Source organism: Mycobacterium kyorinense (genome assembly GCF_002101735.1).
Taxonomy (GTDB): domain Bacteria; phylum Actinomycetota; class Actinomycetes; order Mycobacteriales; family Mycobacteriaceae; genus Mycobacterium; species Mycobacterium kyorinense.
Window position 1 is genome coordinate 1 of sequence record NZ_LQPE01000171.1, and the last position, 42,938, is coordinate 42,938.

Sequence of the window (42,938 nt, forward strand, 5' to 3'; positions counted from 1 at the left end):
GTATTGTCCCAGTTCAGGAGGCATTTTCGTGGTTCCCACGCCGATCACCAACGACCGACCGTCCACGGATTCAGGCTTATGTCGCCGTTTCGGTGGCCACGGTGTGGACCACGCCGCAGAGCCCGCGCCCAGTCGACCATCCCGCCCTGACGAATCCGGTCGATATTCGCGGCTGGCTGTCCGCGATGACGCGCGCGCAGCAGGAAGCCCTCACGTCGGACAATCTCACCCAAACGCAGGCCCTCTTCGGCGACCGCGTCTTTGTGGTGGGGGAGCAGGGCGACTGGGACGAGGTACGGGTCTCCGGCCAGCCCACACGGAAGGATCCCCAGGGCTATCCCGGCTGGATTCCCAAGGCCCAGTTGACCACCGACCCGAGCTACGGCGCACTGACGGAGCATGCTCCCTTCGCCCTGGCCGATCGCGGCATCACCACTTGGCTGTACCGCGACTCCGGACTCTCCGATCGCGACCTCGAGATCAGCACCAACACCAGGCTTCCCGTCCTGAGCCGCACCGACAAGGCCGTTCAGGTGGCCACCCCCGATCGCGGCCCGAAGTGGCTCGATGCCCGATCGGTGGCGGTCTACGAAAAGCCCACGGACACACCGCATCCCGCCGGAGCCGATCTGGTCCGGTACGCCGCCACGCTCGTCAACGTCCCCTACCTGTGGGGCGGCCGTGCCGGATTCGGGTTCGACTGCTCCGGTTTTACCTCCACCATCTACCAGGTGCACGGCATCACCCTGCCGCGCGATGCCGGCCCGCAGGCCACCGACAGCCGGGGCCGCGCGATCGACAAATCCTCGTTGCAACCCGGTGATCTGCTCTTCTACTCGCACGGCAGCAGGGACCCCAACAACCCCGCCGCGATCTACCACGTGGCCATGTATTCCGGGAACGGCGAGCTGATCGAGGCATTCGACAAGACGACACCGGTGCGCATCACCCCGGTCCGGCTGGACGCCGACTACTGGGGCGCGCGCCGCTACCTCGACCCACCGCGGCGATAGGGGTGTGGTGATCCTCGCCGTCGACCTCGGCAAGACGTCCTGCCGGGCCGCAGCAGCCGGCCGACGGGCCGAGGGCGCGGGCGCGCCGGGGCTCGCGACGCCCGGCGGCGTGTGGGCCGCGCACGCGGCGATCCGGGCCGTCGCGCGCGATCTCGGGGCGGTCGACGAGGTGATCGTGGGCGCCGCCGGGGCGCTGGCGGCGCCGGATGCGGCGCGCGCGCTCGGCGATGCGCTGCTGAAATCACTCCGCGCGCAACGCGTTGCGGTGACCAGCGACGCCGTGCTCGCCCACGCGGGCGCGCTGAACGGCCAGCCAGGTGTCGTGCTGATTGTGGGCACCGGTGTGGTGGCGCTCGCGATCGGCGCGGACGGCGCGCTGCGGACCGCCGACGGCTGGGGCCCGTGGCTGGGCGATGAGGGCGGCGGCGCGTGGATCGGCGCCGCCGGGCTGCGCGCAGCACTACGCGCCCACGACGGCCGCGGCCCGTCCACCACACTGCTCGACGCCGCCCGCGCCCGCTTCGGCGCGCCGAACACCTGGCCCGCGCAACTCACCGATGCCGCCGCGTTGGCGTCCTTCGCGCCCGACGTCCTCGCCGCCGAAGACCCGGCTGCACGGGCGATCGTCAGCGCCGCCGCCGAGGCGCTCGCCGCGACCGGCCGCGCAGCCGGGGACGGCCCGGTAGCGATGGTCGGCGGCCTTGCAGGGGTGCAGGCGCTGCGCGAGCATCTCGACCTTGTCCCGGCCGCCGGCGACGCGCTCGACGGCGCGCTGCGGCTAGGGGCGATCCACGAGCCCCACATCATCCGCGTGCAGGCGGCCCCGAAAGCCGTTGTTCCACAAGGACTTGACGCGCTCGCCACCGAGGCGGTGCGGCCGGGCCTGGACGACCTCGACGCGCGGCCTATCGGCGAGGTCGTCGCGCTGCTCGTCGCCGCCGAGGGCGAGGCGCACCACGCGGTGGCGGCGGCGGTCCCGCGGATCGCGGCGGCGGCCGAAGGGATCGCCGCACGGCTGGAGCGCGGTGGCCGCCTGATCTACGCCGGTGCCGGAACGTCCGGGCGGCTCGGCGTGCTGGACGCGGCCGAGTGCGGGCCCACGTTCGACACCGACCTCGTGCGCGGGGTGATCGCCGGCGGGCCGGCGGCGCTGACACAGGCGATCGAGGGTGCCGAAGACGCCTTCGACGCAAAGGATTTCGCCGACCTGAGCGCCGCCGACGCGCTCGTCGGGATCACGGCGTCGGGCCGCACGCCGTATGTGCTTGGAGCACTCGAGCACGCACGCGCGGTGGGAGCGCTGACCGTCGCGATCGTCAACAATCTCGGCAGCGAGGCCTCTGCCGACGTCGTGATCGAATTGCTCACCGGCCCTGAGGTTCTCGCTGGATCAACCCGGTTGACTGCGGGAACCGCCCAGAAGGTCGTGCTCAACACGCTGTCGACGAGCGTGATGATCGCGCTCGGTAAGGCCTACGGACCTCGGATGGTCGACGTGCGCCCGACCAGCGCGAAGCTGCGCCGACGCGCGGTGCGCATCGTCCGCGACGCGGCCAGCGTCGACGAAAAGACCGCTGCCGCAGCGCTTGCCGCCGCGGGAGGCCACGCCAAGACCGCGATCGTCGCGCTGCTCGCGGGCGTCGACGCGGCCGAGGCCGCCGTCCGGCTCGAGCGGGCACACGGACGCGTGCGCGACGCGATCACAAAGCGGTAACCGTTCTGGCGATTTCCAGCGCGAGCGGGCGTGATCGATTACGTCGGCTTACTGCATGGGCCGCAGCGTCTCTCGGATCGTCGAACGCAATGAGTCAGCGCGAGCCCAAGTGAATCGTTGGACGATTCCTTCGTCGATATCCGGAAGCCGCGAATGCGCAAGATGGTTGCGCAGGTCGCACAGGTTTGCCCAGAGCCGATTGGCCCTAATGGACCTCTCGGTTGCCGTGGCGTAGGCCAGCGCTTCATTACCGACGGCGATCCATAAGCGATGCAGCACCCATCGATAGTGAGCTTCGGCTGCGTAGCGAGCCGGGTCGCCTGTGTCACGAAGTGAAATGATCTCCGTGAGGAGCGCGTCGAGCTCGAGTAACGCATGGAGATCTGGCCGGTGGTCGGCGTTCACAGAGGCGCGGCAGACTGCAGGTCTGGACTCACGTTTTCATTCGCAAGAGCGCCTGCGGAAAACAGAACGATTTCGCCGCCCACGAGGTCGGTCGCGGCCCTTTGGAACTCGAACATATCGAAGAGATCATGGCCATTATCGACCCGCCCAATCAGTCTGCCCGCGGATGCAAACGCCAGTTCAGTGATCCCATATCCCCCCGCCAATTCTGTTAACTCGGCAGCATGCGACCGCACCTGCACCTCGGTCGCTGGCGGCAGGTGTGGCGGTTCAGCAACAGCCTGACTCATCGATCTAGATTCTAATTGGGCTGATCAGCCTTTGTATTGCCAGGAAGCAGGTTTTCCACAAGCTGGTGTGCAATCGACACCGCCAGCAGTACACCGCTCTTGTTGCCCTGAGAAGCGGGTTCACACCAACACCAGGTTGGCCCAGCCGCTGCGGCTCATTCGACAAACAGCGCCATCGATGCCGTAAACCCGTGCAGCGCGTTGCGGCCCGCGATCGGGCCGATCTCCCCGGCGGCGAAGAAACCAGCCAGCGGAATCCCGCCAAGCAAGTCGGAGATCGTCGACGCATCGTGATCGGCGATCCCGAACATCCGTCGCCCCCGCGCATTACACGTGAACAACAGCGCGCCTACCGGACGCCCGGGCAGCTCCGCGGCAGCCCGCTCCACCGTCAGCCGCAAATCTTTGTCCGCCCCAGCCGCGTCGCGGACCTGGAACTGCACCGTCGCGCCCACCTCGACTATCTCGCCGATCTGGATCGCCCCCGTCGAGGGATCCGCGCCGAGCAACCCGCGAATCATGAAGTCCCCCTGGCCCGGAGCCGCCAGATGCTCGTCGACCACGATCCCCACCTGCAGGCCGCGGCTGACCAGTTCCTGCTCGTCGGCCGGCAGCCCCGCGACGATCTCCCGCAGGCGCACCAGCGGCGGTCGGCCGCCCAGCTCGGTGATCAGCGTGCCGTCCGCGCCGGTGACGATGTAGGGGAAGCCGATCGGCCGGCAACCCTGCGACACGATCGGCACACACTGCACGCCGGACAGCCGCACACCAACCAGACCGGAGCTGAGCACCTCGTGGTCGCGGAACAGCCGGGTGTCGCCGCGTCCGCGCCCACCGCTGACCAGCCCGCCCACGACCGTCGTTCCCGGCAGATCGGCATTGAGATGATCGACGAGCAGGTCCGCGGGGAACGTGTAGGGATCCGGCAGCAGCAGGTGTACATCGTGCGCGGTGCGGTCGAACCGGTAACCCGTGATCAGAGCACCCGTGTCGGTGCGCACGAAGTCCAGATGAAACGTCTCGGCCGCCAGCCCGGACGCCAGCCACACCGCCACCGCGGGCTCGTGCTCGATCTCGCGGCGGCCGGCGATGATCGCCTGCGCGACGCACCCGATCAGCGCGGGCGCCTCGGCCACCTCCTGCACCGTCTTGAGGACGTCCACCGCCTGGTCGGTGTGTGATCGCGATCCGAACAGCACGGCCAGCGACGGCGCCGCACCGGCGAGCTCGTCGCGCGCCTGCGCTGCAGCCTCCACCGCGGCCTGTCGTGCGTCGGCGGCGGTGGAAACGCCTACTCCGATCCGCACCCTTCCATGATGCGCCGCGCGGGGTCACCACGCTCCGGTAGCAGTTCTGCTACCATGGCCCTGTGGCGACCATTCCACAGAAGGAACTCCGCAACAACGTCGGCGAGGTGCTGCGCCGCGCAGAAGCCGGCGAGGAGATCACGATCACGGTTGCGGGCCGGCCGGTGGCGCAGCTCGGCCCGGCCATGCCGAGGCGATGGGTCAGCGGGCCGGCGTTGCGCGCGGTCTGGCGCGGCCCAGCCTCGAAAACCCTTGGCGCAGACCTTGAGCGGTTTCCCGCTTCGATCGTCGACCCGTCCGAGTAGCGGATGCGCGCAGTCCTAGACACCTCTGTGCTTATCGGAGAAGAACCGCCATCGCACATCGAGGCCGCGATCAGCGTCGCCTCGATAGCCGAACTGCATTTCGGTGTGCTCGTCGCCGGCGACGACGATGAACGGGCGGTTCGAACCCAGCGGCTGGGCGCAATCGAATCCGCGTTTGACCCGCTGCCGATCACGGTCGAGATCGCCCGAGAATGGGGTCGGCTGTCAGCTGCTGTCAGTAACCGAGGGGGCCAGCCGCGCCGGCGCCCAATCGACCTCGTAATCGCTGCCACCGCAAACATTTACGGCGTGCCACTGCTCACTCACCACACCGGCGACTTCCAGATCATTGGTGATCTCGTCGACGTTCGCCATCCATCGGAGGTCCAGGCGCCCGACCCGGGCGCGAATCCGCCCCGCCGACCAAACTGACGCTCATGCAGATCCCGTTCGCCGACGCGATGCTCGGCCGCCTCGGCCGCCGCGAAGCCGCGCTCGAGGCCGTCGAGGAGATTGAGGACGAGGCCGTCGACTCCGATGTCGCCGAGCTGCCACCGGCCGAGCCGGCCCTGCTGCTGCAGAAGATGGAAAACCGGCTCGTCCGTCACCACCTCGCGAACCCCGACGTCTTGAGCAGCGAGGAGCTGCGCAAGCTGCGCTACATCCTCAACTTCGCCCGGCTCGCCGACTTCGAACCCGGCGCCGCCGGACCGGGCGGCAGCCGCGGGCGCGGGGACATCTCGGTCGGCGCCGAAATCGCGCCGTGGCGCTCCCGAGTCGCCGACGCCCTGTTCGGACCGCTGCGCGAGGAGCCGGATCCCATCGCCGCGCTACAGGCGGCGCGAGAGGCCCTGGCGGTTCTGGCCGCCGACCAGGACGACCAGCGGAGCGTGCTTCTCGAGCGCCACGGCAACGACTTTTCCGCCGCAGAACTGGACGCCGAGGTCGGCTACAAAAAGCTCGTCACCGTCCTCGGCGGCGGCGGGGGAGCGGGCTTCGTCTACATCGGCGGCATGGAGCGGATGCTGGAGGCCGGCCACGTGCCCGACTACCTGATCGGCTCGTCGATCGGGTCCATCCTGGGCAGTCTGGTCAGCCGGGAGTTGCCGGTGCCGATCGAGGATTACATCGCCTGGGCGAAGACGGTGTCGTATCGGGCCATCCTCGGACCCGAGCGGCTGCGCCGCCGCCACGGGCTGGCGGGCATGTTCGCACTGCGCTTCGACCGGTTCGCGCACGCCATGTTGACCCGCGAGGACGGCCAACGAATGCGTATGTCCGAGTTGGCAATTCCGTTCGACATCGTGATCGCCGGCGTGCGCAAGCAGCCCTACTCGGCGTTGCCGTCACGGTTTCGCCGTCCCGAACTGGCGGCGCTGCAGATGCGGGCGATTCCGTTTCGCCCGATCGGAATCGGCGCGCAGGTGGGCGCGCGGATGTGGCAGGTGGCCGCCTTCATCGACTTGCGCGTGGTCAAACCGATCGTCATCGGCGGCGACGACCCGGCCCGTGACTTCGACGTGGTCGACGCGGCGTCCTTCTCGTCGGCCATTCCCGGTGTGCTGCACCACGAAACGAGCGACCCGCGGATGATCCCTCTGCTCGACGAGCTCTGCGAAGAAAAGGACGTCGCGGCTCTGGTCGACGGCGGTACGGCGAGTAACGTCCCGGTCGAACTGGCGTGGAAGCGCGTCCGCGACGGCAGACTGGGCACCCGCAATGCGTGCTATTTGGCTTTCGATTGCTTTCACCCGCAATGGGATCCGCGGCACCTGTGGCTGGTGCCGATCACCCAGGCGGTCCAGCTGCAGATGATGCGCAACCTGCCCTATGCCGATCATCTCGTCCGCTTCGGGCCGACGCTGTCGCCGGCCAACCTGGCGCCGTCGGTCGCGGCCATCGACCGTGCAAGCCGATGGGGCCGCAGGAGTGTCGAGAAGGCACTCCCGGTGACGTCGGCGCTGTTGGAGCCGACGTGGTGGGAGGGAGACGGCCCGCCGGTCGCCAAGGCCGCGACGCGCGCGAAGTCGGTGGCGTCGCCGATGAGCGCGGTGATGGCCGCAATGCAGGTTCCGACGAGTCGCTTTGCGCGGTGGCGAAACCGGTTGACATGAAGCTGCCGAAGGCTATTGCCGTTGCGACCGTTGTACTTACGCTGGCTGCCGCCGGTTGTGCAGCGCACAAAGCTGTACGCCGCAGCGCGCCGGCAACGCCGGCCGGCACCCCTGACTTCGCAGCGGTTTCCAAGCTGATGACCGATGCGATTGCAGCAGAGCGGCTGCCAGGTGCCGTGGTTGCGATCGGGCACGACGGCAAGGTCGTCTTCCATAAGGCTTTTGGCTCTCGCACGCTTGCCGGCGAACCGATGACCGAGGACACGATCTTCGACCTGGCGTCGTTGACAAAGTGCCTCGCAACGGCGACCGCGGTCATGCAGCTGTACGAACAAGGCAAGGTTGCATTCGACGATCCCGTGCAGAATTATCTGCCCGGCTTCAACACGACGAACGACCCGCAGCGCGCAAAGGTGACCGTGCGCATGCTGCTCACGAACACCTCCGGCGAAGCGATAGATGTCAACCTGCACGACCCGTGGGGACTCGGCCGAGCCGACAAAGCCGAAGGTATTCACCGCGCGCTCACCACGCCGCTGCAGTCGGGCCCCGGCGAGGTCTTCCGCTACTCCGACATCAACTACATACTGCTTGGTGCACTGCTCGAGAAGGTCACCGGCGAGGCAGAAGACGTCTACGTTCAGCGCAATGTCTTTGCGCCGCTTGGCATGACGGAAACCGGCTATCTACCGCCGGCCAAAGCATGCGGTCCGCACACGGTAAGAGGAGCGGCGATTGTCTGGGCCCCCGGGCCACAAGGGCGCTGTCCCGCCGGTACGTGGAGCACGAGTCTTTTGTCACGCATCGCACCGACTGCCATTGACGAGGAAAGCCGAGACGACCCGGTCAAGAATCCCGACTATGGTCACCTGCTTCGCGGCACGGTGCATGACCCGACGGCGCGCCGCATGGGAGGAGTGGCCGGGAATGCCGGCGTGTTCTCGACGGCGCACGACGTTGGCATCTACGCACAGGCCGTGCTTGACCGGCTCGCGGGCCGCCCGAGCGAATTCCCGCTGAAGCAAGCGACATTGGAGTTGATGACGACCCCGCAGCAGCCCGGCCACACCCCTGAACAAGTCGAGGCGGCGAACGACGCCGCCCGCCAAGTCGGCGCTCCGAAATATCCTGCGATCACGGGACAGAACCTGTTCGGCTTCGGCTGGGACATCGACACGCCTTTTTCCAAGCCGCGAGGCACGATCTTTCCCATCGGAAGTTTCGGCAACACAGGCTTTACCGGAACCTCGCTGTGGATGGACCCCGGCTCGGATACCTATGTCATCCTGCTCGCGAACTCAATCCTGATCCGAGGCAGTTCACCGATCTCGGATGTGCGCGGTGAAGTGGCGACGGCGGCAGCGCAGGTCTTGCACCTGTACGGCAGCTGACACGCCGGTGATGGCTGCGATGCAGGTTCCGACGAGTCGCGTTGCGCGTTGGCGAAGCCGGTTGACGTGCGGCGGACCTCAGCGGGTCGCGTCAAATTCTGGCGGACCTACTTCTGTCAGTGGCTGGCGCTTAGATGCAGTCATGGCCGTCGAGGTTGTAATGCAGATACTTCGTACGAGGCGAGTTCGTCTCAAGCCAGGTGTGTCGCCAACCCGGCCGGTGTTCCGCCTGGCGTCTATATCGGTTCTGATATAACATGGACATCGATCTGAAGCCCATCAGATGGCTGGGCACGACGCACGACGACATCCGCGAGCAACGTCCTGCCGTGCGATACGAGTTCGGCCAGCAGCTGCTGCGGGTGCAGATGGGCCTGATGCCCAACAACTACAAACCGATGAGCGCCGTGGGCTCGGGTGCATACGAGGTGCGAGTGCAAGATGCCGGGGGTATTGCGCGCCTGATGTACGTCGCGAAGTTCCATGACGCGATTTATGTACTTCACGTCTTCACGAAGAAGTCGCAGAAGACATCGAAGAGCGACATCGCTCTCGCCAGGAAACGCTATCGAGAGGCAAAACATGGCTGACAGCGTGTTCTACGACCTCGCCGAAACCCCCGAGGAGGCGGCCAACCTCACCGCGCGCGGCCTGTTGATGATCGCCATCGAGCAGCGAATCCGAGAAGAAGGATGGACGCAGACCGAAGCTGCCGCGCGTCTTCATGTCACCCAGCCCCGAATCTCCGATCTGCTGAACGGGAAAATCGGCAAGTTCAGTCTTGACGCGCTTGTCAACATGCTCGCACCAGTTGGGCTGACATTCGTTGTCCGACCGGTCGGCCGACCAGCGGTGCGGGCGGCGAAGAAGGTCAGGGGAGTCGCCCGGAACCGTTCAGCCAAGGCCACGTCGCGCAAAGCGCTGAGCAGGCGCTGACGACGACGCCCCCGGCGTCGACGCAATCACTTCTGCCACACGAATCTCTCGGCCGGCCGGTGCGCAATTTGCCCGCCTCACAGCGACAACTCAACGCACACAACGGATTGTCGCTGTGAGGCGGGCAATTTGCATAGTGGTCCCGGGCCGTGACTATTGAGACTGGTGTGACGCGTACGCAGGATCCCGCTGCCAAGCCGACCGTGTGGAGCGACATCTGCGCGCCTTCCCGATCCTTCGCCTGGCGGACCTCGATGATTTCCTACTGGCGGCCAAGCTGTATCGCGCGGCGCGCCGTGCCGGCGTGACGATTCGCAAAACACTCGACTATCTGATCGCCGCACCCTGTGTGCGTACCGGTGCCCCGCTGTCGCACGCCGACCAGGGCTTCGACCACCTTGCCAGCTGTACATCGCTTCGAATCTGGGCGGGCTGAGGGCGGCGGGATTTCGGGCTGAAAAGCCTGACGCTACAGCCCCAGAGCGGCGCGCAACCGGTCGACGTCCATACCCCCACGGGCCGCTGCGTCGGACGGGAAGCTGTCCAGCAGCTTGACCAGGTCACCGCGCCGCGTCGGGTCATCGGCGGCCTGCCGCGGCGTGTGGCCGTCGAGCGCCCGCAGCGGTTGATCGAGCCACTAGACCTCGTAGCCGCGGATGAATTCCTCAAGGGCCGCAGCGACTTTGGCGTCGTCGGGATCGAGGTCGTCCTCGTCGGTGAGATCGAACTCCTCGGCCAGCTCGGCGGCGTCACGCGCGTCGCGCACCGGACGGCGGAAATCGTCGAGCACCTTCATCTCGGGATCCAGACGTGCCAGCGTGGCCAGAACGCGATCCATGCGCCTTTCGCTGCTGGTCGCTACCTCCAGCGTGCTGCCCTCGAGACTCAACGAGGCCCGAAGCCGCTGCATGCCTTCGACTTCCACGTGCTCGAACCACTGCGGCTCGTCGTCGTCGACGCGATCGTAGGTGTCGTCCAGCGCCGCCTGCATCCGGTCCGGATCGCTGACGCGCACGGTGGCCTCGCAGATGGCCAGCGGATCGCCCTCGGCGTTGATCAGCGTGGCCGGTGCGAACCGGCGGCTCAGCTCCGCCACCAACGTCGCCGGGTCGGGTTCGGTGTCGAGCAGGTCGATCATCCGGTCACGCTCATGCAGCGCAACGGGTTCCAGCCCGCCGAAGAACTGCATGGTGTCGTCCCCGACGGGTACCGGGCGTGCGCAGGTCAGCTGCCCGGGCTTCAGCTGGCGGCTGGCCGTGCGCTCCTGCACCTCCTGGGTGTCGCCGGTACGCACGTCGCGCAGCGTTACGTTGAGGCCCGGTTGCACCCGTTCGACCTCGAACACCGACCGCTCCGCCAGCAGCCACTGCTCGGCGAGCAGCCGCTCGTCGTCGGGCAGCAGCGATCCGCGCACCTCCAGGAAATCCTCGAACGCGCCGCCCTCGAACAGCACCGCGTCCATCACAAGCGGGTCGTCCATTGTCGCCCGCACGGCCTCGAGGTCACCGTCGACGTAGCGGCAACGTTCGTACGACACCTCGGCCAGCAGATCGCCCCAGCCGCTCAGCGCATGCTGGATCGCCTTCGCGTACAGCCAGCGCACCCGCTGGGGGAGCGGCAGCTGCTCGCGGCCCAAATGGCATTTCTTGTACTTGCGCCCAGAACCGCACCAGCACAACTCATTTCGGCCGACATCGCTGCGCGGCTCGGCCCGGTGCTGCTCCAGCAGTTCCACCAGGGGGTCGTCCGGGTCGGCGCCGGCTCGGCGCAACAACGCCAAACCCCGCTCGGCGTCGCCGCGATCGGAGGCGATGCGCGCCAGATCGAACAACGGCAGCGGCCAATCCGGATCCATCGACTCCGCTGCCAAGAACTCGCGTTCGGCCGCCTCGACGTCGCCGATGCGCTCCAGCGCCACCGCGCGCAGCCAGCGGCACGCCACCCGCGCCGGTCGCGGCACCGTGGGCTCCAGCAGTTCAGCGAGCATGCCCAGCGCGGCGGCCCCGTCGTCGTACATGTCGACGGTCTCGGTCACCAACAGCTCAGCCAGCTGAGGATCGGCAAGCACGGCGCCGATCTCGCCAACCGATGCGGGCAACTCAGGTGACTGCTCCGCATCGAGCAGCTGCGCTATTCCTTGATACAGCTCGATCAGTGTGTACAGCGCGGCCGCGTCATCGATGTCGAGGTCGTGAAGCTTGGCCAGCATTTCGCAGCGCTGCTCGAAACGCCAACGGTCGAAATCGAATCCGGCCACTGCCACGCAATCCAGGCTGCGTGCCAGACCATAGTCGTCGATGATCTCGGACAGCGGTGGCAGCGGCTCGGCGAACCAAGCCGGGTCTTCCGCGCACATAGTCCATACCGCCGCGTTGAGGTAGGTGGGCTCGTCGGCGTCGAGCATCGCGACCAGTCGCTCGCCCACCGGGGAACTGGCGGTCTCGCTGATACGCTCGACCGCGAGTCCCTGCTCGGTCAGCCGCACGCTGACCAGATCCCCTTCGGTCACGCCCAACCCCGCCAGCGTGCCCGGGGCCAACAGCAGGGCACCGCCCTCGGTGATCGCCTCGTCCGGGATGCCGCGCTCCTCGAGCAGCTCGTCGTCGTAGTCGGGCATTACGACTCGTGCTGGCGACCCGTCGGCGAACCGCTGCTCGTACTCGCACAGTGTGGTGATCGGCTCCAGATCCGGGCAGACGTTGAGAATGTCGTGGGCCAACTCGTCTGCGCTCAGCCGGTGGGTGAGCACCCGCCCGGGCAGCACCGTCGGCAGCCACACCCATCGCTCGTCGACCAATTGTCTTGCCGGGAACTCGATTTCGAGTTGAGGCTGCTGGAGTACGGCATCCGGGTCGGCGACCCCGCGCTCGCGCAGCCGTCGTGCGATGTCGTCCTGGGGTAGTGGGCCGTGTTCGGTCAGAATTCCCGCGAGTGTTTCGCCGGATGCATCAGCCACGCCGACCACCCTATTCCGCGAGTGGCTCAACGGCGAGATCCGAAACGAACCCACTTGTGGATCGAGGCTGCATTCGTGTCGGACCCCTGGAGGACACTCCTCATAGTGGGCGCGACCTCGAAGGTCACGCCAGCCGGAATTTGGGGGGCGACATGGGTAACAGGGCGAACTTCGTCATTGTCAAAGATCAGGATTGGCAGCTCTACTACTCGCACTGGGCGGGCTGCAGGATACTCGATGCGCTGATCGGCGGGCCGGACCTGGCGCTGCGGTACGCGCAGTCGCTGCGGAAATGCACCAAAATTGAGTGGGCCGATCCGATCTGGGCCGACGGCGGCGCGGTGGTGGATCTCGATCGCCGCCGGGTGCTGTTCTTCGGCGACGAATTTATGGTGGAGATGGCCGAGCGCCGCGCCATGATGAATGTGCTGGCCAGGGTGTGGCGCGGCTACGCAATTTGCTGGGCGTACGACGGAACCACCGAACTTGCGGAATACGTGGGAGCCGAGTTGCCGCCTCACTCTTGGGACAAGCAGCCCAAACTTCGGCTGTCCCGCGACCGAAATGCGTTGTGCCATCTTGTTTCCGTGATCAACGACGCGGGAGAAATTCGGATGTGGCCGCTGTGGTGGCACCTCAGTAAGGCATGGCATGGGCCCGCGTTGCTGGACAAGCTGCCCGGCCGTGGTGTTCGTCGCCTGACCCTCGGCAAGATTCCGGAAGGCGGCGTCCATATCGACGTTCCTCGGAAAACGTTGGGAGCCTGGCAAACCGCCGACACGATGGGCTTTTTCCAAGCGCTGCCGAACCTATGGCGTGGGTGGCAGACAGAGCGTTGGGACGATCGGTTCGAGGAACAAGCCTTGCGATGCAAGGGCGCCCTGCGGCTACCCGAAGTCGACTTGGCCGCCGGCATCGACAGCGCCCAGACGTGGATCCACAGCAGGGTGTTCCAAAGCTTCGCCGACAGTCCGCCAGGGCACATCGCCCAACTGGCGAACATCCTGGCACCTCTGGTCCCGGGCCTCGCGGTCAGCGACGATGCGCTCGCCGACCGTGGGGTCCGTCCAACGGCGGCCGAGTGGGCCCGCTTCATCGACGCGTGCAGCTGGGTACGAACCGGCCAGGCTGCATCGGCCTGAGGCGGGGCAGCGGCGTCTGCATCTGCGCATCATGATGCAACGATGCTAGAATTGGGTGTGCGTACGACCATTGACCTCCCGGATGACCTGCATAAGCAGGCGCTCGCGATCGCACGCGACACTCACCGCACGTTGAGCGAAACTGTCGCCGACCTCATCCGACGGGGCTTGAGCGCCGGCAGCACGGCTGCGGTCTCCATAGACTCCAGAACCGGCCTACCGCTGGTGAGCGTCGGGACCGTGGTGACCTCTGAAGACGTGCGCGCATTGGAGGATGAGGAATGACGGCGCTGCTCGACGCGAATGTTCTCATCGCGCTGGTCGTTACCGAGCATGTTCATCATGACGCCGCCGCGGAATGGCTATCGGCATCGAACACAGAATTTGCGACGTGTCCGATCACGCAAGGAAGTCTCGTCCGATTCCTGCTGCGGACCGGACAATCGACCTCCACTGCGCGCGATGTCGTCAGCGCAATCGGGAAGGCTGATCGCCACGAGTTTTGGCCTGACAGTGTCTCTTTCGCCGATGTAGAGCTCAGTGGGGTGGTCGGCCACCGCCAGGTAACAGATGCGTACCTTGCTGAGCTCGCACGAGGCCGCAACGGGCAGCTGGCGACTCTCGATAGCGGCCTCGCCCACCTGCACAGCGATGTCGCGGTGCTGATTCCTACCGCAATCTGATGCCAGTCGATCGGCGGTACCATAGACAAGGTAGAAAGGTACCAGCGTGGCGTTGAACATCAAAGATCCGTCGGTCCACGAAGCCGTCAAGGAGATCGCGAAAATCACCGGTGAGTCCCAGGCGCAGGCCGTGGCAACCGCCGTGAACGAGCGTCTCGCCAGATTGCAGAGAGACGATCTCGCGGCCCGGCTTCTGGCTGTTGGCCGCAAGACTGCGAGTCGGATGAGTCCAGATGCGAAGCGGCTTGACCACGCCGACCTCCTCTACGACGAGCGAGGGCTTCCAGCTTGATCGTGGACACGTCAGCAATCATCGCGATCCTCAGGGATGAGGATGACGCCGCTCTCTATGCCCAGGTCATCGCTGGTGCCAACGTCCGAAGGCTTTCCGCGGCAAGCTATCTCGAGTGCGGGATGGTCCTAGATGCCCAGCGCGACCCGATCGTTAGCAGGGGGCTCGACGACCTTCTCCAGGAAGCCGAGTTTGTCATTGAGCCTGTGACGGAGCGTCAGGCGCGGCTGGCTCGCCAAGCTTACGCAGATTTCGGCAAGGGCAGCGGCCACCCTGCCGGATTGAACTTCGGTGATTGCCTGTCATACGCGTTGGCACTCGACCTTCGCGAGCCGCTGCTTTGGAAGGGCGATGACTTTGGGCATACGGGGATTGAATCCGCGTTGAAGGGATGAGGGCGCGACGGAGAGCGCTCTCAGCGCGCCTCGCTGTCTGAAACTCCGCTGTCCCCGGCGGAGCGGGCGTGTGCCCGCCATTTTCGGTATCCGCGGTGTGCAGCGAACGCGCCGACGACGGCCGTCACGCACCACACCGCAATCGCAGCGTAGGCCAGCGGCGCGGACCGATCCGCGATCGAGGCGCCCAGCGACGTGTAAACGAACGCACGCGGCACCGAACCGATAAACGCCCCAACGGCCATCTGCCACAACGGAACTCCGAACGCCCCGAATGCATAGGCGGCCAGCGCGTCCGATATGCCAGGTATGAAGCGCTGACCCACGACCGCCCACAGTCCGCCACGTTCGATCAGCGCGTCGACGCGGTCCGCGCGCTGCGCACCCAGCAGCGCCCGCGCGCTGTCGCGGCCCGCCCGACGGCCCACGAGGCTCGCGACGATCGCGGTGCCCACCGTCGCACCCAGCGTCACGAAGATCCCCAGCAGCGGACCGAACAGCAGCCCGCTGCCGGCGGCCAGCATTGGGCCCGGCACGAACACCGCGCCGAGGACCGCGGACGCCACGGCATAGGTCAGCGGCGCCGCCGGCCCCGTCGCCGCGACCACGCGCCGCACCTCGTCGACGTCAACGACGTGCCTGACCGCTACCAGGTAGAACATCACCAGCAGGAAGGTGGCGAACGCGGCGAGCCGCAGGATGTGCCGTCGTCGCGAGGCGATGTTGCTCATGGTGACCGCGATTGTCCCGCACGTGCCTGACGTAGGGTCGAGGCGTGGCGAGAACCGACGACGACACCTGGGAGATCACCGAGAGCGTGGGTGCGACGGCGCTCGGCGTGGCCGCCGCACGCGCGGCGGAAACCGAGAGCGACAATCCGCTGATCAGCGATCCGTTCGCACGGGTGTTCCTCGACACCGTCGGCGACGGCGTGTGGAACTGGTACGAGGCCCCCGAGCTGCCCCGCGAAGTCGTCGAAGCCGAACCCGAGTTGCCCGCGCGGATGCGGTCGCTGGTCGACTACTTCGCTTCGCGGACAGCTTTTTTCGACAGCTTCTTCCTCGACGCCACGGCGGCGGGCATCCGTCAGGCGGTGATCCTGGCCGCGGGCCTGGACGCGCGGTCCTGGCGGCTGCCGTGGCCCGACGGCACGACGGTTTACGAACTCGACCAGCACCGGGTGCTGGGGTTCAAGTCGTCGACGCTGGCCCGGCACGGCGCGGAACCGACGTGCAACCGGGTCGAAGTGGCGGTGGATCTGCGCCACGACTGGCCAACGGCGTTGCTGCAGGCGGGATTTGACGCGACGGCTCCGAGCGCCTGGTCGGTCGAGGGACTGCTGATGTACTTGCCTGCCGCCGCCCAAGATCTGCTGTTCGCCCGCGTCCAAGAGCTCGCCGCCCCCGGCAGCCGGATCGGCGTCGAGGCGCTTGCACCCAACTTTGCCGACCCCGATGCCCTCGCGCAGCGCCGTGAGCGTATGGAGCGGGTCCAGGCGTTGATGGCCAAGGCGGATCCGCAGCGTCAGGTCCCGCGCAGCGACCAGCTGTGGTACTTCGAAGAGCGCGAAGACGTCGGCGAGTGGTTGCGCCGCCACGGCTGGGACGTCACGGTGACACCGGCCGACGAGCTGATGGCGCGCTACGGCCGCGAACCCGCCAAGGACGACGAGCAGTCCGCCCCCTGGAATCGGTTCGTGTCGGCGCGGCGGGTCTAACGCAGTCGCACCATCCGCGTCGTCGAACTCTCGTCGAGCTCAACCAGATCCGAGCGGGAACGCAGAAAGTCGCTGAAAGACTTGAATCCCAGTGACTTTTCGCTGAACGACGGGTCCATCCGCTTCATCTGCGCCTTGACCGCGGAGTTGTGCAACCATTCGGCGTCGTCTTTTTCCATGCCGATGCGCAGCGCGCGGGTCAGCAGACCGGTGGCGGCGGCCTGCGGGTCGGGCGGCAGCGGCTCCTCGGCGTCCTTGGCGCGTCGCTTGGGCGCCGGCACCGGCTCGGGTACCGGCACCCCGGGCAGCGCGTCGTAGGTGACAAACTCGTCGCAGGCGGCCGCCAGCGCCCGGCTCGACGACCCGGCCACTCCGACCCCAACCACGTAGCGGCCCAACCGCTTACAGCGCTGCGCCAACGGAATGTAGTCGGAGTCGCCGGCCACGATTACCACATGGGTCAGGTCGGGCAGGCGGAACATGTCCTCGACCGCGTCGACGGCCAGCCGGATGTCGGCGGCATTCTTGCCATAGGCGGCCGCCGGGAACAGCTGCACCAGGTCGACCGCGCGGCCCACCAACTGCTCGCGGTAACCGGTGTTGACCTCCGCCGACCAGTCCGCGTATGCGCGGGTCAGCACCAGCGTGCCGAACGACGACGCGAAGTCGATGATGGCCCCCACGTCGACCGTGGCCCGCGCCAGCCGATCCTTGTCGAGGCCCTTGGCCTTGTCCTTCTGAAACGAGTTGCGGCCGTTGACCTGGTCGTAGCGGGAAATCACGATGTTGTCGAAGTCGAGGTAGACCGCAACACGGTCGGCACCGGGATCTGTCATGAGCCCAGTCTGTCAGCGGCCGGCGGCGGTCGTCGGCAAACCGGCAGGCCCGAAGACGCGGCGACACTTAAATGGTTGCGACGACACGCCGATGGGCTTCGCAATGAGTTGAGTTTCGATGCGGTGGAGTGACTCAGTCGCAGGAATCAATGAGCGACTACGAAGTCAAGATGGTGATCTTGTCCACCGACGACCTGGATGAGTCGATCCGGTTCTACACCGAGACCCTGGACAGGTCGTCGTCGGCATCAAGACCGCGGACCCCGACGGCGCCGCGAAAGCGATCGATGCCAGCGGCGGCGGCATCGTGAAGGGCCTTTACGACGACGCGCACGAACGCCGCGCCGTGGTCTACGACAACAAGGGCAACGGTCTGGTCTTCTACAAGCCGCTGGGCCGGTGAACGCCGACGCGGCCACGCAGGTCGGCGCGCGTGCCACCGAGGCGCTCGGTTTGCTGATCGACGCGGTAGAGCAGATTCCTTCCGAAAGTTGGGATCTGCCATCCAATCTCGAAGGCTGGAGTATTCGGGACCTGGTGGGCCATGTCACCGGCAGCGCGACGAAGGTTGTGACGCTGGTGGAGGGTGGCGACATTTGGCAACGGCCTTCCGAGCCGGATGACTGGAAATGCGACGACCCGGCCGGGCGGCTTCGCGAGCTCGCCGCCCGGTTAGACGGCGCCCTGCCCGGTGCGGACCTGGACGCGACGCGGCCGTCGCCGCAGGGTGATGTCCCGTTGCACCGGGCGCTGGCCTATCCCGCGGCCGATCTGGCCCTGCATACCTGGGATCTGTACCGCTCACGACAGCAGGCGTTCGAGCTCCCTGACGACCTGCTGGGGTTCTGCCGTCAGTTGGTGGAGTTGGTGCCCGACGACATGCTGCGGCGACCGGGCGGGTTCGGGCCAGCCCGAGCGGTGCCCGAAGGCGCGACGCCCACTGCCCGGCTGATGGCCTTTCTCGGGCGCTCGGTTGATTAGCAGCCGGATGTGCTCTAGCGCTTCATCATTCGGGTGACTACCGATGCGTGCCCATGCTCGGCTGCTTTCAGCCCGCCGGCCGACAGTCGCAGGAGTCTCGAGAAATCTGGGTCCTCGTTGTGCCCGCCTCTGAGCGACAACCGAAACGGTGTCGCTCGTAGGCGGGCATACTGAAACACCCGAATTTGCCGTAACAGGTGCGCCTGGACGGACTCCCGTGGCAGAAGTGGTGGATGCGGCGTCGGCCCACCCGACATTCCCCCCGGTTGTCGCTATGAGGAGGGCACATTGGGTAGTGCCTCGGAGCGGGGACTCATGTGGCAGATGTGACTGTGCTAGACCGCCTGTAGCCGCCGCGCCAATCCGCTCGCCCGCGCCACCCGCCGCTCGATCGCGGCCCGGATGGACGCCTCCGATCCGACCACGCGCACCTTTCGCTTCGCCCGGGTCACCGCCGTGTAGAACAACTCCCGGGTCAACAGCCGCGAATCCTCGGACGGGATCAGGGCCGTGACTTCGTCGACCTGACTGCCCTGGGATTTGTGGATCGTCAGCGCGTGCATGGTGTCGACGTCGGCCAGCCGGCTGGTCGAAAAGTCAAGCGGCCCAGTGGCAGCCGAGATGACTGCTCGCAGGCCGCCGGGCCCCGACACCACCACCCCGCTGTCCCCGTTGTTGATTTTCAGCGCATAGTCGTTGGCCGTCACCAGTAGTGGTCGTCCTGCGTACCACTCCGACCACGGTGGCAGGCCGGTGTCTTCGGACAGCCACTGCTCCACCTGCCGGTTCCAGTGCTGGACGCCGAACGAGCCCCGCCGGTGTGCGCACAGCAGCCGGTGCTCGTCCAGCGTCGCCAGCGCGGCCGCATCTGCCCCCAACAGGGCGGCCTCGCGCAGCCGCGTCGCATGCGGCACGAGTATGGACCGCAACCGCGCCGTCGGGTCCTCGTCGTCGATCCACTCGATGTGCTGATCGCCTGCCCGTAACAGCTCGACCACGTGGTCGCCGTCCCCGTCGCGGATCGCGTCCGCCAACGCGCCGATCGCCTTGCCGAACCGGTGCGACGTCCGCAGCGCCGCCACCCGCACGTCGGCGCGTGCCGACAGCCCGTCCACCAGGTCCGCCAAGACGGCCCCGGCTTCCACCGACGCCAGCTGGTCCGGGTCGCCGACCAAGATCAGCCGGGCATCCGGGCGCACCGCTTCCAGCAGCCGGGCCATCATCGTCAGCGACACCATCGACGTTTCGTCGACGACGATCACCGCGTGCGGCAACCGGTTGCCGCGATTGTGCTTGAACCGCAACGACGTATCGGCACGGCTACCCAGCAGCCGATGCAAGGTCACCGCCTGCAGTCCGGCCAGCCGGCCACGGTCGACGTCGTCCAGCCTTTCGACTTCGGCCCTCACCGCTTCGGTCAACCGTGCGGCCGCCTTACCGGTCGGCGCCGCCAGCGCGATCCGGAAGCCCGCCTGACCCGACGCCTGGTCCGCGAGCAGTGCCAGCAGCCGCGCGATCGTCGTGGTCTTCCCGGTTCCCGGGCCGCCGGTCAGCACCGTAACCGATTGCGACAGCGCGACTTCGGCGGCGGCCCGCTGCTCCTCGTAGCCGGTGGGGAAAAGCCGTGCGACGGCCGGGCTTTCGACAGCCGTCCCGGACACCAGCAAGCCGAGCAAGTCGGCGCTTACCTGCTCCTCCTCGCGCCAATAGCGGTCGAGGTAGAGCAGCCGGTCGTCGTAGAGCCGCAACAGCGTGCCCACCAACCCCGAGGCGCGCACAGCGGCCAGCCAATCCGACGGCGACGGCCACGGAAGATCCGGGGAATCCGCCGCCACCGTGGTCATGTCCATGCACACCGATCCGCCGCGCAACGCCCGAACCGCCAAAGCCACCGCCAGAGCAACCGTTTCATCGGACTCGTTGCCCAGCGCGGTAACCCGTTGGGCCACGTGGACGTCGGCGATCTCGAGCACGCCTGCCTCGTTGAACGTGCGCAATAGTCCCGACGCACCAATGGCCGTTTCGATGTCGGTTACCGTCATGCGACCTGCCGCCCCTCGTCGAGCAGGCCCGACAGGGCCGGAACCAGTCCGGCCGGCGGCTGCCAGCCGAACACCCCCGACCCCGGTGTCTGCGCGCCGCACATGCCGCGCACAAACAGGTACACGACTCCGCCGAGATGCCTGGACGGGTCGTAGCCCGGCTGGCGCCATCGCAGAAACCGGTGCAGCACAACCAGATACAGCAGGGCCTGCAACGGATAGTCGGAATGCAGCATCGCCTCGGTGAGCCGCGGCACGCTGTAGTCCGCCGCGGTCACACCCAAGACGTTGGTCTTGTAGTCCACCACCAGATAACGCGGCCCGGGCAAGCGCAGCACGACGTCGATCGACCCGGACAAATAGCCCCGCAGCGGCTGGCCACCGAGCCCGTCGGACACCAGCCGCTCGCCGTAGCGCGCGAACGGGTCGTCGGCGGGCAGGTAGTCCCGCAGCAGTGCACCGACACCGGCGAGCCGAATGTCCGGCGTCAGGCCGCGCACGTCGCCGCCGGCCACCGGGATCTCGAAGTCCAACTCGCGCAACCTGTCTGGCAGCCCGATCTCGCGCAGCGTCAGGCCGGCGGCCAGCGGACCCAAGGGCGTGTCGTGCATCGGCACCAGCGCGGCGGCCAACTGGAAAGGCTCGACGTCGACCGGCCACCAGGCTCGGTGCAACCGCACCTGTGCTTCGAGCTCGGCGGCCAGATCCGCGACGGACGGGTCGGCATTTTCCAGCACCGCATGCACCAGCGAGCCGAACGTGGCACCCGACGGCAACTCGGCCATCGGCGACAGGACGCCGCCGCCGCGCGGTGCACCGGCGGGGACCACCTCCACTTCGTCGTCGCGGGCAGTCACCTCCGCCTCGCTGCTCACCCCGGCCGTCTCGGCGCCCCGGATCAGCGCCGAATACGAGGTGCGCCGCCACGTGGTGTCGATCGACCGGTGAAAATGGCGCACGTCAAGGCCGGCCGGCGGCGCAGACGGAGGAACCGGCGCGACGGCAATCCCTGACGGCTCCTCGATCGCCGGCCCGCCCGCGGCCTCCCATTCGCGCATCAGCGCCAACGCCTCGTCGTCGGAAATCGTCTTGGGCTCACAGGAATCCGGCACCTGCGTGTCACCGATCCGCCGTCCCCGCATCAGCCGCGACAGGCCACCATCGGGTTCGTCCCAGGCCGGCGCCCACCACGCCACCACTTGCGACTGCGCGCGGGTCAGCGCCACATAGGTCAGCCGGATATCGTTGCGGGCGGCCTCCGCCCGGCTGAGCGTTTCGATCTCCGATCGGTCGGCACTCTCGGGTCCACCGGCATGCAGGCAGCGAACCCCGTCGTCGTGATACAGCGGAATGTCGTCGACGAACACGTGCCGGTTGAACGCGAACGGCAGATAGACGATCGGGAACTGCAGGCCCTTGGCGCCCCACACCGTCATGATCTGCACCGCGGCGGCGTCGCTGTCGATGCGCCGGTTGCGTTCCTGCGGGCCGTCGCGCTCCTCGCGCTGCCGGCGCAGCCAATCCCGCAGTGCGGGAAGGGTTAACCGCTGCCGATGCGCCACCTCGTGCAGCAGCTGGGCGATATGGGCGAGGTCGGTCATCGTGCGCTCGCCGCCCGGCTCGCGCAGCACCCGCCGGCCCAGCCCGGCCCGCTGCGCCGCCTCGAAGACCGCGGCCGGCCCGCGGGTCCGCAGATGGTCGGCCCAGTCCCGCAGCGTGACGGCCAGCCGGTCGGTCAGCTGGTCGCCTCCGGCGGCGAGGTCGTCGGCGGTGTGGCCGAAGAACACCGTCGCCCCGGCCGCACGCACCAACCCGTTGCGGTGGGTCTGGTCGAACGCCTCGAGCAGGCACAGCCACTGTTGGGCGGCATCCGAGGCGAACACGTCGGAGTCGCCGGTGTAGACCGCTTGGATTCCGGCCGCTGCCAAAGCTTTCTGGCACGCCAGAGCGTCCTCGCTCCTTTCGACGATCACCGCGACGTCGCCGGCTTGCACTGCCCTGCCGTCGAACGTGGCATCGCTGGCCAGCAGCGCCGCCACGTCTGCGGCGAGATCACCCGAGATGTAGTCGCGCAGGGCGGCGATCGGAATGGTCTTGGTGCCCGAGCGGCCGAACATTGCACGGTTGAGCAACCGCAGCCGAAACGGCGCATTACGCGGAGCGTTTCGCAGCCGATGGCCCATGACGTGCGCCTCGACGTCGCGCACGACGATGTCCGGATCGCCCAGCGCCGCTCCGCGCAGCACGGTCTGCAGGGCGTCGACGAGAACCTTGTCGCTGCGCCAGTTCACGCTCAACGTGCGCCGTTGGCCGGCCGTGCGGGCGGCCCGCAGATAGGTGTAGATGTCGCCGCCGCGGAACCCGTAGATCGCCTGCTTGGGATCGCCGATCAGCACCAGCGTGCTGTGACCGTTGAAGGCGCGGTCGATGACCTGCCACTGGATGGGGTCGGTGTCCTGGAACTCGTCGACCATCACGATCGGCCAGCGATTGCGCATCCGGTCGCGAGCGTCGGAGTCGTCGCCTTCGAGGGCGTCCGCGAGCCGGGTCAGCAGGTCGTCGTAGCTGAGGATGCCCAGCCGGCGCTTGCGTAGCTCGAGTTGGTCGAGCACGTCGCGGGCAAACCGCAACCGCACTGCGGCAACGGATTCCGGGTCCGGATCCGTCGGGCGCAGTTGGGCGCATGGGTCGCCGACTACCGCGCGGGCCAGCGTCAGCGCGTCGGCGTGGGTGAGCGCCGCCTCGTCGCGGTCGGATCCGAAGTGCACCAGATACAGGTCGTCGACGATCCGGGTGACCAGGTCATCGAGGCTTTCCACCAGAGTCATCCCGGCGTCGGTGTCCCCGGCGACGCCGAGCGACCTCAACACCAGCTGACAGAACTGATGCGTGGTGGCGATCGTGGCGGCGTCGAAGTTGGCCAGCGCGTCACGCAGCCTATTGCAGCGCTGGTCGCGGTCGGCGGCCGTGCCGCGGCACAGATACGCCACGAACTCGTTGGGCGCATGGTCCGGCGAGTCACACAGCGCGGCAACGATTTCCACGATCTGGCAGCGGACCCGCTCGCGCAATTCGCGGCTGGCCGCGCGGCTGAAAGTGATCAGCAGCATCTCGTCGAGGTTTGCGACGCCCTCGGCGATGTAGCGGGTGACCAGGCCGGCCAGCGCGAACGTCTTGCCGGTGCCGGCACTGGCCTCCAGCACCGTCGTGGAACCGGGCGCCGGCAGTGGGCCGAGTAGGTCGAAGGGTTCCATCAGTCCGGATCCCGTTCGGTCCGAATCAGGGGCAGCCATAGCCGGGCGGCCAGCGCGCCAAGCCGGGTGTCCTCGCCGTCGACCTCTTCACCGGGGCGCGGTGTGCCGAGGATGTCCTCGAGCCGCCCATGCGGCCACACGTATTTGTGTGCCTCGTCTTGGGCTTCGCCCGTGTAGTACCTGTTCGACTGCCACCGCCGCAGCGCGGCGTCGTAGGGATCGTTGCCGCACTCGCGCGCGTCGGCCCACGCGTGTGAGGTGCGCAGCGGCAGCGGCAGCGGCTCGCGCCGGCCGTTGTCGTAGAGCAGCACCAAGTCGCGCAGCACCCCGACCGCGTCCGGCGGCGGGACCAGCACCCGGTGCAGGATCCGGTTGGCCTTCCTGTCGCGGCCGATGCACGACGCCCGCCACGGCCGACCTGGCTGGTGAGCAGCCAACGCCACCAACGGAATCCAGGCCGCCAACAGGTGCTTGCAGTTGAGCTTGGAGTAGGTCACCGAGACCGTGTGGTCGCCGAAAACTTCCGAGACGGTGCCGGTGAGCCGACGTCCGCCGTCCAGGCCGACGTCGACGTCGTGCGCGTCGGAGTCACTGCGCCGAAGTCCCAATGCCGCCGCGGCCAATTGCTTTGCCTCGTCGCGGATTTCGCGCGCTTTGCGCATGCCGAGCCGGCCGGGCGGCAGTGCTCCGCGACGCCACTCGCGGTGTGCCGCGGTGTCGGGGTGCAGACCGCGCAGCATGTCGCGCAGCATCCGGTCGCCGACCGCCCACGCTTCCAGGGCATTGATGTCGACGGGCATGTCGTCTTTGATCTCGTCGATGTCCCACGGCAGGGTGAAATCGAGGGCCCGGAAGAAGCCCTTGACCGGGTCCTTGAAGAACGTGAGCAGGTCGGCCAGCACGACGTCGTCTCGAGGTGGGGCGGGCAGGGGGTTCGCCACGAATGGCCGCTTCGGATGTCGTTGGCCCGCCGCGGCTTTCGCTGCCACCAGCGCGGTGGGGTCGAACGTGAACGGCTTGTCGGGCACCAAGGCGCCGGGGGTGACGTTGCGAAGGTCGAACGGCTGCAACGGATGCTCGACGACGATCCGTCTGCGCACCGGCTGCTCGGTGGTCTGGTCCAGTGCGTCGAGCAGCTCGACCAGGGGCACCGCCGGCGGGCGGTGATGACCGGTGTGTTCGTCGGCGCCGGTATAGGTGATCACCAGCGTCTCGCCGGCCGCGCAGACGGCGTCGAGCAGCAATTGCCGGTCCTCGGAGCGGATGTCGCGCTCACCGGTCATCGGGAGGCGGGCCAGCGCGTCGTCGCCGTCGGGCAGATGAACCCGCGGGAAGACGCCGTCGTCGAGCCCGACCAGGCACACCACCCGGTGCGGGACCGACCGCATCGGCACCATCGTGCAGACGGTCAGCGTGCCGGTGCGGAAGTTGGCCCGGGTGGGCCGTCCGGCCAGATGCCCGGCCAGCAGCGCCCGCACGTCGGGCAGCCGCAGCAGTGTGCCACCGCGAGAGCCCGCGTCCTGCAACACTTTTGCGAATTCGCGCTGCAGCTGACCCTCTTGCCAGGCTTCCTCGGGGCTGGTGAGTCGCGCCACCCCGTCCCGCAGCGCGTCCAGCCAGTCGGTCAGCGGCCGGGCGCCGGTCAGAGCGTCGACGGCCGATTGCAGGCGGGCGACGAACTCGGCGAGCCGGCCGGCGAGCTCCACCTTGTTGCTGCCGACGTCGTCGAGCGGCAGAGCGGTGTCCAGCCAGTCCGGCGAGTCGTCCGACATCGCGACGCCGACAAGGATGCGGTCGAGCCCGAACCGCCAGGTGTTGTGTACGACGTGGTCGAGGCCGTACGGCGCGCGATGGTCCTTGTCGAAGCCCCACCGGATGTTGGAGTCCCGCGCCCAGTCCGTGATGGCCTCGAGGTCGTCGTCGGTGAACTTGAATCGCGCACGCACCGGCGGGGTTTGGGCAAGGTTGAGCACCTGGCTGGCGGTGGCCCGGGTGCCCGCGATGGCGAGCAGCTCCGCGGCCGTCGCGAGCAACGGGTTGGTTTGGGTGAGCGCGCGGTCGGCGAGCCGAACCCGCAGCCGGTGCGCCGGGTGGCTGTCGCCTGTGTTCTCACCCAACCCGAAACCGGCGACGATCAGCGGCGCATAGGTTTCGATATCCGGGCACATCACCACGATGTCGCGCGGCTCCAGCGTCGGGTCGTCCTGCAGCAGGCCGAGCAGCACCTCGCGCAGGACGTCGACCTGCCGGGCCGGGCCGTGGCAGCTGTGCACCTGCACCGAGCGGTCGAGGGCGGCCAGGACGCGGCCGTGCGGCTGTGTCGCGTTGGCCGCGATGTCGGACTGCAGCCAGCCCAGCAGCGTGTCGGGTTTGGTTGCGCCGCTGAGGTATTCGTCGGAGCCAACGTCGCCCGGCAGGCTGCGTTGCAGCTCGCGCAGATCCCGGCCGAGGGTTTCCAGCAGCGGATGCCGCGCCTTGTGCCGGCTGGTGTCCTCGGCGCGCGGGACCGCGCCGTGGATACCCTGCAACGCCGCCCACAGCTCGTCGCTGGGATGCGGCAGCCACAGGTGCAGGTCGTGGTGGGTGGCCAGCGCGTCGAGCAGCTCCACCTCGGTGCAGGCCAGCCGGGTGTGCCCGAACAACGACAACCGCGCCGGCAGGTCGGTCGGGCCCTCGCGCAGCCGGGCGACGGTTGTGTGGTGCCGGAGGTGCGGCGGGTCGGCGGGCACCGCCGCCACCAGCGCCCGCCACAACTCCGGCTGCCAGGCCAGGTCGGGATCGACGCCGGTGCGCCCGTCGAGCCAGTCGACCAGCAGCTGCGGGCGCTGCCGGGCGTACGAGGCGAACAGTCCCGCGAGTCGCCGCGCCACCGCATAGCGCCGGCCGCGGCGCAGCTCGGCCTCCTCGCCGGCGTCGAAGTGGCCCAGATGCGTTGCCAGCGTGCGGCACCACGGCTCGTCCAGCGAGCAGTCGATGACCTCCAGCAGCGGCCACGTGAGCGCCTCCGGCGACCACGGATCGTCGTCGAGGATCCCGGTGATCTCGGCGATCAGCGACGCCGGGTTGCGAAACGAAACCCCGGCGCACACCCCGAGCGTCTGCGCGAGCCGCTGGCTCAGCCACCGCTCGACCCCGCGCGCCGGGACCAGCACCAGTTCCTCCGCGAACGGGTCGGGCAGCGGGTCGGCCAGCAGGGCACCGAGCCCGTCGGCGAGCAAATCGGTACGTTCGGCACGGTGGAGATGAAGCGCCATTGCGGTGCCACCATAGACGGCCGCGGCAGACGAGGGAGCGATTGAGATGGAAACCTGGGATGCGATTCGCGCACGGCGCAATGTGCGCCAGTATCGGCCGGAGCCGGTGTCCGAGGCCGACCTGAACCGGATCGCCGAGGCCGGATGGCGGGCGCCGTCGGCCAAGAACCGCCAGCCGTGGGACTTCGTGATCGTCACCGATCGCGCTCAGCTGCAGGAACTTTCCACGGTGTGGCAGGGCGCCGGCCATATCGCCTCGGCCGCGGCCGCGATCGCCCTGGTGGTGCCGCAGCCGCCCAGCGAACGCCGGAAGGTCACCGACCAGTACGACGCCGGTCAGGCCACCATGGCGATGATGCTCGCGGCCACCGACCTCGGCATCGGCACCGGCCATTCGTCGGTGGGCGACCAGGACAAGGCCCGCGCCATCCTCGGCGTGCCCGACGGCTACCTGGTGGCATACCTGCTCGGCATCGGCTATCCGGCCGATCGCCCGCTCGCCCCGATCCGCAAGCCGAATCGTCGGCCGTTCGCCGAGGTAGTCCACCAGGGCCGCTGGTGATCGCGATGCACGAGCACAACGGCGAGTACGGAATCGACGGATCGTTCAAGACCATCCCGGCCGGCGCCCAATTCGGTGGTCTGGGTGTGCAAGCCGCGGCGCTGCTGCTGTGGTCCCTGATCAGCTGGAGAAAGGGCAAGCGGCGCAAGGCGGCGCTCACCGGTGCCGCGGGACTCGGAATTGCCGCCCACACAACGCTTTACCTCTATGCGACGCGCGCGGGCAAGTTCGTGGTGTGGGACCGGATTCTCGACGAGCTGCAGCTGCGGGGCGACGAGACGGTGCTCGACATGGGCTGCGGCCGCGGCGCGGTGCTGCTCGCCGCGGCCAAGCGGCTGCCGCGCGGCCACGCCATCGGCATCGACCTGTGGCGCCCCGACCAGACCGACAACTCGCCGTCGGCGACGCTGAAAAACGCGGACCTGGAGAAGGTGGGGGACCGCATCGAGGTCCGCACGGCCGACATGACCGCGCTGCCGTTCGACGACAACACCGTCGACGTGATCGTGAGCAGCCTTGCGATCCACAACATTCCGACTCGCGAGGGTCGGCGCCAAGCACTGCGTGAGGCGGCTCGGGTGCTGCGTCCGGGTGGTCGCCTGGCGATCGCCGACCTGTGGGCCACCCGGCAGCATGCCGACGAGCTGCGCGAGCTGAGGTGGTCGCACGTCCGGCGCCGCAATCTCGGCTGGCGGATGTGGTATGGCGGGCCCTGGGCGGCGACCCGTCTGGTGACCGGCACCAAGCCCGGCTAGAAGGCATGCTGGTAGCCATGACCAGAAACGAGATCACCGAACAGATCGTCGTCGCACGCTTGAACAAAGGGCTCAGCTGGCAGGAACTGGCCGACGCCATAGACAGGCCGGTGGTGTGGACCACGTCGGCGCTGCTCGGACAGCACCCGATTCCCGCCGAGCTGGGCAAGGTGCTCGTCGACATGCTGGGGCTCGACGAGTCCGCGGTCGCGGTGCTGGCCGCAGTGCCGATGCGCGGCGGACTGCCCACCGCGGTGCCCACCGACCCGACGATCTACCGCTTCTACGAAGCCCTCCAGGTCTACGGTCCGGCGCTCAAGGAGTTGATCCACGAGCAGTTCGGCGACGGGATCATGAGCGCCATCAACTTCAGCGTCGATCTGGAGAAGAAATCACACCCGGCCGGCGATCGGGTGGTGGTGACATTCGACGGGAAATTCCTTCCCTACGACTGGGTTTCCGGAGAGGACTGAATGGCCAACAAGACGGATCTGGTGCTGTCGGGCGGCGGCGTCAAAGGCATCGGCCTGGTTGGCGCCGTCGTCGCACTGATGGAGGCCGGGTACGAAATACCGCGCGTCTCAGGCACATCGGCCGGCTCGATCGTCGGCGCCATCCTGGCGGCCGGCCACGACCAGCTGACCCCCGAAGAAGTCCGGCACCTCACTATGACGCTGCCCTACCGTAAATTCCTCGACCCGGGACCCATCGAACGAATCCCGTTACTGGGCCCGGCCTGGGGTCTGCTCAGCGAACAAGGCATCTACAAGGGCGATTTCGCGCACGAGTGGATCCGTTCGGAGCTGAAGAACCTCGGCGTTAGCACGTTCGGGGATCTGGCCATCGACGACGACTACGTGCTGCCGGAGCGGCGCTACCGGCTGGTGGTGACGGTGGCCGACGTGACCACCGGCCAATTGGTGCGGCTGCCATGGGATTACCGCCGGCTCTACGGGCTGGACCCTGACGAGCAGTACGTCGCCGACGCGGTCCGCGCGTCGATGTCGATTCCGTTCTTCTTCCGCACCGTGAAACTCACCAGCGCCGGCGGCCTGACGTCCACCTTGGTCGACGGCGGCATGCTGTCCAACTTCCCGATCGACTCGTTCGACCGGCCCGACGGCAAACCGCCGCGCTGGCCGACCATCGGCGTCACCGTGTTGCCGAATCTGCCGCAGGGCAACGACAAAGTGATCCCCGCCCTGGCGCCGTTGCACTGGTTCGGCGGCCCGACCCTGCTCGAGGATCTGCTCACCACGATGATCGTCGGCCGCGACCAGGCCTACCTGAACCAGCCGTGGGTCAGCGCCCGGGCGATCCGAGTGGACTCCACCGACGTCGGTTTCCTGGACTTCGACATCTCCCGCGAGCAAATGGAAGCGCTCTACCAGAAGGGCTACGACGCGGCGCAGGAGTTCCTGTCCACCTGGAACTGGACGCAGTACCGGGAAAGCTATCGACGGCCTTAGTTGGTCAACACCTGCGGCGAGAGCTCCTTGAGCATGCCGTTGGCCCACCGCATCTGCCGCAGTGTTTCCGGATGGCAGCGCTGGGTAAGATCAAGCAGCTCTTGGTCTTTGGTGGCCTGTGCAGCCTGGCACAGTACCACCCAGTCCACCGAGGTGGCCGCCGCCGTGCGGTGGATGCCCCGCAGGTCGGCCAGCAGCATCAGGCTCGGCTCGGGGCGCTTGCGCAACAGCCCGCTCAGCCGAGACTGCAGAAACCCGGTCAACGCGCCGGTGCGCGGATTGACGTTGAGCCGGACGCCGTAGTGGCGGCCGTGGGTGGCCAGCTCCTCGAGATGCTGCTGCGACCAGCCGGCCAAGTCGTGGGCGAGGTGAAAGATGTCCTGGTCGCTGCGATGACGCGCGGCCATCACGTTGAGCTCGTGGGCCAGTTTGCGTTCCGAGCGGTGCAGCTGCCGAAGCGCCAGTTTGATTTTCATGACCGACCCGCCGGAACTTTGACCGCGACCGGCACCTGGCCGTTGACCGGCGTCGTCCTGCTCCCGATGCGACGCAGCTGGGCGGCGGCGGTTTTGAAAATCGGTTGCTTGGACACCGGATCCCAATCGGTGAGCGTGAGTTCGTTACCGGCCCGGTGGTGCCCGCGCCGGTCTGAAGCCTCCCAATACCCGTAGTGGAACGGCACGAACAGCGCTCCGTCGCGGATACCGCTGATCCGGGCCGCGGCGATGACACTGCCGCGCGGGGTGCTCACCTCGACGACGTCGCCCTCTTCGATGCCGAGACGACGGGCGTCGCGCTCGGAGACCTCCACCCACACCTCAGGTGCGGCCTGCTGAAGTTGCGGCGCCCGAGCGGTTTTGGTGCGGGTATGGAAGTGATACAGGGTACGGCCGGTGATCAGCGTGAACGGGTAGTGCGACGACGGCGGCTCGTGCGGCGAAAGGTATTGCGCCGCTTTGATGATCGCCTTGCCGGCGGGGTTCATTGCCCGGTACTCGCCGGGCTCCAGCGGCGCGCCGGTGACCATGTCCTTGCCGTAGGACTCGCAGTAGTCCGGATGCGCCCAGAACGTGGCGTCGGCGTAGAGCCGCTCGGTGCCGTCGGGATTCTCGGCGTTGCAGGGCCATTGGACGCCGCTGCCGCCGCGCAGCTTCTGATAGCTCAGCCCGGTGTAGTCGCACGGCCGGCCGGCGCTGCACTGCTTCCACGCCTCGAACGCCGACTCGGGGTCGGTCCACGGCGGGAATGGTCGGCCGTCCTTGTCGCGGAAGTCCATCCGCCGCGCGTAGTCGAGGAAGATGTCGAGGTCCGAGCGCGCCGAACCCGGTGGCTCGACTGCCTTTTCGGAGAGGTGCGCCGTGCGGTCGGCGTTGGTGAAGGTGCCGGTCTTCTCGCCCCAGGCCGCCGCGGGCAGCACGACGTCGGCCAGCTCCGCGGTCTCGGTCATGAAAATGTCCTCGACGACCAGGAACAGCCGCCGGTCCGTCAGGATGTCGCGGATGCGGGCCAGCTCCGGCATGGACACCGCCGGGTTGGTAGCCGTCACCCACAGCATCCGCAGCGTGCCCTCTTCGGCGAAGCGGAAGATCTCCATCGCGTGGGTAGGCGGCGCATAATGCGGAATCTGTTGCGGCTCAAGGTTCCACAACCGTGCCAGCTCGGCGATGTGGTCGTCGTTGGCCCAGTTGCGGAAACCGGCCAGATCCCCGTCGGCGCCGCATTCGCGGGTGTTCTCCGCGGTGGGCTGGCCGTTCATCTGCAGCACCCCGCAGCCCGGCTTGCCCAGCATGCCGCGGACCAGGTGAATGTTGTTGACCTGCACCGCCGCCGCGGTGGCCTGGTGCGACTGGTAGAAACCCTGCAGCACCGTCGACAGCAGCCGCTGCGCGGTGCCGATCAGCCGGGCGGCCTCGCGGATGTCGTCGATATCGACGCCGCAGATCTCGGCGACGCGCTCCGGCGGGTACTCGCACACCCGCTTGCGCAGCTCGTCGAAACCGATTGTGTGCGAGTCGACATACGAATGGTCGACCCAGTCGTGCACGATGATCTCGTGCAGCAGGCCGTTCATCAATGCCACGTTGGTGCCCGGCAGCGGAGCCAGATGCACGGTGGCGTGCAGCGCCACCGGGGTGCGGCGCGGGTCGACACAGACGATCGCCGGCGGCTGGTCGCCGGCCAGCCGGTCGAGCATCCGTGTCCACAACACGGTCTGCGTCTCGGCGACGTTGTGCCCGAACAACGCGATCACGTCGGCGTGGTCGACGTCGGTGTAGGAACCGGGTTGCCCGTCGCACCCGAACGATTCCTTCAGCGCCTCAGCGGCCGTCGCGGTGCACAGCCGGGTGTTGCCGTCGACGTGGTTGGTGCCGATCGCGCCGTGCGCGATGACCCCTTGGGTGTAGTACTCCTCACAGAACAGCTGGCCCGACGTGTAGAAGCCGATCGAACTGGGGCCGTGCCCGTCGAGCAGTTCGCGGCTGCGTCGCACGATCCGGTCCATCGCGGTGTCCCAGTCGCAGGGCCGCAGGCGCCTGCCGTCGCGCACGAACGGGGTGGTCAGCCGGTCGGCCGACGCGTTGGCCTGCCAGCCGAACATGTCCTTGGGGTCGAGCCGGCCGTGGTTGACCCGGTCCACGGCGCGGCCGCGGACGCCCACGATGCGCCCGTCTTTGACCGCGATGTCCAGGCCGTCGCCGTTGGAGTGCAGCACGGCCGCGGACTGCACCCAGCGGTCCACCGACTCCGGTGTGATGCCGTCGGCGAGGAACTGGTCGACGCGCTCAGGCCACGGCTGACCTGGCTGATACGGGGTCCGCAGCCCCCACGGTTGGGCGATCGGATCCGGCGGGGCCATGCCCGGGGCGTACCCGACCTGGGAATTTGCGAAACTTCGCGCCCTTAGAGCCCGAATTCGGCCGCCATGCCGTCGATTCCGGCGCGGATTCCGGTCAAAGCGTCGGCGCGGGTCCGCAACTTCGTCGCGGCGTGGGCCTTCTGGTTCAGGGTGGCGAATTCGCGGGCGGCTTCCACGGCGCGGTCGCGCACCATGTCGGGCATCACCATCTCGTCGATAAAGCCCGCGGCGACGGCGGTTTCGCCGAAGAACGTCTTGGCCAGCCCGGCCGCTTGCTGGTACGCCGACGGCGTCAGCCGCAGCTTCATGATCTCCAGGGCCGCATAGGGAATGGTCATTCCGATCGCGACCTCATTGGCCTGAATGTTGTAGGCCGGCGCGGCTATCCGGTGGTCGCCGCTGGACAACAGGAACGCACCCATCGCGATCGCGTGGCCGGTGCAGGCCATCACCACCGGCTTGGGGTAGGACAGCAGCCGATGGGCCAACTCGAATCCGCCCTTGAGCATGTCGATCGCGGGCTGCGCGTCGCCGGACGTCAGGATCTTCAGGTCGAACCCGCCGGAAAACACCCGGTCGTTCCCGGTGACCACGACGGCGCCGACGTTGTCGCGGTCGGCGTTGTCGAGCGCCTCGTTCAGCGCCTGCTGCATGGCGGGGCCCAGCGCGTTGACTTTGCCGTCGTCCATCGTGATGACCGCGATGGATTCGTCGTGGCTATAACTGACCGGGCTGCCCATGGGAGTCGATTGAACCACGGCGCGATTCAGACCCGGTGCTTACCGACCGCCTCTTCGGGCCGGCCCCAGCGCAGGTGGACATCCGTCGGGTCGTCGAGCTGCTGGCGGGCGCGCCATCGTTCCTGGGTTTCGTCGGCGGCGCGGTTGATCCGTTCGATCTCGCTGCGGAACACGTCGGGACGGGGCTCGGTGCTGGCGTAGTGGAAATACCTCAGCACGCCGCGCAGCAACTCCAGCTTCTGCTTTTCCCGCTTGGCCAAGTCGTGGGCGGACATCAGCTCGACCCGCTGAACCGGCGGCAGCGCATCCCAATCCAGCACCGCCTGGGTTTCGAACCGGCGCCGGGCGGGCCGCCAGAACTTCCACCGCGGCCGGTCGTGCGGGCGGTCGTAGTAGGTCAGCGTGCCGGTGAACCGGGACTCGATGTCGTCGCCCAGTTCGGCGCGCTCGACCGCCGAATCCCACACCGTGCGCCACTCCTGGTTCGGCGCCAGCGTCGCCAACTCGTCGGGCAGGTGCAGTTCGACGACGTCCGCGTAGCCGTCGGAGCTGTTCTCGTAGGCGGCGACGGTGGGCGGGTGCGCGAACGCGAAGCGGATGTTGTAGGCGGCGGTCTTGCCGAAGTTGCGCACTACCAGTTCCATCACGTGCCAATCCGCGGCGTGCGGCTCCATGAACATGCCGACGTGCGGGCGGGTCTCTTCGATGGACAGCTCGCGGTTGCGCCGGACCTGCCGGTTGGCCCACCACAGCGCGAACACCCCGACCGCGAGCACGGCCCAGGTGCCCAACGCCAGCCACGTCGTCGAACCCGCAGTGATCAGCTCATGCCAGCGGTCCTGGACCCAGTCCACGTGGGCGATCTTAAAGGTCCGGCTAGCCGCCCATCATCATTCGCCACTGATCAAGATTCGCCGGCCGATACACGTAGTTGGTGCGTTTGACCTCCGAAAGCGACGCGCTCGGCTCGGCCGAATACCAGTGCCCGGGAAACACCGTCGGGTCGCCGGGAAGCCGGGCGAGCTGCTGCAGGCTGCGATACATCTCGTCCGAGTCGCCGCCGGGAAAGTCGGTGCGCCCGCAGCCTTCCAGGAACAGCGTGTCACCGGCGACCAACCGGCCGTCCAGCAAAAAGCACTGGCTGCCCGGCGTGTGACCGGGGGTGTGCAGCAGCTCGACGTCGATGTCGCCGACGCTGACCACGTCGCCGTGCTGATGTGCGGTCAGATCCCCCATGGAGATCCCGGTGACCCGCGAAACCCACTGCGCCTCATGGGAATTGACGTGCACGGGCACGCTGGTGCGTTCCAGCAGCTCGGCCAGGCCTTTGAGCTCGAAGCCCATCATCGAGCCTCCGACATGATCGGGGTGGTGATGGGTGACCAGCACCCCCGACAGATGCATGCCGTCGGCCTCCAGCGCGTCGAGCAGATCCCCGGCCGCGTACGCCGGGTCGACCACGACGGCGTCGCCGGTCTGGCGGTCGCCGATCAGGTAGGCGAAGTTGCGCATCTGCGTCGCGAACATGTCGCCGGGCGCGAAATCGCGGCCGGAAAGCAGCTGCCGAAAGTACAAGCGGTCGGTGTCAGGCACGCCCCCAGACTACGACGTGTTGTGTGCTGCCTCACGGCGCCTGCCTGCGGCTTTGGCCCGAATTTTGCTGGTTGGCGTGCTGTCCGACTGGGTATCGTTGGATTATGTCGTTTGCCACGGTTGAGATCGAGATTGATCAAACCCTGGTCGACGAGGTGATACGCCGGTACCACCTTCGAAGTGCCCGGGAAGCGGTCAATCTTGCGCTTCGGATGCTCGTCAACAGTGATGACGCCGCAGAACCTTCGCCAGACGCCGCGGAAGAGGTAGACCCGTTCGACCTCGGCGTCTTGGATCCCCGCCGATCCAGGCGCACCGGCTAGTCCCGTTCCCGCGGAGTTCCGAGTGACGCGCCACGCGGTTTGGCCGCGTCGCGGCGCGGGCTGTACCCTCTTTTAGGCCCGCGGCACGACCCGACCTGGTCGCTACGGGTGAGCGCCCCCTTAGCTCAGTCGGCAGAGCGTTTCCATGGTAAGGAAAAGGTCAACGGTTCGATTCCGTTAGGGGGCTCGGCGGACGCCGAGCAGGCTGGCGGCGCGAGGCGATGTAGCTCAGTCGGTTAGAGCGAACGACTCATAATCGTTAGGTCGCCGGTTCGAGTCCGGCCATCGCTACAAGACAACAACGAAACGTGTGAAAGAGAACTGACGTGGCCTCCAGTACCGACGTACGGCCGAAGATCACTTTGGCGTGCGAGGTGTGCAAGCACCGCAACTACATCACCAAGAAGAACCGTCGCAACGACCCCGACCGGCTGGAGCTGAAGAAATTCTGCCCCAACTGCGGCAAGCATCAGGCGCACCGCGAAACCCGTTAGGTTCGAACAGCAGTGTCTTTGGGCGACAAGATCGTCGGGATGCACTACCGCTACCCCGACCATTACGAAGTCGAGCGGGAAAAGATCCGGGAATACGCAGTCGCCGTCAAAAACGACGACCCGGCGTTCTTCGAGGAAAAGGCGGCCCTGGAACTGGGCTACAAAGGCCTGGTGGCGCCGCTGACGTTCATCTCGGTGTTCGGCTACACCGCGCAGGCGGCGTTTTTCGAGCACGCCAACATCGCGACCAACGACGCGCAGATCGTGCAGGTCGACCAGGTGCTGAAGTTCCTGAAACCGATCCAGGTCGGCGACAAGCTCTACTGCGACGTCTACGTCGACTCGGTGCGACGGGCGCACGGCACCGACATCATCGTCACCAAGAACATCGTCACCAACGAAGCAGGCGAAGTAGTACAGGAGACCTACACGACCCTGGCGGGTCGTGCCGGCGAAGGGGAAGAGGGTTTCAGCGATGCCACTGCGTGAGTTCAATTCGGTCAAGGTGGGTGACCAGCTTCCCGAGAAGGTCTACCCGTTGACCCGCCAGGATCTGGTGAACTATGCGGGCGTCTCGGGCGACCTGAACCCGATCCACTGGGACGACGATATCGCCAAGATGGTCGGCCTGGACACTGCTATTGCGCATGGCATGCTCACCATGGGACTGGGCGGCGGCTACGTCACCTCGTGGGTCGGCGACCCGGGCGCGGTGACCGAGTACAACGTGCGGTTCACCGCCGTCGTGCCGGTGCCCAACGACGGCAAGGGCGCCGAGATCGTGTTCGGCGGCAAGGTGAAGTCGGTCGATCCCGACAGCAAGACCGTGACGATCGCGTTGACGGCCACCACCGGCGGCAAGAAGATCTTCGGCCGGGCGGTCGCGTCGGCGAAGCTGGCGTAAGCATGGCGATCAAAACAGACATCCGCGGGATGGTCTGGCGTTATCCGGACACCTACGAGGTAGGTAGAGAAAAGATCCGGGAATTCGCCAGGGCGATCAAGGCCGACGATCCGGCCAGCCTGGACGACGAGGCGGCCGCCGAACTCGGGTACGACGGCCTGGTCGCGCCCCTGACGTTCGCGACGATCTTCGCCAAGCTGGTCCAAAGCGACTTCATGCGCAGCGTCGACACCGGCTACGAGACCATGCAGATCGTCCAAGTCGACCAGAAGTTCATCTTCCACAAGCCGATCCTGGCCGGCGACGTGCTGCACGCCGAGATGCACATCCAGTCCGTCGACGAGCGGTTCGGCGCCGACATCGTCGTCACCCGCAACATCTGCACCAACGACGCCGGCGAGGTTGTGCTGGAGGCCTACACCACGATGATGGGCAACGAGGCCACCGACTCGGTTGCGCTCAAGTGGGACATGGACGCCGGGCAGATCGTCAGAACCGCGTGATTAGTACCTAGCCGCGGCGCCGATGTACACTCGGACCTCGGGGTTTTCCCATCATCAGCACGCTTTCCGGCTTTGACCAGGCGGATGCGCGCGTCATGTGAGGCCCCGTGCGGGTTGGCCTGCCAACCGGCGAAGGGGCGTAGCTCAACTGGCAGAGCAGCGGTCTCCAAAACCGCAGGTTGCAGGTTCAAGTCCTGTCGCCCCTGCTGAGGGAGCCGGAGATGGTGGACACTGGAAGGCGACCACCCAGTCGAACTTAAGGAGCATGCGGTGAGCGACGAGCGCGACGTTGCCGACGCAGCCGACGCCAACGAAACCGAGGAACAGCGCGGCGGCCGGACGGCGGTGGTGACGCGACCGCAGCGTCCCACCGGCAAGAGGTCCCGTCAGCGTGCCGAGGCCGACGAGACCTCGGGGGCGATCGAGCTCACCGGGGACGAGGCCAAGAAGGCGAAGAAGGCCAAGAAGGCGGGGGCGTCGCGAGGCCAAAACCCGTTCGTCTACGTCTACAACTACCTCAAGCAGGTCATCGCCGAGCTGCGCAAGGTGATCTGGCCCAACCGGAAGCAGATGATCACCTACACCTCGGTGGTGTTGGCGTTCCTGGTGTTCATGGTGGCGCTGATCGGGCTGACCGACTTCGGCCTGGCCAAGCTGGTGATGCTCGCGTTCGGCAGTCGCTGAGCGAGCAGAAGTTATAGAGAGGACTGAACCCGTGACTACCTTCGAGGGCGATACGCCCACGGGTGAAGCGGTCGACGTAGAGGAGACCAGCCCGCAGGCCGCTGCCCCTGAAGAGCCGGCCGAAGAGGTCGACCCCGCCGCCGCGCTGAAGGCGGAGCTGCGCACCAAGCCGGGCGACTGGTACGTCATCCACTCCTACGCCGGATACGAGAACAAGGTCAAAGCCAACCTCGAGACCCGGGTGCAGAACCTGGATGTCGGCGACTACATCTTCCAGGTGGAAGTGCCCACCGAAGAGGTCACCGAGATCAAGAACGGTCAGCGCAAGCAGGTCAACCGCAAGGTGCTGCCGGGCTACATCCTGGTGCGCATGGACCTGACCGACGAGTCGTGGGCCGCGGTGCGCAACACGCCGGGCGTGACCGGGTTCGTCGGAGCGACGTCGCGGCCGTCGCCGCTGTCGCTGGACGACGTGGTGAAGTTCCTGCTGCCGCAGGGCGCGGCGAAGAAACCCGCCAAGGGCGCCGCGGCCGCGGCCGCTCCCGCCGAGGGCGGGCTGGAACGGGCTCCCGTCGAGGTCGACTACGAAGTCGGCGAATCGGTCACCGTCATGGACGGGCCGTTTGCCACGCTGCCGGCCTCGATCAGCGAGGTCAACGCCGAACAACAGAAGCTCAAGGTGCTGGTGTCCATCTTCGGCCGCGAAACACCTGTCGAACTGACCTTTAACCAGGTCTCCAAGATCTAACGGAGCGATTTCGGCGCGAAAATCGTCGCTCAGCGACGAAAACCGCGCCGAAATCGCTGGAAAGGAAACGATATGGCCCCCAAGAAGAAGGTCGTCGGGCTGATCAAGCTCCAGATCGAGGCCGGGCAGGCCAACCCTGCGCCGCCGGTCGGCCCGGCGCTCGGCCAGCACGGCGTCAACATCATGGAGTTCTGCAAGGCCTACAACGCCGCGACGGAAAACCAGCGCGGCAACGTGATCCCCGTGGAGATCACCGTCTACGAGGACCGCAGCTTCACGTTCGCGCTGAAGACTCCGCCGGCCGCCAAGCTGCTGCTCAAGGCGGCGGGTGTGGGCAAGGGCTCCTCCGAGCCGCACAAGAACAAGGTCGCCAAGGTCACCTGGGACCAGGTCCGCGAGATCGCCGAGACCAAGAAGGCCGACCTGAACGCCAACGACATCGAGGCCGGCGCCAAGATCATCGCCGGCACCGCGAGGTCGATGGGCATCACGGTCGAGTAGCTTGCTCGGCCAGTGGGAGGGCTAGCTTCGGCCCGTTTAGCAACCACAGATAGGAAATTTCAATGAGCAAGAACAGCAAGGCATATCGCGCCGCCGCCGAGAAGGTGGACCGTTCACGGCTGTACACGCCGCTGGAGGCGGCCAAGCTGGCCAAGGAGACGTCGTCGACCAAGCAGGACGCGACGGTCGAGGTGGCCATCCGGCTCGGTGTCGACCCACGCAAGGCCGACCAGATGGTCCGTGGCACCGTCAACCTGCCGAACGGCACCGGTAAGACCGCCCGGGTGGCGGTGTTCGCGGTGGGCGAGAAGGCGGCTGAGGCCGAGGCCGCCGGCGCCGACATCGTCGGCAGCGACGACCTGATCGAGAAGATCCAGGGCGGCTTCCTGGACTTCGACGCCGCGATCGCCACCCCCGACCAGATGGCCAAGGTCGGCCGCATCGCCCGCGTGCTCGGGCCGCGTGGCCTGATGCCGAACCCGAAGACCGGCACCGTCACTCCCGACGTCGCCAAGGCCGTCGCCGACATCAAGGGCGGCAAGATCAACTTCCGGGTGGACAAGCAGGCCAACCTGCACTTCGTCATCGGCAAGGCGTCCTTCGACGAGAAGAAGCTGGCAGAGAACTACGGCGCGGCGATCGACGAGGTGCTGCGGCTCAAGCCGTCGTCGTCGAAGGGGCGTTACCTGAAAAAGGTCACCGTCTCGACGACCACCGGGCCCGGCATTCCGGTGGACCCGTCGGTCACCCGCAACTTCACCGCGGAGTAGTTCCTAGCGCGAGCAGACGCAGAATCGCACGAAAACCGCTCGGGTAACGCGATTCTCTGTCTGCTCGCGTTACTCGCATTCGGCGATCCGGCGTTGCAGGAATGCCCGGGCCGACTCGGAGCCGGTGTAGGTCAACGCCTTTCGATACCAGCTAGCCGCTTCGGCGGCCCGGCCGCCGCGGCGCAACAGGTCCGCGCGGATGGACGGCACGAGCGCCGAGCGGGCCAGCCGCGGATCGTCGGCCACCACTTCCAGGGCGGCCAGACCGGCGGCATAGCTGTCTCGAAAGCCCACGGCCAGAGCGCGATTCGCGCGTGTCACCGGCGAGTCGGCCATGGCGAGCAACCTGTCGTAGGCGGTGCAGATCGTCGTCCAGTCGGTCTGCTCCCAGCTCGGCGCCGTCGCATGCACGGCCGCGATCACCGCCTGAGGCAGATACGGCCCGCTCGATCCTTCCGCCTGCCGCAGCCGGTCCAGGCCGCGGCGATGCGGCCGCGGTCCCATCGGCTGCGGTCCTGCTCGTCCAGCGGGACCAGCGCCCCGGCAGCGTCGACGCGGGTGGACCGCCGCGAATCATGAAGCAGCACAAGGGCAGCGAGCGCATGGGCTTCGCACCCCGACGGCATCAGCGTGCACACCTCGCCGGCCAGCCGGACTCCTTCGTCGCACAGCTCGTCACGGATCGCCGACGGGCCCGCGGTCGACCAGTATCCCTCGGTGAACACCGAGTAAATGCAGCCCAGCACATGCGGCACCCGCTCAGCCAGCAGCTCGGTGGGCGGCACCCGCAGCGGAATGTTGGCGTGCCGAATCTTGTTCTTGGCGCGGGTGATTCGCTGACCGACCGCGGCCTCGGTCTGCAGCAGTGCCCGGGCGATCTCGGTCACGGTGAGCCCGGAGACCAGCCGCAGCGTCAGCGCCAGCTGCGAGACCCGGTCGAGTGCTGGATGGGCGCAGGTGAACATCATGCGCAGCTCGTCGTCGCGCACCGGGTGCGGGTCGGCGTGGTCGGTGCGGGCCACGATCTGGTCCATCACTGCAGCCAATTCTTTTCCGGGACGGATGGATTCGCGGCGCAGCCGATCGCGGCGGGCCAGTGCCGCCACCGTCGGGCCCCATTCCTGCCGGAAGACGCCGTCCAGGTTGGCCATACGCTACAGGTGGGAGAGTCCCGCCAGCTGGCGTAGCTCCACGGTCGAGGCGGGAATCATCGAGGCCAGTTTGACGGCCTCGTCGCGATCGGCGGCCGACAGCAGGTAGAAGCCGGTGGCGATCTCGGCGCTTTCCGCGAAAGGCCCGTCGGTCAACAGCACCTCGCCGTCGCGGACCCGGACCGTAGTCGCCGTCGCAGGCTCATGCAGCGCTGCGCCGCCGACGATGTGATCGCCTGCGCCAGCGGCGAATTCGCCATGCCGTGCCGCCTCGGCCTCCCATTCGGGCGTTCCGGGTGTGTTGACTGATCCCGGCGGCTCGAGCAGCAGAGCCAGCCACCCTGCGCCGGAGCGCGACCACTCCGGGTCGGAGGTGTGGTTAGGTGGGCCGAACTTCGATCGCACCGTGCGCGGCTACCGGGACGTCGCGGGCGAGTGCCAGCGCCTCGTCCAGGTTGTCGGCTTCGAACACGTAGTAGCCGCAGGCGACTTCGGCGCCTTCGGCGAACGGGCCATCAGTGACCACCGGGGCGTCAGGGCCGCCGGTGATGCGCACCCCGGACGCCTGCGGCGTCAACGCGTCACCGGCCCGGATTGCCGAGGCCGACTTGGCGTGGAAGTTGTCGAACGCGGTCATCATCGCGGCCCGCTCGTCGGGGGTGTAGTCGCGCTCCTTGCTCATCAACAGGGCCAAGTACTGCATTCGTGGTCTCCTCCAGTAGTGAGCGGAACCCTGTGCTCCACTCTCTACCTGTCCGACGAACGGGGCGAGGCTAATCCGAAATTCGCCGCGGCGCTACTTAACGGCGCCCGGCTTGAGGTAGGTGACCAGGCTGCAGTCGAGCATGTCCTCGCTGAAGTAATACTCGCAGCCGCGCAGGTACTTCATGTAGCGCTCGTAGACCTCTTCGGACGCGATCTCGATGGCCTTGTCCTTGTTGGCCTCGAGCGCATCCCCCCACAGGTGCAGGGTTTTGATGTAGTGTAGGCGCAGCGAAAGCGGTTCGGGCACAATGAAACCGGCCTTCTGGCCATGCTCTACCATCATGTCGGTGGACGGCAGCCGCCCCCCGGGGAAGATCTCGGTGACGATGAACTTGATGAACCGCGCCGTCTCGAAGGTGATCTTCTTGCCCCGCGCGTTGAGGTTGTACGGGTGGTAGCTCACGCTGCTCTGCACGGTCATCCGCCCGTCGTCGGGCAGGATGGTGAAGCAGTTCTTGAAAAACGGGTCGTAGTTCTCGTGGCCGAAGTGCTCGAACGCCTCGATGGACACGATCCGGTCGACGGGGTCGCTGAAGTCCTCCCAGCCGCGCAGCAACACCTGCCGCGAGCGATTGGTATCGATGCTGTCCAGCACCTGCTGGGCGCGGGCGTGCTGGTTCTTCGACAGCGTCAGGCCGATGACGTTGACGTCGTATTTTTCGACCGCGCGCTTCATCGTGGTGCCCCAGCCGCAGCCGATATCCAGCAGCGTCATACCTGGTTTGAGGTCCAGTTTGTCCAGGTTGAGGTCGACCTTGGCGAGCTGGGCTTCCTCGAGGGTCAGGTCGGGCGGCTCGAAGTAGGCGCAGCTGTAGGTCCGGGTGGGGTCCTGGAACAGCGCAAAGAAGTCGTCGGACAGGTCGTAATGCGCCTGGATGTCCTCAAAGCGCGTCCGCGTGTTCACGGGACTGATTTGCTTGTCAGGCATCGGTGTCTCGTCGCCCTTCCTGCCGCACGTTATCGACTGGTGAAAGCACAATACCCGGCTTCGAGGGCGCGCCTGGCATTCCCCACCTACTTTGCCAGGGTGAATTGGTTGACGTCGATGTAGCCGATCCGGAATGCGTTGGCGCAGCCGGTCAGGTAGCGCAT

The 42,938-nt window shown here is 67.2% G+C and carries 42 protein-coding genes, 3 tRNA genes and 5 pseudogenes; 34 read left to right on the forward strand and 16 right to left on the reverse strand.

Translation table 11 applies throughout. From position 1 onward, the window contains the following. The 3 genes and pseudogenes from AWC14_RS25660 to AWC14_RS30285 all read left to right on the forward strand — a co-directional run. A partial coding sequence (locus AWC14_RS25660) for a C40 family peptidase (RefSeq protein ID WP_211282315.1) occupies positions 1-1,013 on the forward strand: 1,013 nt, incomplete at its 5' end. A 7-nt stretch (positions 1,014-1,020) separates the two neighbouring features. Further along, positions 1,021-1,737: pseudogene (locus AWC14_RS30280) on the forward strand (BadF/BadG/BcrA/BcrD ATPase family protein); the annotation flags it as partial. 87 nt (positions 1,738-1,824) lie between these two features. Further along, entirely contained in the window at positions 1,825-2,727 is a 903-nt protein-coding gene (locus AWC14_RS30285; RefSeq protein ID WP_045377557.1) for an N-acetylmuramic acid 6-phosphate etherase, read from the forward strand. 401 nt (positions 2,728-3,128) lie between these two features. Here AWC14_RS30285 and AWC14_RS25675 read toward each other — a convergent pair whose 3' ends face one another. Then, positions 3,129-3,422 (reverse strand): hypothetical protein, encoded by a 294-nt coding sequence (locus tag AWC14_RS25675; protein WP_142281844.1) that lies wholly within the window; start codon positions 3,420-3,422, stop codon positions 3,129-3,131. A gap of 155 nt (positions 3,423-3,577) precedes the next feature. Beyond that, on the reverse strand, positions 3,578-4,729 hold the full coding sequence (locus AWC14_RS25680; RefSeq protein WP_045377534.1) for an FIST signal transduction protein: 1,152 nt from the start codon (positions 4,727-4,729) through the stop codon (positions 3,578-3,580). Between the two features lie 62 nt (positions 4,730-4,791). Between AWC14_RS25680 and AWC14_RS25685 the strand changes: the two genes are divergently transcribed. From AWC14_RS25685 to AWC14_RS25715, 7 genes are all read left to right on the forward strand, one after another. Further along, positions 4,792-5,034 carry a type II toxin-antitoxin system Phd/YefM family antitoxin gene (locus AWC14_RS25685; RefSeq protein WP_045377531.1) on the forward strand — a complete coding sequence of 81 codons (243 nt, stop codon included), beginning with the start codon at positions 4,792-4,794 and terminating at the stop codon, positions 5,032-5,034. A 3-nt stretch (positions 5,035-5,037) separates the two neighbouring features. Beyond that, positions 5,038-5,466 (forward strand): PIN domain-containing protein, encoded by a 429-nt coding sequence (locus AWC14_RS25690; RefSeq protein ID WP_045377528.1) that lies wholly within the window; start codon positions 5,038-5,040, stop codon positions 5,464-5,466. Between the two features lie 5 nt (positions 5,467-5,471). Beyond that, positions 5,472-7,148, forward strand: a complete 1,677-nt coding sequence (locus AWC14_RS25695; protein WP_045377525.1) for a patatin-like phospholipase family protein — start codon at positions 5,472-5,474, stop codon at positions 7,146-7,148. Beyond that, the gene (locus AWC14_RS25700; protein ID WP_045377523.1) at positions 7,145-8,539 is read left to right on the forward strand and encodes a serine hydrolase domain-containing protein; all 1,395 of its coding nucleotides are present in this window, start codon (positions 7,145-7,147) and stop codon (positions 8,537-8,539) included. The genes AWC14_RS25695 and AWC14_RS25700 overlap by 4 nt, the downstream gene beginning before the upstream one ends. A 257-nt stretch (positions 8,540-8,796) precedes the next feature. Next, entirely contained in the window at positions 8,797-9,129 is a 333-nt protein-coding gene (locus tag AWC14_RS25705) for a type II toxin-antitoxin system RelE/ParE family toxin (protein ID WP_045377520.1), read from the forward strand. Further along, positions 9,122-9,475 (forward strand): helix-turn-helix domain-containing protein, encoded by a 354-nt coding sequence (locus AWC14_RS29865; RefSeq protein WP_069601542.1) that lies wholly within the window; start codon positions 9,122-9,124, stop codon positions 9,473-9,475. The genes AWC14_RS25705 and AWC14_RS29865 overlap by 8 nt, the downstream gene beginning before the upstream one ends. A 205-nt stretch (positions 9,476-9,680) precedes the next feature. Beyond that, entirely contained in the window at positions 9,681-9,911 is a 231-nt protein-coding gene (locus AWC14_RS25715) for a PIN domain-containing protein (RefSeq protein ID WP_052425558.1), read from the forward strand. Positions 9,912-9,944: 33 nt separating this feature from the next. Here AWC14_RS25715 and AWC14_RS25720 read toward each other — a convergent pair. Next, positions 9,945-12,431: pseudogene (locus tag AWC14_RS25720) on the reverse strand (SEC-C metal-binding domain-containing protein). Between AWC14_RS25720 and AWC14_RS29870 the strand changes: the two are divergent. From AWC14_RS29870 to AWC14_RS25745, 5 genes are read left to right on the forward strand one after another with little or no spacing between them, the layout of a single operon-like run. Then, positions 12,419-13,573 (forward strand): hypothetical protein, encoded by a 1,155-nt coding sequence (locus tag AWC14_RS29870; protein WP_235215872.1) that lies wholly within the window; start codon positions 12,419-12,421, stop codon positions 13,571-13,573. The pseudogene AWC14_RS25720 and the gene AWC14_RS29870 sit on opposite strands and share 13 nt — an antisense overlap. Positions 13,574-13,630: 57 nt before the next feature. Further along, positions 13,631-13,858, forward strand: a complete 228-nt coding sequence (locus AWC14_RS25730; protein ID WP_045377546.1) for a hypothetical protein — start codon at positions 13,631-13,633, stop codon at positions 13,856-13,858. Then, complete coding sequence (locus tag AWC14_RS25735; protein ID WP_045377517.1) at positions 13,855-14,256, forward strand: TA system VapC family ribonuclease toxin; 402 nt, start codon at positions 13,855-13,857, stop codon at positions 14,254-14,256. Before AWC14_RS25730 ends, AWC14_RS25735 begins: the two co-directional genes overlap by 4 nt. 46 nt (positions 14,257-14,302) lie before the next feature. Then, on the forward strand, positions 14,303-14,548 hold the full coding sequence (locus AWC14_RS25740; protein ID WP_045377514.1) for a type II toxin-antitoxin system VapB family antitoxin: 246 nt from the start codon (positions 14,303-14,305) through the stop codon (positions 14,546-14,548). Beyond that, entirely contained in the window at positions 14,545-14,943 is a 399-nt protein-coding gene (locus AWC14_RS25745; protein ID WP_045377511.1) for a type II toxin-antitoxin system VapC family toxin, read from the forward strand. The genes AWC14_RS25740 and AWC14_RS25745 overlap by 4 nt, the downstream gene beginning before the upstream one ends. 20 nt (positions 14,944-14,963) lie before the next feature. Here the strand turns inward: AWC14_RS25745 and AWC14_RS25750 are convergent, their stop codons facing one another. Further along, positions 14,964-15,674 carry a TVP38/TMEM64 family protein gene (locus AWC14_RS25750; protein ID WP_045377509.1) on the reverse strand — a complete coding sequence of 237 codons (711 nt, stop codon included), beginning with the start codon at positions 15,672-15,674 and terminating at the stop codon, positions 14,964-14,966. 44 nt (positions 15,675-15,718) lie between these two features. Between AWC14_RS25750 and AWC14_RS25755 the strand changes: the two genes are divergently transcribed. Then, entirely contained in the window at positions 15,719-16,660 is a 942-nt protein-coding gene (locus AWC14_RS25755; RefSeq protein WP_045377507.1) for a class I SAM-dependent methyltransferase, read from the forward strand. Here the strand turns inward: AWC14_RS25755 and AWC14_RS25760 are convergent. Further along, positions 16,657-17,496 (reverse strand): NYN domain-containing protein, encoded by an 840-nt coding sequence (locus AWC14_RS25760; RefSeq protein WP_045377505.1) that lies wholly within the window; start codon positions 17,494-17,496, stop codon positions 16,657-16,659. The two genes, AWC14_RS25755 and AWC14_RS25760, sit on opposite strands and share 4 nt — an antisense overlap. Before the next feature lie 149 nt (positions 17,497-17,645). Between AWC14_RS25760 and AWC14_RS25765 the strand changes: the two are divergent. Both AWC14_RS25765 and AWC14_RS25770 read left to right on the forward strand, forming a co-directional pair. After that, positions 17,646-17,899: pseudogene (locus tag AWC14_RS25765) on the forward strand (VOC family protein). Further along, entirely contained in the window at positions 17,896-18,477 is a 582-nt protein-coding gene (locus AWC14_RS25770) for a TIGR03086 family metal-binding protein (protein ID WP_045377502.1), read from the forward strand. Before AWC14_RS25765 ends, AWC14_RS25770 begins: the two are co-directional and overlap by 4 nt. 335 nt (positions 18,478-18,812) lie before the next feature. Here AWC14_RS25770 and recD read toward each other — a convergent pair whose 3' ends face one another. From recD to recC, 3 genes are read right to left on the reverse strand one after another with little or no spacing between them, the layout of a single operon-like run. Further along, positions 18,813-20,519, reverse strand: a complete 1,707-nt coding sequence (gene recD, locus AWC14_RS25775) for an exodeoxyribonuclease V subunit alpha (protein ID WP_045377499.1) — start codon at positions 20,517-20,519, stop codon at positions 18,813-18,815. Continuing rightward, entirely contained in the window at positions 20,516-23,773 is a 3,258-nt protein-coding gene (gene recB, locus AWC14_RS25780) for an exodeoxyribonuclease V subunit beta (RefSeq protein WP_045377496.1), read from the reverse strand. Before recB ends, recD begins: the two co-directional genes overlap by 4 nt. Next, entirely contained in the window at positions 23,773-27,027 is a 3,255-nt protein-coding gene (gene recC, locus AWC14_RS25785) for an exodeoxyribonuclease V subunit gamma (protein WP_045377493.1), read from the reverse strand. The genes recB and recC overlap by 1 nt, the downstream gene beginning before the upstream one ends. Before the next feature lie 46 nt (positions 27,028-27,073). Between recC and AWC14_RS25790 the strand changes: the two genes are divergently transcribed. Genes AWC14_RS25790 through AWC14_RS25805 form a run of 4 tightly spaced genes read left to right on the forward strand, consistent with a single transcriptional unit; the run spans position 27,074 to position 29,813 of the window. Further along, the gene (locus AWC14_RS25790) at positions 27,074-27,589 is read left to right on the forward strand and encodes a nitroreductase family protein (RefSeq protein ID WP_045377490.1); all 516 of its coding nucleotides are present in this window, start codon (positions 27,074-27,076) and stop codon (positions 27,587-27,589) included. 5 nt (positions 27,590-27,594) lie between these two features. After that, positions 27,595-28,344, forward strand: a complete 750-nt coding sequence (locus tag AWC14_RS25795) for a class I SAM-dependent methyltransferase (RefSeq protein WP_045377543.1) — start codon at positions 27,595-27,597, stop codon at positions 28,342-28,344. 17 nt (positions 28,345-28,361) lie between these two features. Beyond that, positions 28,362-28,817 carry a cyanase gene (gene cynS / locus AWC14_RS25800; protein ID WP_487246467.1) on the forward strand — a complete coding sequence of 152 codons (456 nt, stop codon included), beginning with the start codon at positions 28,362-28,364 and terminating at the stop codon, positions 28,815-28,817. Next, positions 28,818-29,813, forward strand: a complete 996-nt coding sequence (locus AWC14_RS25805; protein ID WP_045377484.1) for a patatin-like phospholipase family protein — start codon at positions 28,818-28,820, stop codon at positions 29,811-29,813. On the opposite strand, the gene AWC14_RS25810 is transcribed toward AWC14_RS25805, so the two are convergent. From AWC14_RS25810 to AWC14_RS25830, 5 genes are read right to left on the reverse strand one after another with little or no spacing between them, the layout of a single operon-like run. After that, positions 29,810-30,289 (reverse strand): hypothetical protein, encoded by a 480-nt coding sequence (locus AWC14_RS25810; RefSeq protein WP_045377481.1) that lies wholly within the window; start codon positions 30,287-30,289, stop codon positions 29,810-29,812. The genes AWC14_RS25805 and AWC14_RS25810 overlap by 4 nt on opposite strands. Then, positions 30,286-32,670: a molybdopterin oxidoreductase family protein gene (locus tag AWC14_RS25815; protein ID WP_081968094.1), complete on the reverse strand. Its 2,385-nt coding sequence runs from the start codon at positions 32,668-32,670 to the stop codon at positions 30,286-30,288. Before AWC14_RS25815 ends, AWC14_RS25810 begins: the two co-directional genes overlap by 4 nt. A 44-nt stretch (positions 32,671-32,714) precedes the next feature. Further along, positions 32,715-33,410 (reverse strand): crotonase/enoyl-CoA hydratase family protein, encoded by a 696-nt coding sequence (locus AWC14_RS25820; protein ID WP_045377478.1) that lies wholly within the window; start codon positions 33,408-33,410, stop codon positions 32,715-32,717. Between the two features lie 26 nt (positions 33,411-33,436). Continuing rightward, the gene (locus tag AWC14_RS25825; protein ID WP_045377475.1) at positions 33,437-34,264 is read right to left on the reverse strand and encodes a hypothetical protein; all 828 of its coding nucleotides are present in this window, start codon (positions 34,262-34,264) and stop codon (positions 33,437-33,439) included. A gap of 22 nt (positions 34,265-34,286) precedes the next feature. Further along, a complete protein-coding gene (locus tag AWC14_RS25830; RefSeq protein ID WP_045377471.1) occupies positions 34,287-35,003 on the reverse strand; it encodes an MBL fold metallo-hydrolase in 717 nt (238 codons plus the stop codon). A 104-nt stretch (positions 35,004-35,107) separates the two neighbouring features. Between AWC14_RS25830 and AWC14_RS25835 the strand changes: the two genes are divergently transcribed. The 12 genes from AWC14_RS25835 (at position 35,108) to rplA (ending at position 39,930) form a co-directional block, all read left to right on the forward strand. Further along, on the forward strand, positions 35,108-35,326 hold the full coding sequence (locus tag AWC14_RS25835) for a type II toxin-antitoxin system VapB family antitoxin (RefSeq protein WP_045377468.1): 219 nt from the start codon (positions 35,108-35,110) through the stop codon (positions 35,324-35,326). Between the two features lie 114 nt (positions 35,327-35,440). Then, positions 35,441-35,513 (forward strand) — tRNA-Thr (locus AWC14_RS25840). Between the two features lie 30 nt (positions 35,514-35,543). Next, positions 35,544-35,617, forward strand: a tRNA-Met gene (locus AWC14_RS25845). A gap of 35 nt (positions 35,618-35,652) precedes the next feature. Next, positions 35,653-35,820, forward strand: a complete 168-nt coding sequence (gene rpmG / locus AWC14_RS25850) for a 50S ribosomal protein L33 (RefSeq protein WP_003898538.1) — start codon at positions 35,653-35,655, stop codon at positions 35,818-35,820. A gap of 39 nt (positions 35,821-35,859) precedes the next feature. Further along, a complete protein-coding gene (gene hadA / locus AWC14_RS25855; protein WP_428839010.1) occupies positions 35,860-36,309 on the forward strand; it encodes a (3R)-hydroxyacyl-ACP dehydratase subunit HadA in 450 nt (149 codons plus the stop codon). After that, a complete protein-coding gene (gene hadB / locus AWC14_RS25860; RefSeq protein ID WP_045377462.1) occupies positions 36,296-36,724 on the forward strand; it encodes a (3R)-hydroxyacyl-ACP dehydratase subunit HadB in 429 nt (142 codons plus the stop codon). The genes hadA and hadB overlap by 14 nt, the downstream gene beginning before the upstream one ends. A 2-nt stretch (positions 36,725-36,726) precedes the next feature. Beyond that, positions 36,727-37,227: a (3R)-hydroxyacyl-ACP dehydratase subunit HadC gene (hadC, locus tag AWC14_RS25865; RefSeq protein ID WP_045377460.1), complete on the forward strand. Its 501-nt coding sequence runs from the start codon at positions 36,727-36,729 to the stop codon at positions 37,225-37,227. A 133-nt stretch (positions 37,228-37,360) separates the two neighbouring features. Next, positions 37,361-37,433, forward strand: a tRNA-Trp gene (locus AWC14_RS25870). A gap of 64 nt (positions 37,434-37,497) precedes the next feature. Continuing rightward, the gene (gene secE, locus AWC14_RS25875) at positions 37,498-37,911 is read left to right on the forward strand and encodes a preprotein translocase subunit SecE (protein ID WP_045377458.1); all 414 of its coding nucleotides are present in this window, start codon (positions 37,498-37,500) and stop codon (positions 37,909-37,911) included. 31 nt (positions 37,912-37,942) lie between these two features. Beyond that, the gene (gene nusG, locus AWC14_RS25880) at positions 37,943-38,659 is read left to right on the forward strand and encodes a transcription termination/antitermination protein NusG (RefSeq protein WP_045377455.1); all 717 of its coding nucleotides are present in this window, start codon (positions 37,943-37,945) and stop codon (positions 38,657-38,659) included. Between the two features lie 72 nt (positions 38,660-38,731). Continuing rightward, a complete protein-coding gene (rplK, locus tag AWC14_RS25885; RefSeq protein WP_045377452.1) occupies positions 38,732-39,160 on the forward strand; it encodes a 50S ribosomal protein L11 in 429 nt (142 codons plus the stop codon). A gap of 62 nt (positions 39,161-39,222) precedes the next feature. Then, entirely contained in the window at positions 39,223-39,930 is a 708-nt protein-coding gene (rplA, locus tag AWC14_RS25890) for a 50S ribosomal protein L1 (protein WP_045377449.1), read from the forward strand. Between the two features lie 69 nt (positions 39,931-39,999). On the opposite strand, the pseudogene AWC14_RS25895 reads toward rplA, so the two are convergent. The 3 genes and pseudogenes from AWC14_RS25895 to mmaA4 form a co-directional block, all read right to left on the reverse strand. Then, a pseudogene (locus tag AWC14_RS25895) lies at positions 40,000-41,081 on the reverse strand (RNA polymerase sigma factor). A gap of 3 nt (positions 41,082-41,084) precedes the next feature. Next, positions 41,085-41,784 (reverse strand): annotated as a pseudogene (locus tag AWC14_RS25900) (YciI family protein). A gap of 93 nt (positions 41,785-41,877) precedes the next feature. Then, positions 41,878-42,774: a hydroxymycolate synthase MmaA4 gene (gene mmaA4, locus AWC14_RS25905; RefSeq protein ID WP_045377446.1), complete on the reverse strand. Its 897-nt coding sequence runs from the start codon at positions 42,772-42,774 to the stop codon at positions 41,878-41,880. Positions 42,775-42,938: the final 164 nt, after the last annotated feature.

What these genes read in the sequence shown, in the direction of transcription:
- AWC14_RS25795 (WP_045377543.1), top strand. Translation starts at nt 27,595, where the DNA reads ATGCACGAGCACAACGGCGAGTACGGAATCGACGGATCGTTCAAGACC.
- rplA (WP_045377449.1), top strand. Translation starts at nt 39,223, where the DNA reads ATGAGCAAGAACAGCAAGGCATATCGCGCCGCCGCCGAGAAGGTGGAC.
- AWC14_RS25705 (WP_045377520.1), top strand. Translation starts at nt 8,797, where the DNA reads ATGGACATCGATCTGAAGCCCATCAGATGGCTGGGCACGACGCACGAC.
- AWC14_RS25820 (WP_045377478.1), bottom strand. Translation starts at nt 33,410, where the DNA reads ATGGGCAGCCCGGTCAGTTATAGCCACGACGAATCCATCGCGGTCATC.
- AWC14_RS25690 (WP_045377528.1), top strand. Translation starts at nt 5,038, where the DNA reads ATGCGCGCAGTCCTAGACACCTCTGTGCTTATCGGAGAAGAACCGCCA.
- AWC14_RS25805 (WP_045377484.1), top strand. Translation starts at nt 28,818, where the DNA reads ATGGCCAACAAGACGGATCTGGTGCTGTCGGGCGGCGGCGTCAAAGGC.
- AWC14_RS25695 (WP_045377525.1), top strand. Translation starts at nt 5,472, where the DNA reads ATGCAGATCCCGTTCGCCGACGCGATGCTCGGCCGCCTCGGCCGCCGC.
- AWC14_RS25815 (WP_081968094.1), bottom strand. Translation starts at nt 32,670, where the DNA reads ATGGCCCCGCCGGATCCGATCGCCCAACCGTGGGGGCTGCGGACCCCG.
- cynS (WP_487246467.1), top strand. Translation starts at nt 28,362, where the DNA reads ATGACCAGAAACGAGATCACCGAACAGATCGTCGTCGCACGCTTGAAC.
- recD (WP_045377499.1), bottom strand. Translation starts at nt 20,519, where the DNA reads ATGACGGTAACCGACATCGAAACGGCCATTGGTGCGTCGGGACTATTG.
- mmaA4 (WP_045377446.1), bottom strand. Translation starts at nt 42,774, where the DNA reads ATGCCTGACAAGCAAATCAGTCCCGTGAACACGCGGACGCGCTTTGAG.
- AWC14_RS25750 (WP_045377509.1), bottom strand. Translation starts at nt 15,674, where the DNA reads ATGAGCAACATCGCCTCGCGACGACGGCACATCCTGCGGCTCGCCGCG.
- hadB (WP_045377462.1), top strand. Translation starts at nt 36,296, where the DNA reads ATGCCACTGCGTGAGTTCAATTCGGTCAAGGTGGGTGACCAGCTTCCC.
- rplK (WP_045377452.1), top strand. Translation starts at nt 38,732, where the DNA reads ATGGCCCCCAAGAAGAAGGTCGTCGGGCTGATCAAGCTCCAGATCGAG.
- AWC14_RS25675 (WP_142281844.1), bottom strand. Translation starts at nt 3,422, where the DNA reads ATGAGTCAGGCTGTTGCTGAACCGCCACACCTGCCGCCAGCGACCGAG.
- AWC14_RS25790 (WP_045377490.1), top strand. Translation starts at nt 27,074, where the DNA reads ATGGAAACCTGGGATGCGATTCGCGCACGGCGCAATGTGCGCCAGTAT.
- hadA (WP_428839010.1), top strand. Translation starts at nt 35,860, where the DNA reads ATGCACTACCGCTACCCCGACCATTACGAAGTCGAGCGGGAAAAGATC.
- recB (WP_045377496.1), bottom strand. Translation starts at nt 23,773, where the DNA reads ATGGAACCCTTCGACCTACTCGGCCCACTGCCGGCGCCCGGTTCCACG.
- AWC14_RS25735 (WP_045377517.1), top strand. Translation starts at nt 13,855, where the DNA reads ATGACGGCGCTGCTCGACGCGAATGTTCTCATCGCGCTGGTCGTTACC.
- AWC14_RS25700 (WP_045377523.1), top strand. Translation starts at nt 7,145, where the DNA reads ATGAAGCTGCCGAAGGCTATTGCCGTTGCGACCGTTGTACTTACGCTG.
- AWC14_RS25835 (WP_045377468.1), top strand. Translation starts at nt 35,108, where the DNA reads ATGTCGTTTGCCACGGTTGAGATCGAGATTGATCAAACCCTGGTCGAC.
- AWC14_RS25810 (WP_045377481.1), bottom strand. Translation starts at nt 30,289, where the DNA reads ATGAAAATCAAACTGGCGCTTCGGCAGCTGCACCGCTCGGAACGCAAA.
- recC (WP_045377493.1), bottom strand. Translation starts at nt 27,027, where the DNA reads ATGGCGCTTCATCTCCACCGTGCCGAACGTACCGATTTGCTCGCCGAC.
- AWC14_RS29870 (WP_235215872.1), top strand. Translation starts at nt 12,419, where the DNA reads ATGCATCAGCCACGCCGACCACCCTATTCCGCGAGTGGCTCAACGGCG.
- AWC14_RS29865 (WP_069601542.1), top strand. Translation starts at nt 9,122, where the DNA reads ATGGCTGACAGCGTGTTCTACGACCTCGCCGAAACCCCCGAGGAGGCG.
- AWC14_RS25760 (WP_045377505.1), bottom strand. Translation starts at nt 17,496, where the DNA reads ATGACAGATCCCGGTGCCGACCGTGTTGCGGTCTACCTCGACTTCGAC.
- hadC (WP_045377460.1), top strand. Translation starts at nt 36,727, where the DNA reads ATGGCGATCAAAACAGACATCCGCGGGATGGTCTGGCGTTATCCGGAC.